General features: G+C 71.8%; 49 protein-coding genes, 3 tRNA genes and 1 pseudogene (1 of these 53 only partly in view). 37 read left to right on the plus strand and 16 right to left on the minus strand.

The annotated features are described in order from the left end of the window. From BLT82_RS13030 to BLT82_RS13070, 9 genes are all read left to right on the plus strand, one after another. On the plus strand, positions 1-416 hold the end of the coding sequence (locus BLT82_RS13030) for an acetyl-CoA carboxylase biotin carboxylase subunit (RefSeq protein WP_093654136.1). 1,603 nt of this gene lie to the left of the window's left edge; 416 of the gene's 2,019 nt are visible here — the last part of the coding sequence; its start codon lies beyond the left edge, outside the window; the stop codon is at positions 414-416. Beyond that, on the plus strand, positions 413-1,366 hold the full coding sequence (locus tag BLT82_RS13035; protein ID WP_093654139.1) for a hydroxymethylglutaryl-CoA lyase: 954 nt from the start codon (positions 413-415) through the stop codon (positions 1,364-1,366). The genes BLT82_RS13030 and BLT82_RS13035 overlap by 4 nt, the downstream gene beginning before the upstream one ends. 2 nt (positions 1,367-1,368) lie before the next feature. Next, positions 1,369-2,535: an acyl-CoA dehydrogenase family protein gene (locus tag BLT82_RS13040; RefSeq protein ID WP_093654141.1), complete on the plus strand. Its 1,167-nt coding sequence runs from the start codon at positions 1,369-1,371 to the stop codon at positions 2,533-2,535. A 168-nt stretch (positions 2,536-2,703) separates the two neighbouring features. Further along, a complete protein-coding gene (locus BLT82_RS13045; protein WP_093654143.1) occupies positions 2,704-3,744 on the plus strand; it encodes an ABC transporter substrate-binding protein in 1,041 nt (346 codons plus the stop codon). 2 nt (positions 3,745-3,746) lie between these two features. Then, positions 3,747-4,595, plus strand: coding sequence for a siderophore-interacting protein (locus BLT82_RS13050; RefSeq protein WP_093654145.1), 849 nt, complete (start codon positions 3,747-3,749; stop codon positions 4,593-4,595). 252 nt (positions 4,596-4,847) lie between these two features. Next, a complete protein-coding gene (locus BLT82_RS13055) occupies positions 4,848-6,323 on the plus strand; it encodes a pyridoxal phosphate-dependent decarboxylase family protein (protein ID WP_093654147.1) in 1,476 nt (491 codons plus the stop codon). Next, a complete protein-coding gene (locus BLT82_RS13060) occupies positions 6,307-7,587 on the plus strand; it encodes a lysine N(6)-hydroxylase/L-ornithine N(5)-oxygenase family protein (RefSeq protein ID WP_093654149.1) in 1,281 nt (426 codons plus the stop codon). The genes BLT82_RS13055 and BLT82_RS13060 overlap by 17 nt, the downstream gene beginning before the upstream one ends. After that, entirely contained in the window at positions 7,584-8,147 is a 564-nt protein-coding gene (locus BLT82_RS13065; protein ID WP_093654151.1) for a GNAT family N-acetyltransferase, read from the plus strand. The genes BLT82_RS13060 and BLT82_RS13065 overlap by 4 nt, the downstream gene beginning before the upstream one ends. After that, positions 8,144-9,943 (plus strand): IucA/IucC family protein, encoded by a 1,800-nt coding sequence (locus BLT82_RS13070; RefSeq protein ID WP_093654153.1) that lies wholly within the window; start codon positions 8,144-8,146, stop codon positions 9,941-9,943. The genes BLT82_RS13065 and BLT82_RS13070 overlap by 4 nt, the downstream gene beginning before the upstream one ends. A 199-nt stretch (positions 9,944-10,142) precedes the next feature. On the opposite strand, the gene BLT82_RS13075 is transcribed toward BLT82_RS13070, so the two are convergent. Beyond that, positions 10,143-11,753 (minus strand): beta-N-acetylhexosaminidase, encoded by a 1,611-nt coding sequence (locus BLT82_RS13075; protein WP_280142471.1) that lies wholly within the window; start codon positions 11,751-11,753, stop codon positions 10,143-10,145. 187 nt (positions 11,754-11,940) lie between these two features. Here BLT82_RS13075 and BLT82_RS13080 point away from each other — a divergent pair, with 187 nt between their 5' ends. The 3 genes from BLT82_RS13080 to glmS all read left to right on the plus strand — a co-directional run bounded on the left by BLT82_RS13080 (position 11,941) and on the right by glmS (position 15,108). Continuing rightward, entirely contained in the window at positions 11,941-12,804 is an 864-nt protein-coding gene (locus tag BLT82_RS13080; RefSeq protein ID WP_093654157.1) for a DUF4429 domain-containing protein, read from the plus strand. 125 nt (positions 12,805-12,929) lie between these two features. Further along, the gene (locus tag BLT82_RS13085) at positions 12,930-13,205 is read left to right on the plus strand and encodes a hypothetical protein (protein ID WP_093654159.1); all 276 of its coding nucleotides are present in this window, start codon (positions 12,930-12,932) and stop codon (positions 13,203-13,205) included. 85 nt (positions 13,206-13,290) lie between these two features. Next, the gene (glmS, locus tag BLT82_RS13090; RefSeq protein WP_093654161.1) at positions 13,291-15,108 is read left to right on the plus strand and encodes a glutamine--fructose-6-phosphate transaminase (isomerizing); all 1,818 of its coding nucleotides are present in this window, start codon (positions 13,291-13,293) and stop codon (positions 15,106-15,108) included. A 115-nt stretch (positions 15,109-15,223) separates the two neighbouring features. Here the strand turns inward: glmS and BLT82_RS13095 are convergent, their stop codons facing one another. Both BLT82_RS13095 and BLT82_RS13100 read right to left on the minus strand, forming a co-directional pair. Then, a complete protein-coding gene (locus tag BLT82_RS13095; protein WP_093654163.1) occupies positions 15,224-15,793 on the minus strand; it encodes a GPR1/FUN34/YaaH family transporter in 570 nt (189 codons plus the stop codon). Between the two features lie 177 nt (positions 15,794-15,970). Beyond that, positions 15,971-16,492: a universal stress protein gene (locus BLT82_RS13100; RefSeq protein WP_093654165.1), complete on the minus strand. Its 522-nt coding sequence runs from the start codon at positions 16,490-16,492 to the stop codon at positions 15,971-15,973. Between the two features lie 1,327 nt (positions 16,493-17,819). On the opposite strand from BLT82_RS13100, the gene BLT82_RS13110 reads away from it, so the two are divergent. The 4 genes and pseudogenes from BLT82_RS13110 to BLT82_RS38680 all read left to right on the plus strand — a co-directional run. Next, on the plus strand, positions 17,820-19,016 hold the full coding sequence (locus BLT82_RS13110) for a GlxA family transcriptional regulator (protein WP_093654170.1): 1,197 nt from the start codon (positions 17,820-17,822) through the stop codon (positions 19,014-19,016). 10 nt (positions 19,017-19,026) lie between these two features. Beyond that, positions 19,027-19,632, plus strand: a complete 606-nt coding sequence (gene orn / locus BLT82_RS13115) for an oligoribonuclease (RefSeq protein WP_093654172.1) — start codon at positions 19,027-19,029, stop codon at positions 19,630-19,632. Between the two features lie 551 nt (positions 19,633-20,183). Further along, positions 20,184-20,256: transfer RNA gene (locus tag BLT82_RS13120), tRNA-His, on the plus strand. A gap of 162 nt (positions 20,257-20,418) precedes the next feature. Then, a pseudogene (locus BLT82_RS38680) lies at positions 20,419-20,802 on the plus strand (SMI1/KNR4 family protein); the annotation flags it as partial. A 108-nt stretch (positions 20,803-20,910) separates the two neighbouring features. On the opposite strand, the gene BLT82_RS13130 reads toward BLT82_RS38680, so the two are convergent. Beyond that, positions 20,911-21,978, minus strand: a complete 1,068-nt coding sequence (locus BLT82_RS13130; RefSeq protein ID WP_093654280.1) for a LacI family DNA-binding transcriptional regulator — start codon at positions 21,976-21,978, stop codon at positions 20,911-20,913. A gap of 252 nt (positions 21,979-22,230) precedes the next feature. Here BLT82_RS13130 and BLT82_RS13135 point away from each other — a divergent pair, with 252 nt between their 5' ends. The 4 genes from BLT82_RS13135 to BLT82_RS13150 are packed head-to-tail and all read left to right on the plus strand — an operon-like array spanning position 22,231 to position 26,938. Then, positions 22,231-23,544 (plus strand): ABC transporter substrate-binding protein, encoded by a 1,314-nt coding sequence (locus BLT82_RS13135; RefSeq protein WP_093654174.1) that lies wholly within the window; start codon positions 22,231-22,233, stop codon positions 23,542-23,544. Positions 23,545-23,570: 26 nt separating this feature from the next. Continuing rightward, positions 23,571-24,578 carry a carbohydrate ABC transporter permease gene (locus BLT82_RS13140; RefSeq protein WP_093654282.1) on the plus strand — a complete coding sequence of 336 codons (1,008 nt, stop codon included), beginning with the start codon at positions 23,571-23,573 and terminating at the stop codon, positions 24,576-24,578. Positions 24,579-24,587: 9 nt separating this feature from the next. After that, on the plus strand, positions 24,588-25,484 hold the full coding sequence (locus BLT82_RS13145; RefSeq protein WP_093654176.1) for a carbohydrate ABC transporter permease: 897 nt from the start codon (positions 24,588-24,590) through the stop codon (positions 25,482-25,484). Between the two features lie 47 nt (positions 25,485-25,531). Beyond that, positions 25,532-26,938 carry a GH1 family beta-glucosidase gene (locus BLT82_RS13150; protein WP_093654178.1) on the plus strand — a complete coding sequence of 469 codons (1,407 nt, stop codon included), beginning with the start codon at positions 25,532-25,534 and terminating at the stop codon, positions 26,936-26,938. 133 nt (positions 26,939-27,071) lie between these two features. On the opposite strand, the gene BLT82_RS13155 is transcribed toward BLT82_RS13150, so the two are convergent. The 3 genes from BLT82_RS13155 to BLT82_RS13165 form a co-directional block, all read right to left on the minus strand. After that, the gene (locus BLT82_RS13155; RefSeq protein WP_093654180.1) at positions 27,072-28,562 is read right to left on the minus strand and encodes a glycoside hydrolase family 18 protein; all 1,491 of its coding nucleotides are present in this window, start codon (positions 28,560-28,562) and stop codon (positions 27,072-27,074) included. Positions 28,563-28,724: 162 nt separating this feature from the next. Next, entirely contained in the window at positions 28,725-30,134 is a 1,410-nt protein-coding gene (locus BLT82_RS13160) for a sensor histidine kinase (protein ID WP_093654182.1), read from the minus strand. Further along, positions 30,131-30,820 carry a response regulator transcription factor gene (locus BLT82_RS13165; protein WP_093654184.1) on the minus strand — a complete coding sequence of 230 codons (690 nt, stop codon included), beginning with the start codon at positions 30,818-30,820 and terminating at the stop codon, positions 30,131-30,133. The genes BLT82_RS13160 and BLT82_RS13165 overlap by 4 nt, the downstream gene beginning before the upstream one ends. A gap of 68 nt (positions 30,821-30,888) precedes the next feature. Between BLT82_RS13165 and BLT82_RS13170 the strand changes: the two genes are divergently transcribed. Continuing rightward, positions 30,889-31,443, plus strand: a complete 555-nt coding sequence (locus tag BLT82_RS13170; protein ID WP_093654186.1) for a hypothetical protein — start codon at positions 30,889-30,891, stop codon at positions 31,441-31,443. 99 nt (positions 31,444-31,542) lie between these two features. Here the strand turns inward: BLT82_RS13170 and BLT82_RS13175 are convergent, their stop codons facing one another. Together BLT82_RS13175 and BLT82_RS13180 are read right to left on the minus strand one after the other, a co-directional pair. Next, positions 31,543-32,409, minus strand: coding sequence for a spermidine synthase (locus BLT82_RS13175; RefSeq protein WP_093654188.1), 867 nt, complete (start codon positions 32,407-32,409; stop codon positions 31,543-31,545). A gap of 174 nt (positions 32,410-32,583) precedes the next feature. After that, positions 32,584-33,066 (minus strand): hypothetical protein, encoded by a 483-nt coding sequence (locus tag BLT82_RS13180; protein ID WP_093654190.1) that lies wholly within the window; start codon positions 33,064-33,066, stop codon positions 32,584-32,586. 272 nt (positions 33,067-33,338) lie between these two features. Between BLT82_RS13180 and BLT82_RS13185 the strand changes: the two genes are divergently transcribed. Further along, the gene (locus tag BLT82_RS13185; protein WP_093654192.1) at positions 33,339-34,733 is read left to right on the plus strand and encodes an NsdA family TPR-like regulatory protein; all 1,395 of its coding nucleotides are present in this window, start codon (positions 33,339-33,341) and stop codon (positions 34,731-34,733) included. Between the two features lie 33 nt (positions 34,734-34,766). Here BLT82_RS13185 and BLT82_RS13190 read toward each other — a convergent pair whose 3' ends face one another. Beyond that, positions 34,767-35,387 carry a histidine phosphatase family protein gene (locus BLT82_RS13190; protein ID WP_093654194.1) on the minus strand — a complete coding sequence of 207 codons (621 nt, stop codon included), beginning with the start codon at positions 35,385-35,387 and terminating at the stop codon, positions 34,767-34,769. 223 nt (positions 35,388-35,610) lie between these two features. Between BLT82_RS13190 and BLT82_RS13195 the strand changes: the two genes are divergently transcribed. The 6 genes from BLT82_RS13195 to BLT82_RS13220 all read left to right on the plus strand — a co-directional run bounded on the left by BLT82_RS13195 (position 35,611) and on the right by BLT82_RS13220 (position 41,377). After that, positions 35,611-36,792: a hypothetical protein gene (locus BLT82_RS13195; protein WP_244291945.1), complete on the plus strand. Its 1,182-nt coding sequence runs from the start codon at positions 35,611-35,613 to the stop codon at positions 36,790-36,792. 172 nt (positions 36,793-36,964) lie between these two features. Beyond that, entirely contained in the window at positions 36,965-38,554 is a 1,590-nt protein-coding gene (locus BLT82_RS13200; protein WP_093654196.1) for a hypothetical protein, read from the plus strand. Then, positions 38,551-39,897 (plus strand): AAA family ATPase, encoded by a 1,347-nt coding sequence (locus BLT82_RS13205; RefSeq protein ID WP_093654198.1) that lies wholly within the window; start codon positions 38,551-38,553, stop codon positions 39,895-39,897. The genes BLT82_RS13200 and BLT82_RS13205 overlap by 4 nt, the downstream gene beginning before the upstream one ends. Positions 39,898-40,033: 136 nt before the next feature. Then, on the plus strand, positions 40,034-40,393 hold the full coding sequence (locus tag BLT82_RS13210) for a hypothetical protein (RefSeq protein ID WP_093654286.1): 360 nt from the start codon (positions 40,034-40,036) through the stop codon (positions 40,391-40,393). A gap of 251 nt (positions 40,394-40,644) precedes the next feature. Continuing rightward, positions 40,645-41,313: a bifunctional DNA primase/polymerase gene (locus tag BLT82_RS13215; RefSeq protein ID WP_093654200.1), complete on the plus strand. Its 669-nt coding sequence runs from the start codon at positions 40,645-40,647 to the stop codon at positions 41,311-41,313. Next, positions 41,304-41,377: transfer RNA gene (locus tag BLT82_RS13220), tRNA-Lys, on the plus strand. The genes BLT82_RS13215 and BLT82_RS13220 overlap by 10 nt, the downstream gene beginning before the upstream one ends. 74 nt (positions 41,378-41,451) lie before the next feature. Here the strand turns inward: BLT82_RS13220 and BLT82_RS13225 are convergent. Beyond that, entirely contained in the window at positions 41,452-42,738 is a 1,287-nt protein-coding gene (locus tag BLT82_RS13225; protein ID WP_208867871.1) for a M6 family metalloprotease domain-containing protein, read from the minus strand. Between the two features lie 285 nt (positions 42,739-43,023). Between BLT82_RS13225 and BLT82_RS13230 the strand changes: the two genes are divergently transcribed. Next, positions 43,024-44,880 carry a putative bifunctional diguanylate cyclase/phosphodiesterase gene (locus BLT82_RS13230; protein ID WP_093654202.1) on the plus strand — a complete coding sequence of 619 codons (1,857 nt, stop codon included), beginning with the start codon at positions 43,024-43,026 and terminating at the stop codon, positions 44,878-44,880. A gap of 120 nt (positions 44,881-45,000) precedes the next feature. On the opposite strand, the gene BLT82_RS13235 is transcribed toward BLT82_RS13230, so the two are convergent. The 4 genes from BLT82_RS13235 to BLT82_RS13250 form a co-directional block, all read right to left on the minus strand. Then, complete coding sequence (locus BLT82_RS13235; RefSeq protein WP_093654204.1) at positions 45,001-46,668, minus strand: glycosyl hydrolase family 18 protein; 1,668 nt, start codon at positions 46,666-46,668, stop codon at positions 45,001-45,003. A 258-nt stretch (positions 46,669-46,926) separates the two neighbouring features. Further along, positions 46,927-48,057: an LLM class flavin-dependent oxidoreductase gene (locus BLT82_RS13240; RefSeq protein ID WP_093654206.1), complete on the minus strand. Its 1,131-nt coding sequence runs from the start codon at positions 48,055-48,057 to the stop codon at positions 46,927-46,929. A gap of 86 nt (positions 48,058-48,143) precedes the next feature. Next, positions 48,144-48,881 (minus strand): maleate cis-trans isomerase family protein, encoded by a 738-nt coding sequence (locus tag BLT82_RS13245; protein ID WP_208867880.1) that lies wholly within the window; start codon positions 48,879-48,881, stop codon positions 48,144-48,146. Next, the gene (locus BLT82_RS13250; protein ID WP_093654210.1) at positions 48,878-49,720 is read right to left on the minus strand and encodes a maleate cis-trans isomerase family protein; all 843 of its coding nucleotides are present in this window, start codon (positions 49,718-49,720) and stop codon (positions 48,878-48,880) included. Before BLT82_RS13250 ends, BLT82_RS13245 begins: the two co-directional genes overlap by 4 nt. Before the next feature lie 99 nt (positions 49,721-49,819). On the opposite strand from BLT82_RS13250, the gene BLT82_RS13255 reads away from it, so the two are divergent. Next, entirely contained in the window at positions 49,820-50,773 is a 954-nt protein-coding gene (locus tag BLT82_RS13255; RefSeq protein WP_093654212.1) for a D-2-hydroxyacid dehydrogenase, read from the plus strand. Further along, positions 50,763-52,181 (plus strand): amidase, encoded by a 1,419-nt coding sequence (locus tag BLT82_RS13260; protein WP_093654214.1) that lies wholly within the window; start codon positions 50,763-50,765, stop codon positions 52,179-52,181. The genes BLT82_RS13255 and BLT82_RS13260 overlap by 11 nt, the downstream gene beginning before the upstream one ends. 43 nt (positions 52,182-52,224) lie before the next feature. On the opposite strand, the gene BLT82_RS13265 is transcribed toward BLT82_RS13260, so the two are convergent. After that, positions 52,225-52,716 carry a DUF3830 family protein gene (locus tag BLT82_RS13265; protein ID WP_093654216.1) on the minus strand — a complete coding sequence of 164 codons (492 nt, stop codon included), beginning with the start codon at positions 52,714-52,716 and terminating at the stop codon, positions 52,225-52,227. A 42-nt stretch (positions 52,717-52,758) separates the two neighbouring features. Between BLT82_RS13265 and ehuB the strand changes: the two genes are divergently transcribed. The 6 genes from ehuB (at position 52,759) to BLT82_RS13295 (ending at position 56,847) form a co-directional block, all read left to right on the plus strand. Further along, the gene (gene ehuB, locus BLT82_RS13270) at positions 52,759-53,652 is read left to right on the plus strand and encodes an ectoine/hydroxyectoine ABC transporter substrate-binding protein EhuB (protein WP_093654218.1); all 894 of its coding nucleotides are present in this window, start codon (positions 52,759-52,761) and stop codon (positions 53,650-53,652) included. Continuing rightward, positions 53,649-54,308 carry an ectoine/hydroxyectoine ABC transporter permease subunit EhuC gene (ehuC, locus tag BLT82_RS13275; protein WP_093654220.1) on the plus strand — a complete coding sequence of 220 codons (660 nt, stop codon included), beginning with the start codon at positions 53,649-53,651 and terminating at the stop codon, positions 54,306-54,308. The genes ehuB and ehuC overlap by 4 nt, the downstream gene beginning before the upstream one ends. Continuing rightward, positions 54,305-54,955, plus strand: a complete 651-nt coding sequence (gene ehuD / locus BLT82_RS13280) for an ectoine/hydroxyectoine ABC transporter permease subunit EhuD (protein WP_093654222.1) — start codon at positions 54,305-54,307, stop codon at positions 54,953-54,955. The genes ehuC and ehuD overlap by 4 nt, the downstream gene beginning before the upstream one ends. Next, positions 54,945-55,712 (plus strand): ectoine/hydroxyectoine ABC transporter ATP-binding protein EhuA, encoded by a 768-nt coding sequence (gene ehuA / locus BLT82_RS13285; protein ID WP_093654224.1) that lies wholly within the window; start codon positions 54,945-54,947, stop codon positions 55,710-55,712. Before ehuD ends, ehuA begins: the two co-directional genes overlap by 11 nt. Positions 55,713-55,879: 167 nt before the next feature. Beyond that, positions 55,880-56,638: an IclR family transcriptional regulator gene (locus BLT82_RS13290; protein WP_093654226.1), complete on the plus strand. Its 759-nt coding sequence runs from the start codon at positions 55,880-55,882 to the stop codon at positions 56,636-56,638. A 135-nt stretch (positions 56,639-56,773) separates the two neighbouring features. Beyond that, positions 56,774-56,847 (plus strand) — tRNA-Lys (locus BLT82_RS13295). Positions 56,848-56,955: the final 108 nt, after the last annotated feature.

Here is a 56,955-nt window from a genome sequence, read left to right on the forward strand (position 1 = left end):
CACCGGCCGCGGGCGCGGCGACGATCACCGTGGAGATCGACGGCCTCACCCACTCCTTCCACCACGCCGCCGCTCCCGGCGGGACCTGGCTCGGCCGGGACGGCGACTCCTGGTACGTCCAGGACCACGACCCGGTCGCCGCGAGCCTGAGCGGGGCGGCCCGGCAGGGCGCCGACACGCTCGCCGCGCCGATGCCCGGCACCGTCACGGTCGTGAAGGTGGCGGTCGGGGACGAGGTCGACGCGGGCCAGAGCCTGCTCGTCGTGGAGGCGATGAAGATGGAGCACGTCATCTCCGCCCCGCACGCCGGGACCGTCACCGAACTGGACGTCACCCCGGGGACCACCGTCGTCATGGACCAGGTCCTGGCGGTCGTCGCCCCGCACGGCGACGAGGGCAAGGAGGACACGGCATGACCGAGGGACTGCCGATGGAGGTGCCCGCCGCCGGTCTGCCGCCCCGGGTGCGGATCCACGAGGTCGGGCCCCGCGACGGGCTGCAGAACGAGAAGGAGGTCGTCCCGACCGAGGTGAAGGCGGAGTTCGTCCACCGTCTCGCCGGGGCCGGGCTGACGACGGTCGAGGCGACCAGCTTCGTCCACCCCAAGTGGGTGCCCCAACTGGCGGACGCCGAGGACCTGTTCCCGCGGCTCTCCGACATCGGGGGCGTGGACCTGCCGGTCCTCGTGCCGAACGAGCGCGGGCTCGACCGCGCCGTCGCCCTCGGCGCCCGGCGGATCGCCGTCTTCGCGTCGGCGACGGAGACCTTCGCTGCGCGCAACCTCAACCGCACGGTCGACGAGTCGCTGGCCATGTTCGAGCCCGTGGTGGCCCGGGCGAAGGACGACAAGGTCCATGTCCGCGGCTATCTCTCGATGTGCTTCGGCGACCCGTGGGAGGGCGCGGTCCCCGTCCACCAGGTCGTCCGTGTGGCCCGGCGGCTGATGGAGCTGGGCTGCGACGAGCTGAGCCTGGGCGACACCATCGGCGTCGCCACCCCGGGCCATGTACAGGCGCTGCTTGCCCTGTTGAACGAGGAAGGCGTACCCACCAGCGCCATCGGGGTGCACTTCCACGACACCTACGGCCAGGCACTGGCCAACACCCTCGCGGCGCTCCAGCACGGCGTCACCACCGTCGACGCCTCCGCTGGCGGCCTCGGCGGCTGCCCGTACGCGAAGAGCGCCACCGGGAACCTCGCCACCGAAGACCTCGTGTGGATGCTCCACGGCCTCGGCATCGAGACCGGGGTCGACCTCGGCCGGCTCACCGCCACAAGCGTGTGGATGGCCGAGCGGCTGGGCCGTCCCAGCCCCTCACGCACCGTTCGCGCCCTCGCGGGCACGGCTTCCCACAAGGAGTCCTAGCCATGTCGCTCGACCACCGCCTCGCCCCCGAGCACGAGGAACTGCGCCGCACCGTCGAGGAGTTCGCCCACGACGTCGTCGCCCCCAAGATCGGCGACTTCTACGAGCGGCACGAGTTCCCGTACGAGATCGTCCGCGAGATGGGCCGGATGGGCCTGTTCGGCCTGCCCTTCCCCGAGGAGTACGGCGGGATGGGCGGGGACTACCTCGCCCTCGGCATCGCCCTGGAGGAGCTGGCCCGCGTCGACTCCTCCGTCGCCATCACCCTGGAGGCCGGGGTCTCGCTCGGCGCCATGCCCGTCTTCCGGTTCGGCACCGAGGAGCAGAAGCGCGAGTGGCTGCCCCGGCTCTGCTCCGGCGAGATCCTCGGCGCCTTCGGGCTGACCGAGCCGGACGCCGGTTCGGACGCCGGGGGTACGAAGACCACGGCCGTGCGCGACGATTCGACCGGCGAGTGGGTGATCAACGGCTCCAAGTGCTTCATCACCAACTCCGGCACCGACATCACGGGCCTGGTGACGGTCACCGCCGTCACCGGCCGCACGGACGCGGGCAAGCCGCTGATCTCCTCCATCATCGTCCCGTCGGGCACCCCCGGCTTCACCGTCGCCGCCCCGTACTCGAAGGTCGGGTGGAACGCCTCGGACACCCGAGAGCTGTCCTTCTCCGACGTCCGCGTGCCGTTCGCGAACCTGCTGGGCGAGGAGGGCCGGGGCTACGCCCAGTTCCTGCGCATCCTCGACGAGGGCCGCATCGCCATCGCCGCCCTCGCCACGGGACTGGCGCAGGGCTGTGTGGACGAGTCCGTGAAGTACGCCAAGGAGCGCCACGCCTTCGGCCGTCCGATCGGCGACAACCAGGCCATCCAGTTCAAGATCGCCGACATGGAGATGCGGGCGCACATGGCCCGGATCGGCTGGCGGGACGCGGCGTCGCGCCTCGTCCTCGGCGAGCCGTTCAAGAAGGAGGCGGCGCTGGCGAAGCTGTACTCCTCGACGGTCGCCGTCGACAACGCCCGTGACGCCACGCAGATCCACGGCGGGTACGGCTTCATGAACGAGTACCCGGTGGCCCGCATGTGGCGCGACTCCAAGATCCTGGAGATCGGCGAGGGCACGAGCGAGGTCCAGCGGATGCTGGTCGCCCGCGAGTTGGGGCTGCACTCGTAGGACGCACGGGCCGTCCGGCGGTGCTGCGCCGCCGGCGACCCGCTGCTCACGGCGCGGTGATCAGTGTCACGTGGGGGCGCCCTCTCGACAAGATCTGAGGTTAGGCTAACCTACCTTCGACTTTGCTCAGAGGCCGCCCCCCGGCACGCACCGAAAGCGAACCCTTTCATGCCCAATGCCCGCGCTTCCCACCTCACCCGTCGCGGTCTGCTCGCCGCGGGCGGCGCTCTCGGCCTCACCGCCGCCCTCTCAGCCTGCGGTTCCGAGGACAAGGGCGAGTCGGCCTCGGACGCGAAGAAGTCCGGCCCCTGGCAGTTCAAGGACGACCGCGGCCAGGTCGCCAAGACCAAGGCCACGCCGAAGAACATCGTCGCCTTCACCGGCATGGCGGCCGCGCTCCACGACTTCGGCATCGAGGTGAAGGGCGTCTTCGGCCCGACCTACGTCGAGGACAAGGCCAAGGGCACCAAGACCCCGGACGTCCAGGCGGGCGACCTCGACATCGACAAGGTCAAGGTCCTCGGCAACGTCTGGGGCGAGTTCAACGTCGAGCAGTACGCGGCGCTCGCGCCCGACGTGCTCATCACCGACATGTGGGAGAAGGACGCCCTCTGGTACGTGCCGGACCAGTCCAAGGACAAGATCCTGAAGCTGGCCCCGAGCGTCGCCCTGTGGGCCTCGGACCACTCGATGCCGAAGGTCCTGCAGCGCCACGTCGAGTTGGCCGAGTCCCTGGGCGCCGACGTCAGGACCAAGAAGGTCACGGACGCCAAGGCCGCCTTCGAGAAGGCCGCCGCCCGGCTGCGCGCCGCCGCGAAGGCCAAGCCCGAGATCAAGGTGCTGATCGGCTCGGCGAGCGCCGACCTGTTCTACATCTCGACCCCGGCCCGGCCGACCGACACGCTCTACTTCAAGGAGCTCGGCGTCAACTTCGTGACGCCCGACAAGCTGGACGCCGGCGGCTGGTTCGAGGGCCTCAGCTGGGAGAACGTCGACAAGTACAAGGCCGACGTCATCATGATGGACAACCGCGCCTCGGCCCTCCAGCCCGAGGCCCTGAAATCCAAGCCGACCTGGGCCCAGCTGCCCGCCGTCAAGGCCGGCCAGGTCATCCCGCGCGTGACCGAGCCGATCTACTCGTACGAGAAGTGCACGCCGATCCTCGAGGACCTGGCCAAGGCCATCGAGAACGCGAAGAAGGTCGCCTGACCATGCCGACAGCCGTAGCCGCCCCGTTTCGCTTCTTCCCTCTCCAGGTCGTGCGGACGCGGCGGCTCGGCCCGTCGCTGATCCGGGTCACCTTCGGGGGCGAGGCCCTCGAAGGGTTCGCCTCCGGCGGGCGCGACCAGTCACTCTCGCTCTTCCTGCCGCACCCGGGACAGGAGGAACCCGTCGTCCCGCTCCCCGGCGAGGAGGACATGTACGCGCGCCTCGGCGCCTGGCGGGCGCTGCCGGACGACGAGCGTGCCGTGCTGCGCTCGTACACGGTGCGCGAGCAGCGGCCCGACGCCGGTGAACACGGCGAGATCGACATCGACTTCGCCGTGCACGAGGACGGCGGGCCGGCCTGCCGCTGGGCGCAGAAAGCTTCCGCCGGTGACCGGGTGACGATCCTCGGGCCCGCGATCGCCGACAACACCGCGGTCCGCTTCCGGCTGCCGGAGGACGCCGACTCGGTGGTGATCTGGGCGGACGAGACGGCCCTGCCCGCCGCTTCGGCCATCCTGGAGTGGCTGCCCGCCGGGATCCGGGCGCAGGTCTGGATCGAGGTCCCGCACGCCGGTGACCGGACGGACCTGGTGACCGCCGCCGACGCCGACGTCACCTGGCTGGTGCGGGACGAGGGCGCGCCGCCCGCCGTCGAGGCCGTGCGCGCCGCCGAGTTCGCCGGCTCCGCCCCGTACGCCTGGATCGCGGGCGAGTCGGGATCCGTGAGGGCGCTGCGCCGCCATCTCGTGAACGAGCGCGGACTCGACCGCCGCCGGGTCACCTTCGTCGGCTACTGGCGCAGGGGCCTCAGCGAGGACGCGCTGCGCGAGACACCCGACGACGACGCGTAGACCCCGACCTCCGTCCCGCTCCACGCCGTTGACCGCGGCCCCGTCACGCCTGCGACGGGGCCGCGCTGCCGTGCACTCCACGGAACAGGGCGCCGGCTCCGGGTGTGAGCCAACTCGCTTTCCTTTCTGGGGAGTAGGGGCGGACGGAGCCAAGCATTCAGGTTAGGCTAACCTAAGTCCCAGTCGCCTCAGCGCCCGCCCCTGCCCCAGGGGGCGGTCCTGTCACGTCCCCGCACCGGGAGGACCCCCACCATGCGCGCGCACCTGCTCAACGACACAACGGCGGAGCTCTACCGCAGCTCCGTGACCGAAGGAGTCGAGCGGGTGGCGAACAAACTCGCCACGACCAAGCGGCCGTTCACGGGAGTGACCCCGGACGAGCTGGCCCCGACGATCGCCGCCGTCGACCTCGACCAGCCGCTCGGCGACTCCTCCGCCGCGCTGGACGAGCTGGAGCGGGTGTACCTGCGCGACGCGGTCTACTTCCACCACCCCCGCTACCTCGGCCACCTCAACTGCCCGGTCGTCATCCCCGCCGTGCTGGGCGAGGCCGTCCTCTCCGCCGTCAACTCCTCGCTGGACACCTGGGACCAGAGCGCCGGCGGCACTCTGATCGAGCGCAAGCTCATCGACTGGACCACCGGCCGCATCGGCCTCGGCCCGGCCGCCGACGGCGTCTTCACAAGCGGCGGCACCCAGTCCAACCTCCAGGCGATGCTCCTCGCCCGCGAGGAGGCCAAGACGGACGACCTGTCGAAGCTGCGCATCTTCTCCTCCGAGTGCAGCCACTTCAGCGTCCAGAAGTCCGCCACCCTCCTGGGCGTCGGCCAGGACGCCGTCGTGTCCGTGCCCGTCGACCGCGACCGGCGCATGCAGACCGTCGCCCTCGCGGCGGAACTGGAGAAGTGCCGGCGCGCCGGGCTGGTCCCGATGGCGGTCGTCGCCACCGCAGGCACCACCGACTTCGGCTCCATCGACCCGCTGCCCGAGATCGCCGCGCTCTGCGACGAGTACGGCGCCTGGATGCACGTCGACGCCGCCTACGGCTGCGGCCTCCTCGCCTCACCGACCCGGCGCGGCCTCCTGGAGGGCGTCCAGCACGCCGACTCGGTGACCGTCGACTACCACAAGTCCTTCTTCCAGCCGGTGAGTTCCTCCGCCCTGCTGGTGCGGGACGGCGCCACGCTGCGGCACGCCACCTACCACGCGGACTACCTCAACCCCGCGCCGACCGTGGAGGTGGGGGCACCTCCCGTGCCCGAAGGGCTACGGGGGAGGATCCCCAACCAGGTGGACAAGTCCCTCCAGACCACCCGCCGCTTCGACGCCCTCAAGCTGTGGATGACGCTGCGCGTCATGGGTGCGGACGGTGTCGGACAGCTCTTCGACGAGGTGTGCGACCTCGCCGCCGAGGGCTGGCGGCTGCTCGCCGGCGACCCCCGCTACGACGTCGTCGTCGAGCCCCAGCTGTCCACCCTCGTCTTCCGCTACGTCCCGGAGCAGGTCACCTCCCCCACGGAGATCGACCGCGCCAACCTGTACGCCCGCAAGGCCCTGTTCGCCTCCGGGGAGGCCGTCGTCGCCGGGACCAAGGTCGACGGCCGCCAGTACCTGAAATTCACCCTGCTGAACCCCGAGACGACCGTGGCCGACATCGCCGCCGTCCTCGACCTCATAGCCGGTCACGCCGAGCAGTACCTTGGAGAGAACCTTGTCCACGCCTCCTGAGCACCGTGGCATCCACGATTTCATCGGTATCGGACTCGGTCCGTTCAACCTCGGCCTGGCCTGCCTGACCGAGCCCGTCGACGAGCTGAACGGTCTCTTCCTGGAGTCCAAGCCGGACTTCGAGTGGCACTCGGGCATGTTCCTCGACGGCGCCCACCTGCAGACCCCGTTCATGTCGGACCTGGTCACGCTCGCCGATCCGACGTCGCCTTACTCCTTCCTCAACTACCTGAAGGAGAAGGGCCGGCTCTACTCGTTCTACATCCGCGAGAACTTCTACCCGCTGCGGACCGAGTACAACGACTACTGCCGCTGGGCCGCCGCCAAGCTGAGCAGCATCCGCTTCGGCACCACGGTCACCAGGGTCGAGTACGAGGCGGAGGACGAGGTGTACGCCGTCCGCACCGCCGCCGGCGAAACGTTCCGGGCACGCAGACTCGTCCTGGGCACCGGCACCCCGCCGTACGTCCCGGACTCCTGCCGGGAGCTCGGCGGCGACTTCGTCCACAACTCCCGCTACCTCCAGGCCAAGGAGGAGCTGCGGAAGAAGGAGTCGATCACCCTCGTCGGCAGCGGCCAGAGCGCCGCGGAGATCTACTACGACCTCCTCGCCGAGATCGACGTCCACGGGTACCGGCTCAACTGGGTCACCCGCTCCCCGCGGTTCTTCCCGCTGGAGTACACCAAACTGACCCTGGAGATGACCTCCCCCGAGTACGTGGACTACTTCCACGCGCTGCCGGAGGCCACCCGCTACCGGCTGGAGACCCAGCAGAAGAACCTCTTCAAGGGCATCGACGGAGACCTCATCAACGAGATCTTCGACCTGCTCTACCAGAAGAACCTCGGCGGTCCGGTGCCGACGCGTCTGCTCACCAACACGGCGCTGTGCACGGCCTCCTACGAGAACGGCGCTTACACGCTGGGTCTGCGCCAGGAGGAGCAGGAGAAGGACTTCGAGATCCGGACCGAGGGCCTGATCCTCGCCACGGGCTACAAGTACGTCACCCCCGCGTTCCTGGAGCCCGTGCACGACCGGCTGCGCTGGGACGGCCGGGGCCGCTTCGACGTCGCCCGCAACTACTCGATCGACACCACGGGGCGCGGCGTCTTCCTGCAGAACGCGGGGGTGCACACGCACTCCATCACCTCGCCCGACCTGGGCATGGGCGCGTACCGCAACGCGTACATCATCGCCGAGATGCTCGGCAGTGAGTACTACCCCGTGGAGAAGACCATCGCGTTCCAGGAGTTCGCCGTATGAGCACCACCGCCGCCGCCCTGGGGACGTTCTCCGTCCGTCCCCTCGACCCGATAGCAGACGCCGAGCTGCTGCACCGCTGGGTCACCGACCCCAAGGCCGCCTTCTGGATGATGCAGGACGCGAAGCTGGAGGACGTCGAGCGCGAGTACATGAGGATCGCCGCGCACGAGCACCACGACGCCTTCATCGGGCTGCACGACGGCGAACCCGCCTTCCTGATGGAGCGCTACGACCCGCGCCATGTGGAGTTGGTCGGTCTCTACGAGCCCGGGCCGGGCGACGTCGGCATGCACTTCCTGGTCGCCCCGACGGACACCCCGGTGCACGGCTTCACCCGGGCCGTGATCACCGCGGTGATGCGGGAGCTGTTCGCCGACCCGGCGACGCGACGGGTCGTCGTCGAGCCGGACGTCGGCAACAAGGCCGTGCACGCGCTCAACGAGGCCGTCGGCTTCGTCCCCGAGCGCGAGATCCGGAAGCCCGAGAAGACGGCGCTGCTGAGCTTCTGCACGCGCGAGCAGTTCGAAGCGGCCGTCGGCGATGCGGAGGTGCCGCGATGAGCACGGCGATCGACAGCGTCTCCCACCTCACCCCCGAGCTGTGGGCCGAGGCCAACAGACTGCTGATCCGCAAGGGCCTCGCCGAGTTCTCCCACGAGCGGCTGCTCGCACCGAGGGACCTCGGGGAGGGCCGCTACGCGGTGTTCAGCGACGACGGCAGGACCGAGTACCGGTTCACCGCCGGGCGGCTGGCCCTCGATCACTGGCAGGTCGAGGCGGACTCCGTGTCCCGGCACCGCGACGGTTCGGAACTCCCCCTGGACGCACTGGAGTTCTTCAATGAGCTGCGCGGCGCCCTGGGCCTGTCCGACGAGATCCTGCCGGTGTACCTGGAGGAGATCTCCTCCACCCTGTCCGGCACGGCGTACAAGCTCACCAAACCCGAGGTGTCCGCGGACGAGCTCAGCCGGGCCGGTTTCCAGGACATCGAGACCGGGATGACCGAGGGCCATCCCTGTTTCGTCGCCAACAACGGACGGCTCGGCTTCGGCATCCACGAGTACCACCGGTACGCGCCGGAGGCCGCGGCCCCGGTCCGGCTGCTGTGGGTTGCCGCTCACCGCTCGCGCGCCGCGTTCACCTCCTGCACCGACCTCGGCTACGAGAACCTGATGCGTGCCGAGCTGGGTCCGGAGACGCTCGACCGTTTCGACGCCCGGCTGCGCGGTCTCGGACTGGACCCGGCGGACTACCTGCTGATGCCCGTCCACCCCTGGCAGTGGTGGAACAAGCTCTCCGTCACCTTCGCCGCCGAAGTGGCCCGGCAGCGGCTGGTGCCGCTCGGCGAGGGCGACGACGAGTACCTGGCGCAGCAGTCGATCCGCACCTTCTTCAACACCAGCGACCCCTCCAAGCACTATGTGAAGACGGCGATGTCCGTCATCAACATGGGATTCATGCGGGGCCTGTCGGCCGCGTACATGGAGGCCACGCCCGCCATCAACGACTGGCTCGCCGGGCTGATCGCGAGCGACGACGTACTGACGGCGGCGCGCTTCTCGATCATCCGCGAGCGGGCCGCGGTCGGGTACCGGCACCTGGAGTACGAGGCCGCCACGGACCGCTTCTCCCCCTACCGCAAGATGCTGGCCGCGCTCTGGCGCGAGAGCCCGGTGGACACCCTGGAGGACGGCGAGCGGCTGGCGACGATGGCCTCGCTGCTGCACACCGACCGCTCCGGGAAGTCCTTCGCCGGCGCGCTGATCGGCGAGTCGGGACTGCCGCCCGAGGTGTGGCTGCGCCGCTACCTGGACGCGTACCTGCTTCCGGTGCTGCACTGCTTCTACGCGTACGACCTCGTCTACATGCCGCACGGGGAGAACGTCATCCTGGTGCTCGGCGAGGACGGCGCGGTGCAGCGCGCGATCTTCAAGGACATCGCCGAGGAGATCTGCGTGATGGACCCGGACGCGGTCCTTCCGCCCGCGGTCGAGCGGGTGCGCGCCGAGGTCCCGGAGAACATGAAGCTGCTGTCGGTGTTCACCGACGTCTTCGACTGCTTCTTCCGGTTCCTCGCCGCCGCGCTGGTCACGGAGGGCGTGCTGGACGAGGACGCGTTCTGGCGGACGGTCGCCGAGTGCGTCGGCGGATACCAGGCGTCGATGCCGCACCTGAAGGAGAGGTTCGCCCAGTACGACATGTTCGCCCCGGAGTTCGCGCTGTCCTGCCTCAACCGGCTCCAGCTGCGCAACAACAAGCAGATGGTGGACCTGGCCGACCCGTCGGGCGCCCTCCAGCTGGTGGGCGATCTGGAGAACCCGATCGCACGGTTCCGCCGGGAAGTGCGGCGCAAGTAGCTCCGTCCGCCCGCGGGGCGGGGGCGGGTGGGACTTCCACGCACGCCCCGGCCCTCACGGGCCACAGACCGGGCGGGCGCCCGGCGGAGTACGGTCCTCCGCCGGGCGCCCGCTCCCTCGCGCCGCCCGCGTGCCCGCCGCTTCGGGCCGCGGGCGGCGTGCTCGCTCCCCGTGCCGCGCGGGCCCGCTCACGGCCGTGTCAGCCTGCGGGCCAGGGCACCTGCGGCGAGCGGTAGTAGTCGATGCCGAGCGCCGACATCCGCGGCCCCTGCGCCGCGAGCCGCACCTTGTAGGCGTCCCAGTCGTGCGTGGACGCCGGGGACCAGCCGAGCTCGGCGACCCCGGGCAGCCTCGGGAACGCCATGAACTCCAGCTGGTCGCTGGTGGCGAGGGTCTCGGTCCACAGCGGCGCCTCGACCCCGGCGATAGCGGACGCGGGCGCACCCGGCAGATAGGCGCCCGGGTCCCAGTCGTAGGAGCGCTGGACCTCGACGTATCCCGCCCAGGCCAGACCGAGGGGGGTGTCCTTGTGGTACTTCATGTCGAGGTAGATCCGGTCGGCGGGCGACAGGACGATCCTGGTGCCGTTCCGCGCGGCCTTCGCGACCTGCTCCTTCTCCGCGGCGCTCGTGCCGTCCAGACCCCAGTACTGCGCGACCGCGCCCTCGGCGGGCGTGGCTCCGGTCAGCTGGTGCCAGCCGACGACCGTCTTGCCGTGCTCGGCGACGGCCGCCTGCGCCCGGTCCATGAACGCCACATAGTCCTCGTGGCTGGTGGAGTGGGCCTCGTCGCCGCCGATGTGGAGGTACCTCCCGGGTGTCATCGCGGCCAGTTCGCGCACGACGTCGTCCACGAAGTCGTAGGTGACGGCCTTGGGCACGCACAGCGAGCTGAATCCGACCGCCGTGCCGGTGTAGAGCGGCGGGGCGACACCGTCGCAGTTCAGCTCGGCGTAGGAGGCGAGGGCCGCGTTGGTGTGGCCCGGCATGTCGATCTCCGGGACCACCTCCATGTAGCGGGAGCCGGCGTACGCGACCAGCTCCTTGTACTGGGCCTTGGTGTAGTGGCCGCCGGGGCCGCCGCCGACCTGGGTGGACCCGCCGTAGGTGGCGAGCCGCGGCCAGGAGTCGATGGCGATGCGCCAGCCCTGGTCGTCGGAGAGGTGCAGATGCAGTTTGTTGATCTTGTAGAGCGCCAACTGGTCGATGTAGCGCTTGACCTGGTCGACGGTGAAGAAGTGCCGGGAGACGTCGAGCATCGCGCCGCGGTGCCCGAAGCGGGGCGCGTCGGTGATGGTCCCGCCGGGGACCTGCCACGGTCCGGCCTGGCGGGTGTCCTTCTCGACGGCGGCGGGCAGCAGCTGGCGGAGCGTCTGGACGCCGTGGAAGAGCCCGGCGGGCTTCCGAGCGGTGATGGTGACGCCGCCGCGGCCGGAGTCCAGCCGGTAGCCCTCCTCCCCGAGTCCCCTGTCGCGCGAACCGAGCACGAGCCGGATGCCGCCGCGGCCGCCGTCGTCGGTGACCGGCAGCGCGTACCCGGTGGACGGGCGCAGCACCGACGCGAGCGCGGCGGCGATGCGGCGGGCCTCGCGGGAGCCGCCGTCGACGTGGATCCGGGTGGCCGGCGTGAGTGTGTAGGGCGAGCCCGCCGGGCGTACGGAGGCGGGTGCCGGCACGACCTCGCCGAGCGGTCTCGGTCCGGGAGCGGGGGCCTGTCCGGGAGCGGGGGCCGCGCCGACACCGGCGACGCCGGCGGCCGCGACGAGCAGGAGTGATCCGAGGAGCCGGGGGAGCGTTCTGCGCTGTCTCACAGGCTGGGTCCCTTCGAGGGGCGTGGCGACTGTGGTGCTGAGCAACCGAACGGTCACCATGCGTACCGTGCACCCCAGGAGCGGTCAAGGTGTAGACCACTTCTCGGTACAGGTTCAGACCACCCGGATCCCTTCGCACCGTTCGCGCCGCCTCTGGACTCCGCACCTCCGGTGCGACAATCCTCCAATGGCGGAAATCATCCAGAAGGACGGCACGTGGGCCTTCGACGGGCAGACCGTGCGCATCGTCCCCGGCACCGGAAAGACGCACCCCCTGCGGCAGGCCCTCGGTGAACTGGCCGTCCCGCTGGAGGCGTTGGCCGGTGTCGCCTTCGAGCCCGGGCGCCGCGGCGGGCGGCTGCGGCTGAAGCTGCGGGACGGCAGCGATCCCCTGCTGCTGGCCGCCGACGGACGCCTGCCGGAGAGCGGAGACCCCTACCGGCTGCCGGTCGAGAGCGACCGCGGCGGCGTGGCCGAGTACTTCGTGGACGAACTGCGCAACGCCCTGCTGCTGGACCAGGTCCCGGACGGACCCGTGGACCGCTTCCTGCTGCCCGGCCCGGCGGTACCCGTCTCGGGCGGCGGCGGTGACGGCACGGCCTCCTTCGACGGGGACACGATCCGTCTGACGTGGAACTGGAAGGCCGAGGAGTCCAAGGCGTCGTCCGGGGCGAGCACCTTCCCCCTCTCCGAGGTGAGCGGGGTGCGCTGGCTGCCGGCGATCGGCCTCGAGAGCGGCCATCTGCGTTTCCTGCTCGACGGCCGGTCCGCCCAGAGGCCCGCCAAGCACGACCCGTACGCACTGGACCTGTGGGGCCTGTCACGCAAGGAGTACACCGCCGTCCTCGTCGCCGCCGCCGTGATCGCCCGGCTCCCGCACCCGAGCGCCGCCGTGCGCACGCCCGGGGAACTGCCGGCCGCGGCCCCGGCGGCGGACGATCACGACGTGCTGCTGCGGCGGCTGCGGGAACTCGGGGAACTGCACCGGGCGGGGATACTGACCGACGAGGAGTTCTCCACGGCCAAGCAGGCCGTCCTCAAGCGCATGTGAGCGGTTCGGCGAGCAACCCCGCAAGACGGGCGTAAACAGCGACTGTAACCATGATCACGCAGGAATCTGCCCGAAAACGGGCAGGAATCTTGCGTTCAGGCCCTGTGGCGCCCCAATATCTACGGGTGCTCGAACGTCGCACGTCGCATGACGACCTCATCGACCATCTGGTGCGCAGCACCGCGCTCCAGCGCGGTGAGGCGGCCCGGGTGGTGCTGGACGTGCTGGCGTTTTTCGACGAGACGACCGAGGAGTTCGTGCGCCGTCGCCACCGGGAGCTGCAGGCCGGCGGAGGCGTGAACACCGAGATCTTCGAGCGGATCGCGGCCGAGCTGCCGTACCGCGCGGTGGCTCCTCCGGAGCTCTCGCTCCGGCAGCTGCGCCGCATCGTCTACGGCTGAGCCGCCGCGAAGGCCGCGTACACCGCGCACACAGCGCGGCGTGGCCGGGCACACACACGAACGTCGTTGGAGGGGCAGAGACTCTATGTGCGGAATCGTCGGTTACATCGGGAAGCGCGACGTCGCGCCGCTGCTGCTGGAGGGCCTGGCGCGGCTGGAGTACCGGGGTTACGACTCCGCGGGCATGGTGATCACCAGCCCCAAGAGCACCGGCCTGAAGATGGTCAAGGCCAAGGGCCGCGTCCGCGACCTGGAGGCCCGGGTCCCCAAGCGCTTCACCGGCACCACCGGCATCGCCCACACCCGCTGGGCCACCCACGGCGCCCCGAGCGACATCAACTCGCACCCGCACCTGGACCCCGAGAACAAGGTCGCCGTCGTCCACAACGGCATCGTCGACAACGCCGACGAGCTGCGCGCCAAGCTGGAGGCCGACGGTGTCGTCTTCGCCTCCGAGACCGACACCGAGGTGATCACCCACCTGATCGCCCGCTCCCAGGCCGAGACCCTGGAGGAGAAGGTCCGCGAGGCGGTCAAGGTCATCGAGGGCACCTACGGCATCGCCGTCATGCACGCCGACTTCAACGACCGCATCGTGGTCGCGCGCAACGGCTCCCCCGTCATCCTCGGCATCGGCGAGAAGGAGATGCTCGTCGCCTCCGACGTCGCCGCGCTGATCGCCCACACCCGCCAGGTCGTCACCCTCAACGACGGCGAGATGGCCACCCTGAAGGCCGACGACTTCCGGACCTACACCACCAGCGGCGCGACGACCACCGCCACCCCCGAGACCGTCGAGTGGGAGGCCGCCTCGTACGACATGGGCGGCCACGACACGTACATGCACAAGGAGATCTCGGAGCAGCCGGACGCCGTGGACCGCGTGCTGCGCGGCCGCATCGACGACCGGTTCTCCACCGTGCACCTGGGCGGCCTGAACCTGGACGCCCGCGAGGCCCGCGGCATCCGCCGCGTCAAGATCCTCGGCTGCGGCACCTCGTACCACGCGGGTCTGATCGGCGCCGGGCTCATCGAGTCCCTGGCCCGTATCCCCGCGGACTCCGAGCCGGCGTCCGAGTTCCGCTACCGCAACCCGGTGGTGGACCCCGACACCCTCTACATCGCCGTCTCCCAGTCCGGTGAGACCTACGACGTGCTCGCGGCCGTCCAGGAGCTCAAGCGCAAGGGCGCCCGCGTCCTCGGCGTCGTGAACGTGGTCGGCTCCGCGATCGCCCGCGAGACGGACGGCGGCGTGTACGTGCACGCCGGCCCGGAGGTCTGCGTCGTCTCCACCAAGTGCTTCACCAACACGGTGGTCGCCTTCGCGCTGCTCGCACTGCACCTGGGCCGCATCCGCGACCTGTCCGTCGCCGACGGCAAGCGGATCATCGAGGGCCTGCGCAGGCTGCCCGCCCAGATCTCCGAGATCCTCGAGTCCGAGGACGAGATCAAGAAGCTGGCGGACGAGTACGCCGACGCCAAGTCGATGATGTTCATCGGCCGGGTCCGCGGCTACCCGGTGGCCCTGGAGGCCTCCCTGAAGCTCAAGGAGATCTCCTACATCCACGCCGAGGCATACCCGGCCTCCGAGCTGAAGCACGGCCCGCTGGCGCTGATCGAGCCGGCGCTGCCGACGGTCGCCATCGTCCCCGACGACGAGCTGCTGGAGAAGAACCGCGCCGCGCTGGAGGAGATCAAGGCCCGCAGCGGCCGGATCCTCGCGGTCGCCCACCAGGAGCAGGAGAAGGCCGACCACACGATCCTCGTCCCCAAGAACGAGGACGAGCTGGACCCGATCCTCATGGGCATCCCGCTCCAGCTCCTCGCCTACCACACGGCCCTGGCCCTCGGCCGGGACATCGACAAGCCGCGCAACCTGGCCAAGTCGGTCACCGTCGAGTAGTCCCCGCCCGGCCCCGCGCCGGCAGACGGCGACCCCCTTGCGCACGCCACCAGTGCCGCAAGGGGGTCGCCTCTTTCGTCGTCGGCGTCGAACGGTCACGCCGGCGGCCCGCCGCTCAGCCGGTGGCCGTCACACCCCGGCCTGCGGCACGCCCCGAGAAGGTGGGCCAGTGCGCCAGCGCCGCGGTGGCGCCGTACCAGGCCACGAGACCCGCGACCGCGGCGGCCCAGCCGCCGGCCTTCGCCAGCCCGTCGTTACCCGCGAACGAGGCGATCGCGAGGAGCAGCATCGACACGCACAGCAGCCCGTACACGCCCTGGCCGAGGATCCCGCTGCCGGACGCGCCCGCGGTGAGCGTGAGCGCCAGGAGCGCGAACAGGAGCATGAACAGCCCGGCGGCCTCCGCCGAGACCTCCGCGCCGGTGCCGGTCCCCCAGGTGAACCAGAAGGCACCGAGGCCCGCGAAGGCCGTACCCGTACCGCCGTTGCCCGCACGGAACTCGAGCAACCCGACGACGAACAGTGCGACCCCGCCCACCCAGGTCGCGAGGGCTGCGGCGTCGGACGCCGCGACATTGTCGATCACACCGGTGTTGCCGACCCCGAACGCCAGCAGCGTCAGGCCCAGTGCGAGGTGGCCGAGAGTGGTTGACGTGGCGCTTCCCGCGGAGACGTCCTTGTCCACGGCGGGCTCCCTTCGTGCGCGCTTGGTGCTGATTCCCAGCCACCCTTATCTACCCTTCACAAGCGCACAATCCACCCCGTACGGATGAGTAGCCATGACGGTCGTCAAAAAGTTACAAAACCCGCCCCGACCTGCGAGAACGATGATGCGAAAGGGGTTCGAGCGGCCTCTTGGGGGCTACGGGATGACGATGACGGGCCGCTGTGCGCGGCGGGCCAGCCGTCCGGCGACCGAGCCGAAAATGCGCCCCACGATGCCGTTCGTGGAGCCGACCACGATGGCGTCCGCCGAATACTCCCGGCCGACCTCCTCGAGCTCGTGGCAGATGTCCCCGCCGCGCTCGACGAGGATCCACGGAACCTCGGAGAGGTAGTCGGCACAGGCGAGTTCGAGCCCCAGCACCTCGGTGCGATGGTCCGGGACGTCGACGAAGACCGGCGGTTCGCAGCCCGCCCACACCGTGGTGGGAAGGCGGTTGGCGACGTGCACGATGATCAGGCCGGAACCGGAGCGCCTGGCCATGCCGATCGCGTACGCCAAGGCCCGCTCGCTGGAGGTCGATCCGTCGAAGCCGACCACGACACCGTGCCGGAAGGCGGGATCACACGAATGGCGCGACTGTTCCGCCGCCTGCAGATCCGACACGGGGTCGGCGACCTGCTTGCGGTCCGCGGGTTCGGGAATTTCGTGACCGGCCATCGGTTGTCTCGGCGTTCAGATCCTCATGGGAGGGCGACGGTTGGCGGCGGAGCTCTGTCCGGGAATCATCTTCCCAACCCCATACCCCCAAGGGTACGGCGCCACTCCTCGCCTGCCCAGAGCCCGGGAGTCCTGCTCCCGGCGGGCCAAGGAGCATGCGTCCCAGGGAGCATGCACGAGCACGCTCCGTATGGCAATGGCGCCTGCACCGTACAGGCTTCCGCCCGGCACACCCGCCGCACCACCCCCGACCCGCGGTCGGAGCGGAGGCGCGGAGTCCGCAGACGGGCGGCGGTCCCCGAAGAGCCGCCACAAGAAGAAGACGCGGCAGTGACCGGAAGGCACCCTTCCTCGTTGGCCTCTCGTCGCCCACCGACGAGACGGACCCGCCACGTCCGGCGCACACCGGCGCATCCCCGCCGCACCTCCCCCGCACCTCCCCCGCACGCCCGCCACCAGGAGTTTCCGTGCCCGCATCCCCGGCCGCCCGCACCTCCGCACCCGCCCCCGGCCGGGCTCCCGCACGGGGACGCCGGAGGGCGCCGCGGACGGCGGCCGCACGCCCGGCGGCCGACCCCGCTCCGGCCGACCCCGCGGCACCCGGAAGGAGCCGCCGGAGGGCCGAGCGCACGGGCTTCGCCCCCCGATCCGCCGGCGACGGCCGCGAGAAGCCGGCGAGCGCCGCCTCGCACGCCCCGGCGGGCGACGCCGCGGACGAAGTGGTTCGATGGGCAACTTTCGGCTGCGCCGTCGTCCCGGTCGTCCTTGTGGCATACGGCACATCCGTCGGCGGCGCCGCCGCGGTCGCGGCCGGCCTGGCCGCCGTGATCGGCGCCTGCCGGGCGCTGATGCGCCGGTCCGAGCGGGCAACGCCGCGGCCCGCGGGGCCGCGAGGACGCCGGGGCGGCGCGCGTCGGGCACGGGGCGGGCCTCGGGGCTGACGGATTCGCACGCACGGACCCGTAGCTTTTCAGCCAACTTCGTCTGCTCGGGCGTTCCTTGGAGAAATGGCCCGTCAACCCCCGTGCCACCAGGGAGGAAAGGACCGCACGCACCGCTCGCACCCTACGGGGATGGGCCATGCATGCGTCGCGCACTTCCCTGCGCGCCCTCCGGATGAAACGCTTCGTGATCGAATGCTTCGCGCCAAGTTGCCTTGTCGACAATGTGCCGGTTCCGGAACTTGTCACGCCGGCACCACGGGACGCAGTAGATTCGATCATGAGTATCGAAGGCTGGGGACTCGTGCAAAACCGAGGGGAAACGTGCAGGAGCGACAGGCCCGACAAGAACGGGGAGACGCGAACACCGAGGGGGGCTTAGCGTCATGAGTCAGGACTCCGCCGCGCCGGAGGCCGTAAGGAAGCTGTCCGGGCGCCGCCGCCGGGAAGTCGTCGCGGTGCTGCTGTTCAGCGGCGGTCCCATCTTCGAGAGTTCCATTCCGCTCTCGGTGTTCGGAATCGACCGCCAGGATGCCGGAGTTCCCCGCTACCGGCTGCTCGTGTGTGCCGGTGAGGAGGGCCCCCTGCGGACCACAGGGGGACTCGAACTCACCGCGCCGTACGGGCTGGAGGCGATCGGCAGAGCGGGCACGGTCGTCGTGCCGGCCTGGCGGTCCATCACCTCACCACCGCCACCCGAGGCGCTCGACGCCCTGCGCCGCGCCCACGAGGAGGGCGCCCGCATCGTGGGGCTGTGTACAGGGGCGTTCGTGCTGGCCGCAGCGGGGCTGCTGGACGGCCGCCCGGCGACCACGCACTGGATGTACGCGCCGACGCTCGCCAAGCGCTATCCGTCGGTCCATGTGGACCCGCGGGAGCTGTTCGTCGACGACGGCGACGTCCTCACCTCCGCCGGCACCGCGGCCGGCATCGACCTCTGTCTGCACATCGTGCGGACGGACCACGGCGCGGAGGCCGCCGGGGCACTGGCCCGCCGGCTCGTCGTCCCGCCGCGGCGCACCGGCGGGCAGGAGCGCTATCTCGACAGGTCTTTACCCGAGGAGATCGGCTCCGACCCGCTCGCCGAGGTCGTGGCCTGGGCGCTGGAACACCTCCACGAGCAGTTCGACGTGGAGACCCTGGCGGCCCGTGCGTACATGAGCAGGCGGACCTTCGACCGCAGGTTCCGCTCGCTCACCGGGAGCGCTCCCCTGCAGTGGCTGATCACCCAGCGGGTGCTGCAGGCGCAGCGGCTGCTCGAGACCTCCGACTACTCAGTCGACGAGGTCGCGGGCCGGTGCGGCTTCCGCTCGCCGGTGGCGCTGCGCGGGCACTTCCGCCGCCAACTGGGTTCCTCCCCGGCCGCCTACCGGGCCGCCTACCGGGCCCGGCGTCCGCAGGGCGATCCGGTGGGGTCGGCGGCGGATCAGCACGTCGTACCCGCCCAGGCATCCGCTGGGCACACGAGACGGCCCCCGGCCGGCACGGGTGCGTCCCCAGGATCTCCGGAACCGGGCAAGCCGGGCTCGGACTCCTACGCCCCAGGGCGTCCGGCGCTCCCCGGCCAGCGGAGTGCGCCATAAGGTAGGACGCATGAACGATCGCATGGTGTGGATCGACTGCGAGATGACCGGGCTCTCGCTGGCCGACGACGCACTCATCGAGGTGGCCGCGCTGGTCACCGACTCGGAACTGAACGTGCTCGGTGAAGGGGTGGACATCGTGATCCGCCCGCCGGACGCGGCGCTGGAGACCATGCCCGAGGTGGTGCGGCAGATGCACACCGCCTCGGGCCTCCTCGACGAACTCGCGGCCGGCACGACCCTGGCCGACGCCGAGGAGCAGGTCCTCGCGTACGTGCGTGAGCACGTCAAGGAGCCGGGGAAGGCGCCGCTGTGCGGAAACTCGGTCGGCACCGACCGCGGTTTCCTGCTCCGAGACATGCCGAAGGTGGAGGAGTACCTCCACTACCGGATCGTCGATGTCTCCTCGGTCAAGGAGCTGGCGCGCCGCTGGTACCCGAGGGCGTACTTCAACAGTCCCGAGAAGAACGGCAACCACCGGGCGTTGGCCGACATCCGCGAGTCGATCGCCGAGCTGCGCTACTACCGCGAGGCGATCTTCGTCCCCCAGCCGGGCCCGGACTCCGACACGGCGAAGACGATCGCGGCGCGCCACGTGGTGCCGGCGGCCCAGTAACCCCGCACCCGCCGGGCGGAGCAGCGACGACTGCCCGCCCGGCGCGCGTGTGTCCGGGGGCGGTGGGCTCGGCGTCCCTGCCACCCTCCACTCCTGCCCGGCTTCCCGCTCCGGAGGCCCGGGGCTGTGTGACGGGACTCGGGGGCTGTGCGACGTGACCGTCGCACCCAGGCGCCCATGCCCGGATCCGGCGGACGGATCCCGATGCCCGCGCCCCGCTTTCCGGGCCGTTGCCGTCGTGCACGGACCCGTACCGCGCCCGCACACGCGACCTCCGTGCCCACGTCTCCGCGGGACGCCGGCGCCGGCATCCGCGTGGAGCGGCCGTACGGTGACACGGGCGCCTGGCCCCGGCGTCCCCGCACGGGTCTCGCGCCGCACCGGGGCCCGGACCGGTGCCGCGCGGCCGCACGGGCCCGTACGCCCCAGGTCGCGCTGCCCGTCCCGCCGCGCACGCGGGGCACGCGCCGGGCCGACGTAAACGCGGGCGCGAGCACCCTCCCGGACCCTGTACACTTTTTCTCGGCCGGTCGGGGAAACGACCGGTCGTGGTGGGTGTAGCTCAGCTGGTAGAGCACCTGGTTGTGGTCCAGGATGTCGCGGGTTCGAGTCCCGTCACTCACCCTGAACGACGAAGGGCCGATCCGTACACACGGATCGGCCCTTGGTCATGCGCGGGTCCTTTCGCGCGACGCCCCGGCCGACGGGCGGAGGATCGTCCGCGGTGCGGAGCCGCGGACTCCTCACCACCCTCGCCCGGGGCTCGGGCCCCTGACGGGATCGCCTATGCGGCGCGAGTGGACCCTGGGCCCGGTGCCGAACGCGGAACCGGGCGGGCCGGCATCCGACGGGCTGCCGGCCGAAGCCGTACGCGCGCTGGGCCAACCGCTGCCCGACGAACTCGCCGCGCTGCTCCGCGAGTGCGACGGTGTCCGCGACGAGTACGGCACCGACGGCGTCTGGAGCGCCGAGCGGATCATCTCGGACAACGTCCTGTTCCGCACCGCACCGGATTTCGCCGACCTCTACCAGCCCTTCGATCCGCTGATGCTCTTCGGCGACAACGGCGGTGGCGACCGGTTCGCCTTCGTCCGCACCCCTCCGCGCACAGACGTCTTCGTCTGGGACCACGAAACCGACGAGCGGCTCTGGGTCGCCGGGGAGCTGCACGGCTGGCTGAAGCGGGTCCTGGCGGACGAGGGCGACTGGTGGCGCGGCCGAGTCGGAATCCGAGTCGGAGTCGGCACAGGCTTCGGCGTGCCGTCGCCGGGCCCGCCGTCAGGACGAGTCCCGGACCACCAGCTCCGTCGGCAGGATGATCCTCGGCCGCTCCGGTCCGCTGCGGTCGGCGATCTCCTGAAGGAGGAGGCCGGCCATCCTGCGGCCCATCTCCTCGATCGGCTGACGGACGCTCGTGAGGGCCGGGTCCATATGGCGGGCGACCGCGGAGTCGTCGAAGCCGACCAGGGCGACGTCGTCCGGGATACGGCGGCCGGCCTCGCGCAGGACCTGGCGGGCGCCGGCGGCCATGACGTCGGAGGCGGCGAAGACCGCGTCCAGCGAGGGACAGCGGTCCAGCAGGGCGCGCATGGCACGGCTGCCGCCCTCCTCGGTGAAGTCGGCCGGCGCCACCAGCCGCTCGTCGACGACCGCGCCCGACTCCGCGAGTGCGTCGCGGTAGCCGTCGAGGCGGCACTGGGCACCGTAGACGTCGAGCCGCCCCGTGATGGTCGCGATGGTCCGGCGGCCCCGGGCCAGCAGATGGGCGACGGCGGCGCGGGCGCCCCCGGTGTTGTCGGAGTCGACGGCGGCGAGCGGATCGGCCGCCGAGCGGCGGCCGCTGATGACGGCAGGGATCCCCAACTGCTCCAGCAGGTCGGGCAGCGGGTCGTCGGCGTGCACCGACACCAGCAGCACGCCGTCCACCCGGCCGGCTGCGAGGTAGTCGGCGAGTCTGCGGCGTTCGCGGTCCGACCCCGCGAAGGTGAGCAGCAGTTGCATATCGGTGTCGGCGAGGGCGGCGCCGACCCCGCGCACGATGTCGGAGAAGTACGGCTCCGCGAAGAACCGTGCTTCGGGCTCGGGGACGACGAGCGCGATGGCGTCGGTGCGGTTGGCGGCGAGCGACCGGGCGGCGCGGTTGGGTACGTAGCCGAGTTCGGCGACGGCCGCCTCGACGGCGGCCCGGGTCGCCTCGCTCACCCGCGGCGAGCCGTTGATCACCCGGGAGACGGTGCCACGGCCGACGCCGGCCCGTGCGGCGACCTCCTCGAGGGTCGGTCTGCCCCCGCTGCGGCCCGAAGTCCTGGTCCCTCCGCGGGAGGCCGTGCGTGCCCCACCACCCACGGGGAAACCGGCATTCCGGCGATCGACCATGATCCGCCTCCCGTTCTCCCTGCCCCAGAACATTACGCGCCGGGAGCCTTGACACCCCTGCGGGGAGCCGCGACCCTTCAAGCCATCACGTATGGGAGCGCTCCCACCGTACCTGACTCATTCAGAACCCGCACGTTCCCCGCCCGAGCCGCAGCTCCAACCGATGGGCGCACCGTGAGAGTTGGCCGGGGGGTCGGCACGTCAGGGCACTAGGAGGACGCAATGCGCAGGACCGTAATCCTGGCGGTCGTAGCGGCGCTCGGCGCCGGGCTGCTGGCCGGCTGTGCCGAGGACAGCGAGGAACCGGGCGGCAGCTCCGCGAACGGCGGGGGCGGCGGCAAGGGCAAGACCACGATCACCGTGGGGGTCTTCGGGGCCTTCGGGCTCAAGGAGGCCGGGCTCTACGACGAATACATGAAGCTCAACAAGAACATCGAGATCAAGCAGACCTCGATCGAGCGCAACGAGAACTACTACCCGCAGTTGCTCACCCACCTGGGCAGCGGCAGCGGTCTGGCCGACATCCAGGCCGTCGAGGTCAACAACATCGCCGAAATCACGGCCACCCAGGCGGACAAGCTCGTCGACCTCGGCAAGGCCGAGGGTGTCAGCAAGGACGCCTTCCTGCCGTGGAAGTGGGCACAGGCCACGTCCAAGGACGGCAAGACCGTCGGCCTCGGCACGGACATCGGCCCGCAGGGCATCTGCTACCGCAAGGACCTCTTCGCCAAGGCCGGTCTTCCGACCGACCGCGAGGCCGTCGGCAAGCTCTGGGCCGGCGACTGGAACAAGTACCTTGCGGCCGGCAAGCAGTTCAAGGCCAAGGCGCCCAAGGGCACCGCGTTCGTGGACTCCGCCTCCGGCGTCATGGCCGCGATCACCGGTAGCAGCGCCAAGCGGTTCTACGACGAGAACGGCGAGGTCGTGTACAAGACCAACCCGGCCGTGAAGGAGGCCTGGGACATCGCCGCCGCCTTCGCGACGGAGGGGCTGACGGGCAAACTGCAGCAGTTCACGCCCGCCTGGGACCAGGGCTACGCCAACGGCACCTTCGCCACGGTCTCCTGCCCGGCGTGGATGCTCGGCTACATCCAGGACAAGGGCGGCGCGGCCGGCAAGGACAAGTGGGACGTCGCACCCGCGCCGAAGCCCAGCAACTGGGGCGGTTCGTTCCTGATCGTGCCCGAGGCCGGCAGGAACAAGACCGAGGCGGCGAAGCTCGCGGCCTGGCTGACCGCGCCCGAGCAGCAGGCGAAGCTCTTCGAGAAGCGCGGCAGCTTCCCGAGCGCCAAGGCGGCGTACTCGCTGCCCTCCGTGTCGGGTGCGAAGCACGACTACTTCGGCGGCGCGCCGATCGGCGAGATCTTCTCCCGGGCCGCGGAGGGCATCCCGGTCACGATCGTCGGCCCGAAGGACCTGGTGATCGCCCAGAACCTGGCCGACGTCGGCATGCTCCAGGTGGACCAGAAGGGCCGGTCGTCCAAGGAAGGCTGGGACGCCGCCGTGAAGGCCATCGACAACGCACTGGACCAGTGACCGGACAGGTGACGCCAGTGACCGGCATGGCCAGTGACGCCGCTGCCACCGCGCCCTCCAAGGAGGAGGGCGCGGCCCCGGCGCAGCGGCCCCCCGCCCGGGACCTCGCCGCCGAGCGGCGCCGGGCGCGGCGGAGCCGCTGGTACCGGCGGGACGTGCGGTGGAGCCCGTACGCCTTCGTCGCCCCCTTCTTCCTGTTCTTCGCGGCCTTCGGGCTGTTCCCGCTGCTCTACACCGGCTGGGCCTCGCTGCACCGGGTGGAGCTGACGGCGCCGACGGACATGGAGTGGGTGGGCCTGCGGAACTTCTCGCGGCTGATCGAGGACGAGTTCTTCTGGAACGCGCTGAAGAACACCTTCACCATCGGGATCATCTCGACGGTGCCGCAGCTGCTGATCGCCCTGGGCATCGCGCATCTCCTCAACTACAAGCTGCGCGGCTCGATGTTCTTCCGGGTCGCGGCCCTCACCCCGTACGCCACGTCCGTCGCGGCGGCCACGCTCGTCTTCGTCCTGATGTTCGGCCGGGACTACGGGATGATCAACTGGGCGCTGGGCCTCGCCGGGATCGATCCGGTCGACTGGCAGAACGGCGAGTGGACGTCCCAGATCGCGGTCTCGACGATCGTCATCTGGCGCTGGACCGGCTACAACGCGCTGATCTACCTGGCGGCGATGCAGGCGATCCCGAACGATCTGTACGAGTCCGCCGCCCTCGACGGCGCGTCCCGCTGGCAGCAGTTCGTGCATGTGACCATCCCGTCGCTGCGGCCGACGATCCTGTTCACGTGTGTCGTGTCGACGATCGGCGCGACGCAGCTCTTCGGTGAGCCCCTGCTGTTCAACGGCGGCGCCGGGGCGACGGGCGGCGCCGACCACCAGTTCCAGACGCTCGGGCTCTATCTGTACGAGCAGGGCTGGGTGAACCTCCATCTCGGCCGGGCCTCGGCGATCGCCTGGACGATGTTCCTGATCCTGTTGCTGATCGGCGCGGTGAACTGGCTGCTCGTCCGCCGGCTCCGCAAGAGCGCCTGAGGGGCTGACGTGCTGAAGACCACCGAAGAACCGGCCATCACCGGGCCTGCGACCACCGCCAAGCGCCCGCGGATCCGCGCCGGCAGGCACCTGCACGGCGGGCGCATCACCCATGCCGTGCTGATCGTGTTCACCCTGGGCTCGCTCTTCCCGCTGGTGTGGACGGCGATCGCGGCGTCCCGCAACAACACGCGGCTGGCCCAGACGCCCCCGCCCTTCTGGTTCGGCGGCAACCTGTTCAAGAACCTCGAAATCGCCTGGACCGACGCCAACATGGGCACGGCGCTGCTCAACACCACGGTCGTGGCGGGGTCCATCGCGGCGGGCACGGTGCTCTTCTCGACCCTCGCCGGCTTCGCCTTCGCCAAGCTCCGCTTCCGGTTCAAGAACCTCCTGATGCTGCTGGTGATCGGCACGATGATGGTGCCACCGCAGCTCAGCGTCGTCCCGCTGTACATGCTGATCGCGGAGCTGTCCTGGACCGACCGGCTGCAGTCCGTCATCCTCCCCACGCTCGTCAGCGCCTTCGGGGTGTTCTTCATGCGGCAGTACCTCAGCGAGGCGCTGCCGACGGAGCTGATCGAGGCGGCCCGGGTGGACGGGGCGAGCAGCTGGCGGGTCGTGTGGCACGTGGTCTTCCCGGCCGCCCGGCCGGCGATGGCGGTGCTCGGGATGCTCACCTTCGTGATGGCGTGGAACGACTTCTTCTGGCCGATCATCGCGCTGACCCAGAACGGCAGTCCCACGGTCCAGGTGGCGCTCACCGGACTGGGCCGCGGCTACATACCCGACCAGTCGGTGATCATGGCCGGTGCACTGCTGGGCACGCTGCCGCTGCTCATCGCCTTCGTGATCTTCGGCCGGCAGATCGTCGGCGGCATCATGCAGGGCGCGGTCAAGGGCTGACGCCGCCTCCACCTCCTTCCTCCTTCGCACACATCGGGAGCTCCTCCATGTCCGTCAGCTTTCCGCCCGGCTTCCTGTGGGGCACCGCCACCGCCGCCTACCAGATCGAGGGCGCGGTGCGGGAGGGCGGCCGTACGCCGTCGATCTGGGACACCTTCAGCCACACGCCCGGCAAGGTGGAGAACGGGGACACCGGCGATGTCGCCGTGGACCACTTCCACCGCCGCGCGGACGACGTCCGGCTCATGTCCGAACTCGGAGTCAACGCCTACCGGTTCTCCGTCTCCTGGCCGCGGGTCCAGCCGACCGGCCGGGGCCCGGCCGTCCAGCGCGGACTCGACTTCTACCGGGCGCTCGTCGACGACCTGCTGGACCACGGGATCACGCCCGTGCTGACCCTGTACCACTGGGACCTGCCGCAGGAGCTGGAGACGGCCGGCGGCTGGCCCGAGCGCGACACGGCGCGCCGGTTCGCCGACTACGCCCGTATCGTCGCCGAGGCTTTGGGCGACCGGGTGGAGCGGTGGACCACTCTCAACGAGCCCTGGTGCAGCGCGTTCCTGGGGTACGCCTCGGGGGTGCACGCCCCGGGCCGCACGGATCCCGTGGCCTCGCTCCGCGCCGCCCACCACCTGAACCTGGGCCACGGGCTGGCCGCCCAGGCGCTGCGCACCGCTCTGCCCGCCCGCGGCCAGGTGTCCGTGAGCATCAACCCCAGCGCGGTCAGGGCCAGGACGGACTCGGAGGCCGATCTCGACGCCCGGCGCAGGATCGACGCGCTGGCCAACCGCGTCTTCACCGACCCGATGCTGAACGGCACGTACCCCGCGGACCTCCTCGCGGACACGGAACGCCTCACGGACTGGTCGTTCGTCCACGGTGACGACCTGGCCGTCATCCGGCACCCCCTCGACTCGCTGGGCATCAACTACTACTCACCGTCCGTTGTATCCGCCGCCACTGACAGTGACGGCACTCCGGAGCGGAGCGACGGCCACGGCGGAGGCGCGCACTCCCCCTGGCCGGGCGCCGACGCGGTCGCCTTCCACCAACCGCCCGGCGACGTCACGGACATGGGCTGGCCGGTGGACCCGACCGGCCTCCACGACCTGTTGATGCGCTACTCCCGCGAGGCCCCCGGGCTGCCGCTCGTGATCACCGAGAACGGCGCGGCCTACCCCGACAAGCCGGGCGACGACGGCACCGTCCACGACCCCGAGCGGATCCGCTACCTCCACGGCCATCTCTCCGCCGTGCACCGCGCGATGGCGGACGGCGCCGACGTCCGGGGCTACTTCCTCTGGTCCCTGCTGGACAACTTCGAGTGGGCGTACGGCTACGGGAAGCGCTTCGGCGCCGTGTACGTCGACTACGACACCCAGACCCGCACCCCGAAGTCCAGCGCCCACTGGTACGGCGAGCTGGCCCGGACGGGAGTGCTCCCCGACTGCTGACCGCCCAACAGGACGCGCGCCCCGGCCGGGTGGGGGGTCACCGGCCGGGGCGCGCCGTGGGGGGTTTCGTGGCCGCGGATCACCGGTGGGGCGGGAGGGGACCCCACCGGTGCCGCGGCCACGGGGCGGGCGGCTACTCGTAGGCGGCGAACGCCTTCGTGAACGCCAGCGGCTCCTGGAGGATCGAACTGCAGGTGGCGTCGGCGGAGTTCTGGGCCCCGCCCGGGCACTGCCTGTCCCGGGACGAGGACCACATGGCCAGCCACCCGATGCCCTTCGACTTCGCGAAGTCGACCAGCTGGGCCGCGTCGTCGACCTTGAAGATCTCGGTCGTGACGTCGTTGACGCCGATCATCGGCGTGACCGCGACGGTCTTCCACGCGGCCGCGTCGGAGAGACCGAGGACGCCCTTGATCTGGGCCTGGGTGGCCGTGGCCGCCTGGATCGCGTAGGTGCCCATGTCGCCGCTGTACGCGGGCCCGTAGTCCATGGCCATGATGTTGACCGCGTCGGTCCGCACACCGTTCTTCCTGGCGTCGGCGAGCAGGTCGATCCCCGGCTGGGTGAGCCCTTCGGGCATGACGGGGAGGGTGAACGAGACGTCCAGCCCGGGGTGCTTCTTCTGGAGCTGCGCGATGGCCTGCGAGCGGCGGGTGTTGGCGGCCGTGTCCGGGAGCGCCGCGCCCTCGACGTCGAAGTCGACCTTGGTGAGTCCGTACTGGTCGACGACCTTGCCGTACGCGGCGGCGAGTTCGCCGGAGGTGGCGCAGTTGAGGGCGAGCTCATGGCCGGCCGCGCCGCCGAAGGACACCCTGACGTCGCCGCCCTTGGCGCGAAGCGCGGATATCTGGGCCGCGACCCTGTCGTTCGCGAGGTCGGTGACGCCGCCCCACAGCGGGGCGCAGCCGCCGCCGGAGGTGACGAAGGCCAGCGTGAAGTCCTTCACCCCGGTTCGGGCGGCCGTGTCGAGCATGTCGTAGGCCGGGTGGAGGGAGGTGTCGATGTACGGGGCGAACTTCCCGGCGCCGCCGGCGGCCGGGGGCGTGGCGGTGACCGTGGCCGTCGGCGTGCCGGTGGGCGACGGAGTGGCCGTCGCGGTGGGGGCCGGGGGCTTCGTCGTGCCGGTCGCCGTGGGGGACGGCGTCGGCTGCCCGGTCGGGCGCCCGCTCGGCCGGGGCGTGGCGCCGCCGCCGGGGGAACAGGCCACCTCGTCGATGAGGCAGCCGGACGGGTCGCCCGCCTCGCCGCTCGCGGAGGTGACGAAGCCGACGGTGACGGAAGCGCCCGGCGCGAGCTGCTTGTTCCAGCTCGCCGGCCGGACGGTGACGTGCCGTCCGCTGACGGTGTGGTCCCCGTTCCAGAGGGAGCCGATGCGCGTGCCCGCGGGCAGGTCGAACTCGAGCGTCCAGCCGGACCGGGCCTCGCCGCTGTCGTTGGTGATGACGTACTGCCCGGTGTAACCGCCGTCCCAGGAGCTGGTCCTGGTGTACGCGGCGCCCACCGCGGCCGCCTGCGCCGTCCCGGTGAACGCGAACGCCGCGCCGACCACGACCGCGGCGGCCACGACCGCGCCGATCGCCTTCGCTCTGCCGCTCGCCCTGCGCCGGTGCGTGCTGCTGCCCATCGCGTGTGCCTGCCTCTGTGTGACGGAAGGGGGGTGCGGCAGCACGCTAGCGACCACGGATCGGGCAAAGCGCCTGATCCGGACGTCGGCCCGGGTTCTTAGGGTGCGCTTAAGGACGGCATCGGAGGCGGTTAAAGGTTCCCTCCCAGCGCGCTTGCGGCGTCAGACCTCCGCGCCCCTGCGGTTTCCGGAGCCGCCCTTCCTGCGCCGGTTGGTGCGGTGCCCCAGCCGGCCCTGCGGGCGCTGCGCGGCACGGCCGAGCCCGATCCAGATGCGGACCTCCGTACCGCCCAGCACGGAGTGCCCGATGCGCACATCGCCACCGGTCGACTCGGCGACCCGCCGCACGATGTCCAGTCCGAGGCCGGTCGAGCCGTCCCTGGCACCGCTGTTGCCGCGGGTCAGGGCCGCCTCCGGGTCGGCGATGCCGGGGCCGGCGTCCGAGACGAGCACGATCACGGCGTCGTCGCCGTTGTGCACGTCCAGCGAGAAGGCGGTGCCCTCCGGCGTGTGGCGGAAGACGTTGCCGAGCAGCGCGTCGAGGGCCGCGGCGAGTTCGGGCCTGGCCACGGGGATGCGCACCGGGCGGTCCACGCCGGCGAGGCGCACCTTGCGCCCCTCGTCCTCGGCGAGCGCCGACCAGAACTCCATGCGCTCCCGCACGACTTCGGAGACGTCGCAGCCCGCGCCCGGTCCGGTCGCCTGGGTCTGAGGCTTGGCCTCCCGCGCGGTACGGATGATGGTGTCGACCTCGCGCTCCAGCTGCTCGACGGCGGCCCTGGTCTGGTCGGCCGCCGGGCCGGTGCCCAGCGAGGCCGCGTTGAGCCGGAGCACGGTCAGCGGGGTGCGCAGCCGGTGCGACAGGTCGGCGGCCAGCTCGCGCTCGTTGGCGAGCAGCTGGACGACCTGGTCGGCCATGGAGTTGAAGGCGACGGCGGCGGAGCGCAGTTCGGTGGGCCCCTCCTCCGGGACCCTGGCCCCCAACTGCCCTTCGCCGAGGTCGTGCGCGGCGCCCGCGAGCCGCTGGGCGGGCCGCACCATCCGTACACCGAGCCGGTCGGCGACGGCGACCGAGCCGACGACGAGCGCGACGCCGACGCCCGCGAGCACCAGCCAGGCGGTCGTCACGCCGTTCCCGACCTCGTCCTCCGGGACGTACACCTCGACGATGGCGATCTTCCCCGAGCTCAGCGCGGTGGGCTGGAGCAGCGCGGAACCGTCCGTGACGTCCGTGATGGAGGCGCGGCCGATCCGCTGGGTGGTGGCGAGGTCCCTGACGGTGGCCCGCCGGGTGCCGATCTCCAGATCCTGACCGCCGGTCTCGTCGGAGGCGGGCACGTGAACGGCCATCCGCCCCGCCGCCCCGGCCTGTGTGGAGGCGACGGCCCGCTCCAGCTGGCGCCGGTCGGTGGTGATGGACAGCGTCGGACCGATCGCGGCGGCCTGCCGCTCGGCGTTGGAGAACGCCCGGTCCCTGGCCATCTCCTGGATGACGAGCCCGAGCGGTACGGCGAAGGCCAGCACGACCATTGTGGTGACCGCCAGGGAGACTCTGACCAGGGCCCATCTCATCTCGGCGGCTCCAGTTTCACGCCGACACCGCGGAGGGTGTGCAGATAGCGGGGGCGTGCGGCGGTCTCCCCCAACTTCCGCCGCAGCCAGGACAGATGCACATCGATCGTCTGGTCGTCGCCGTAGGACTGCTGCCACACCTCGGCGAGCAGTTCCTTGCGGGGCACGACGACCCCCGGACGCCCGGCGAGGAAGGCCAGCAGATCGAATTCGCGCCGGGTCAGGTCGAGCCGGCTGCCGTCCAGTTCCGCCTGCCGGCGAAGCGGGTCGATGGACAGGCCGCCGACCTGGATGACCCTGCTGGGCGGGGCCTCGCCCGCGGCGGCGCGCGACCGGCGCAGCACGGCCGACATCCGCGCCGACAGGTGCTCCACCGAGAACGGCTTGGTGAGGTAGTCGTCCGCGCCGTCGTTGAGGAGGCGCACGATCTCCGTCTCGTCGTCCCGCGCGGTCGCGATGATGACCGGCACGTCGGTGATGCCGCGCAGCATCTTGAGCGCCTCGGCCCCGTCGAGATCAGGCAGTCCGAGGTCGAGAATGACCACGTCGAACCGGAAATGGGCGACTTCGCGCAGCGCCTCCAGGGCCGTCCCGACGCTCCTGACGGTGTGGGAGGCCTCGGTCAAGTGCCTGATGAGGGCGGAGCGCACGAACTGGTCGTCCTCGACCACGAGCACACTTGCCATGGGCGGCACCGTACGCCATCCGGAGTAACGGAGTCCCCCTGGGACAGGGACCGTGGGCGTGGTGCAGTATGGCCCGGATGCGGAGAGGACTCGTACACGCCATGGCGTGGTCGCTCGCCACGGGCGCGGCGGTCACGCTCTCGTGGTGGGGTGTGCACACGGTGATGGCGGGCACGGCGTACGACAGGCCGCGCGCCCTGCCCATCACGGCCGACGCCCGCACCCCGCAGGTCTCCGCACCCGGGACGTCGTCGACGCGCGACCCCGGCACACCGGAGCCGACGCCCTCGTCCGAGGACGAGCCGGAGTCCGGCGGCGGTTCTCCGTCGGCGACGCCGCCGGCCGAGCAGCCGGCGGCGACCCCGGGCAAGAGCAAGAGCCCCTGGTCACCGCCGCCTTCGGGCAATGTGAAGAGCTATACGGTCGAGGGCGGGCGGGTCGCGTTCGACATCGGGCCCAGTTCGGCCGAGTTGGTGTCGGCGACCCCTTCGGGCAGCTGGACGATGCAGATCTGGAAGCAGCCGACCTACATCCGGGTGACGTTCTCGCGGAACGGCCGGGAGATCGACGTCTTCTGCACCTGGCACGACACGGCACCGCGCGTCGCGATCGAGGAACGCTGAGCCCTGGACCCTCGTCCCCGGGCTCCGGGGCCGGGGTTGGGCGCATCTGCGCCGGGGTTCGGCGTACCGCGCCGAGGCCGGGCACGTCTGCGCCGGGGCTCAGCGGAAGACGGCGGGCGGCGGCACCGGCGAGGGCTTGGCGGCCGCGTCGGTCACCGCGACCGCGCCACCGGTGAAGTCCCTGAGCGCCTTGCCCTGTTCGACCCGTCCGGCGTGCGGGTCGCTCGCGACCCGGCGGGTGAGTTCGGCGACGGGCAGCGTCCGGTCCGAGCCCACCAGTACGGCGTTCCCGAAGCGCCGGCCGCGGAGCACCGTCGGGTCGGTGGCCAGGGCGAGTTCGGGGAAGACCGTCGCGGCCGTGGCGATCTGCCCGCGCAGATGGGCGAGCGGCGGACCGTCCGCGAGGTTGGCGGCGTAGGTCCCGCCGGGCTTCAGCACCCGGCGCACCTCCGCCAGGAATTCGACGGTGGTGAGGTGCGCGGGGGTGCGGGCACCGCTGAAGACATCGGCGATGACGAGGTCGGCCCAGCCGTCGGGGAGTCTGGCGAGTCCCGCCCTGGCGTCGGCGGAGCGGACCCGTATCCGGGCGCCCGGGTCGAGCGGGAGCCGGTCGCGGACGAGCCGGACGAGGCGTTCGTCCACCTCGACGATCTGCTGGGTGGAGCGCGGACGGGTCGCGGCGAGGTACCGCGCGAGGGTGAAAGCACCACCGCCGAGGTGGACGGCGTGGATCGGCCGGCCGGCGGGTGCGGCGAGATCGATGACGTGCCCGAGTCGGCGCTGGTACTCGAAGGTCAGCAGGGCGGGATCGTCCAGGTCGACGTGCGACTGCGGCGCTCCGTCGATCAGCAGCGTCCAGCCGCGGGGCCGGTCGCGGTCGGGTATCAGCTCGGCGAGGCCCCCGTCCACGGCCTCGACGACCCCTTCCGCCGCCCCGGACCGCCCACGCTGTCTGTTCCTCGCCACACGGCCATTATCGGCTCGCGCCGGTGCGGACGCGTACGTCGGTCGCGGAAGGGGCCCAGGGCGACGGTCACCGTCTCCGGCCCGGGCCGGAGAGAGCGCCCTGTGCGGACAGCCGACGCGGGTCGGAGAGCCCCGGGAGCCACCCCCCTGCGGGTCGATGCGCCTGGTTGCGGCCTAGATGCTGTCCGCGGCCTCGATCATGCGGGCCGCCTCCCCCAGGGCCTCGCGGAGCATCACCGGGTCCGTGAGCGGAGCCTGGTCGGTCTCGCCGGGCGGCAGCAGCCAGTCCGAGCCCGCCATCGAGGGCTCCGAGGCGGGGCCCACCGGGGAACCCGCCGAGGCGCCGGGGATCCGGATGCCGCGGCCCGACGTCTCCGTACACGCGCTGCCGGGCATGTCCCAGCCCGCGGCCGTACCGGGCGGCACCAGGAAGCCGAGGGTGTCGCAGCTGCCGTCGTGGAGCACGGGCCCGACGACGGGAGCACCGCCGCGGCGCAGGATGTCCACCGCCTCGAGACCCTGCCGGGCGGGCACGGTCACCAGGTCGCAGGGCTCATCGGCTCCGCCGCAACCCGGTGCGGCCGGGCCCGGTGCCACGCTGAACTCCTGGGTGGGCAGGTGCTGGGCACTCGTCCGTGAGCCGCCGCTGGTCTCCACGCCAACCTCCAACAAGGGAACCCTCCTCGCCGAGCAGGGGCACGTACCGCGTCCCCGCATGGTTCAACGCCCGTCGGCGTCAAGGGCTACGGCGGCACGCCGCCGCAAAGGGTGGCAGTTCATGGCAGATCGTGGGTGAGATATCCCGTTTGTAGCCAAACGCTGCGTGCCGGACCCGTCACAGCAGGTACGTTCTTCCTCCGCCGGAGCCAGGCATCTCACATCCGATCGGACGGGACGGCTCCGGGAGTGGCACAGGAGAGGGCTCGGCCATGGCGTCGTCACGGGCAGTTCCCAACCTCGAGTTCCGGCGGTTGCGCGGACAGCGCTCACCCGGCGAGTTCGCGGCGCTCGTCCGGCGCGCCGCGCGGGAGATCGGCGAACAGGTCGCCTGTGACGCCCGCTACATCGGGCGGGTCGAGGCGGGCGAGATCCGCTGCCCCAACTACGCCTACGAACGGGTCTTCCTCCACATGTTCCCGGGCCTGACGCTCGCGGATCTGGGGTTCTCGGCCCGCGAGACGGTACGGGGCCGCGCGGCCCGCGGGCGAACGCCACGGCCCCCGGGTCCGTACTACGGCAGCAACGGCACCAACAGCACCAACAGCACCTACAGCAACGAGGAGAGCGACGTGCTACGTCGCGCGTTCATGACCAGCGGCACCGTCACCGTGGCGGCCGCGTCCCTGGGGTTCGGCCCCCTGCCCGGCACCGAGGCCCTGCGTTCCGACCTGCCCCGGCAGCGGGTCGGCGCCTCCGAGGCGAGTGCCGTCGAGGCCGCGGTCCGGCAGATCCGGCTGCTCGACGACCGGCACGGCGCGGACGGGCTCTACAAGAGGGCCGCGCAGCCGCTGCGCGCCGCCTACGCGCTGCTCGACGCCGGTGCCACCACGCGCGGCTCGACGGCGGACCGACTGGCCGCGGGCGCGGGCGAACTCGCCATCTCCGTCGGCTGGCTGGCCCATGACTCGGGCCGGCTGGAGGACGCGCGCTCCCACTACGCGGAGGCGCTGGCGACCGCGCGCGTCGCCGGCGACACGGCGCTGGAGGCGCACGCCTTCTGCAACACCTCCTTCCTGGCCCGGGACGCCGGCCGGCACCGTGAGGCGGTCCGGGCCGCCCAGGCGGGACAGCGCGCGGCGGGACAGCTCGGTTCGGACCGGCTGCTGGCGCTGCTCACGCTGCGCGAGGCGGGCGCCTGGGCCGGTCTCGGCGACCGCGCCGGCTGCGAGCGCGCGCTGTCCCGCGCGCACACGCTCTTCGGCCGCGGCCCTTCGGACACGGACCCGGAGTGGATGTCGTTCTTCGGCGAGCCGGAACTCCAGGCCCTGGAGGCCCAGTGCTGGTCGGCGCTCGGCGACTGGCCCCGCGCCGCTCGTCACGCACACCGCGCGGCGGCGCTGCAGGACCCGCACTTCGCCCGCAACCTCGCCCTGTACCGGGCCCAACTCGCCGCGGACCTCGCCCGCGCCGACGCGCCCGCAGAGGCCGCCGCGGTGGGCGAGCAGGTGCTCGACGCCCTCGAGGGCGATGTCGAGTCCACCCGGATCCGGGCGATGCTCGACGACACGGCCCGGGTGCTCGGGTCGCGCCGGAGCACGGCGGGGGTGGCGTCGTTCCTGGACCGCCACGCGGCGACCGCGCCCGCGGCCGCCGCCCGGGTCTGAGAGCGGGCCGCCGGCCCGGGGTCCGAGAGCGGTTCAGGTGCCGAGGTGGCCGGTGTCGTTCCAGCGGTCGACCGCCGGGGCGCCGTATGCCCAGCCGAGCACCGAGAGACTGGCCGGGCTCAGCTTGATACGGGCCGCGAAGGAGACGTCCTCGCCGATCCAGCGGGCGCACAGGACGCGCAGGATGTGACCGTGCGCGAAGACCAGCACGTCACGGTCGGCCGAGCGCACGGACTCGATCACCCGGTCGGCGCGGTCGGACAGCTCCGCCAGGGTCTCGCCCCGTGAGGGCGCGCCCACCACCCCGACGGGAACGCCGTCCCGCCAGATGAACCAGTCGGGGTCCGTCTCCTGGATCTCGGCCTGCGTCCTGCCCTCGTACGCGCCGTAGTCCCACTCCATCAGCGCGTCCCAGTCCTGCGCTCGGTCGCCGAATCCGGCGAGGTCGCAGGTCTCGCGGGCGCGCGAGAGCGGGCTCGTGCGGACTTCGACGTCCGGAAGGCCGTCCCAGGGGGGCCGGTGCAGCCGCTCCCCGAGGAGCTTGGCCGTGCGGCGGCCCTCGTCGAGGAGCGGGATGTCCGTCCGGCCGGTGTGCCGGCCGAGCAGGGACCATTCGGTCTGGCCGTGCCGGGCCAGGATTATGCGCGGTGCCATGGGTCCATCATCACCGGCGGTCCCGGCGGGCGCCCGGCGGTGGGGCGGGGGTGCGCGGGCTCGACCCTCCCGTACACCGTACGTTGAACGTCGGCCTACGGCCCTGACGCGGGACGACGCACGGACCCACGGGGGCCGGCCAGGGCGCGGGAGGTCCTGCGACGGGGCGCCGGGTCCGGGAACCGCTCCCCCGTTGTCGGTGGCGGATGCGAGACTTCCGCGGGTGAGCACATCCCTCGACAGCGGACCTCTCCCACAGGCGCCGGCGACAGCACTCCGGCAGCGGCTGGCCGAGCTGCGCGGGCCGTCCGCCGCGCCACATCCGCTCGACGCCCGGGCGCTGGCGGCGCTCGCCGCGAACCCCGGGTGCAAGCGGCGCGCGCTGCTGGACGGCGCGGGAGTGGACAAGGCGGCGCTCGCGCGGGCACTGGGCTCGCCCGCCACGTTCGGCCAGTCCCAGTTCGCCTTCATGCGGGGCAACGCGTTCGAGGCGAGAGTCAAGGCCGACGGCGGCACGGAGCTGCTGAGGCTGCTCGGGGTGGCCGATCCGCACGGCGCGGTCGTTCCCGATCTGACGGCGGCCGGGCCGGAGGGACGCGCGGCGCGCACCGCACTGGCCCTGCGCGAGGCCACGGGAGCCGGGGCCTGGACGCTGCTGGACCACCCGATGCTCGCGCTGGAGGTCGCGGGCTCACCGGCGTACCTCGAGCCGGACGCGGTCGTCGTGCACCCCGACGGCCGGTGGACGGTCGTGGAGATCAAGTCCTTCCCGATGGTCGACGGCTCCGCCGACGCGTCGAAGGTCGGCGCCGCGGCCCGCCAGGCCGCGGTGTACGTACTGGCGCTGGAGCGGGTGGCGGCGCTGACGAAGGACGCGTCGGTGGACCACTCCGTGCTGCTGGTCTGCCCGAAGGACTTCTCCAACCTGCCGACGGCTTCGGCCGTCGACGTCCGCAAGCAGCTCTCCGTCACGCGCAGGCAGCTGGCGCGGCTGACCCGGGTCGAGGAGATCGCCTCGGCGCTGCCGGACGGGGTCTGCTTCGACGTGGAGTCCTGCTCGTCCGGCGAACTGGCGTCGGCGGTCGAGTCGGTCCCCTCCACCTACGCCCCCGAATGCCTGTCCGCCTGTGAACTCGCCTTCCACTGCCGCGAGCGGGCCCGTACGGCCGGCGCGGTCGAGTCCCTGGGCCGGGCGGTGCGGGGCGAGCTGGGCGGACTGACCGGGGTCGCCGAGGTCCTCTCGGCGGCGCGCGGCGAATGGGGCGACCCGGCGGACCCCACGGTCGCCGCGCTGCGCCGTGCGGCGCGCCTCCGCGCGGAGGCGCTGGGCGCGGGTGCGCTCGGCACGCAGGCGCCGGGTACGGCCGCCCGAGAGGACGCGGTCGCGGGCCGGGGGACGGCATGACGGCCCGCATCGGGGTGAGCGGTCGGCGGAACCGCGGCTGGGAGCCGCCCCGGACCACGAGGAGGCGGGGCACCGCCGGCGCTGGCCGGGGTGCAAGGCCCGGGTGCGCAGCGGCCGGCTCCCACGCGAGGGGCGCGGGCCGGGTGACGGACGCCGTCCTGAGGGGGCCGGGATGTCGCTGATCAGTACGCTCGCCCGGCTCGAGGCGGTCGAGAGCGGACGGGCCCAGCCGCTCGCGACCGTGCGGCACCGGCACCTCTCGCCCCGCCCGCTGGTGTTCGTCCCCCTGACCACGGCAGGTGAGGCAGGTGCCCCGCTCGGGGCGCTCGTGGGCACGGACCGGGAGTCGCCGCGTCTGCTCGCCGTGGCCCAGCCGAGGGACCGGGAGCTACGGTTCGCCTTCCTCGCCGAGCTGGCGGAGACGCTCCTTCCGTACCTCGACGGGTACGCCGACGACGTGGAGCCCGCCGAGCGGAACGAGACGGACCCGGAGACCGGCAAGCGGGTCAAGGTCGAGGTGGAGCTCTGCGCGGACGCGCCGCAGCTCATCGTGCCGAGCAGGCCCGGCGTCGACTTCGTGCGCCTCCTCGGTCGGTCGATGCGGTTCCGGCGGACCGCCGAGCAGGACCCCGACAGCCCCTACCCGGCGCCCCCGCGGGTGCCGTTGCTCGGGCGCTGGCTGACGCACTACGGCGAGCGGGCGCGGGTGCCCGGCTCGTCCCTGCTGCTCGCGATGACGGATCTGCTCGGCCGGCACTGGGCGACCGGGCAGTCCCACCTGGAGGACAAGCACCTCGGTGCGCTGCTCGCCTGGATCGCCCCGCCGGAGGGCGCGTCGGGCGCCGAGGCGGCGCTCCGGGCGGAGGTGGAGCGCGACCGCGGGGGCCAGTTGGTGTGCCCGCCGGCAGGTCCCGCCACGGACCCGGCGTTCGACAACAAGCTCCTCGCGCCCGCGATGGAGCTGTACGACCGGGCCCGCCAGGCACTCGCCGCCGCCGAGGACGGTGCGGCGGCCGACGAGCAGCTGGCCCGGCTCACCTCGGCCGAGCGGGAGATCCGCGCACTGCTCCGGGGAGTGCTGCGCCCCACGTGGGACGCGGTGTGGGACGGCATCGACCTGGTCCGGGAGCTGCCGGAGGGCCCGCACGTCGCCGACCGCTGGACCCGCGACCGGTGGTCCTTCACCGGCCACCGTGACCGGGTGCGGGCGGGCGAGCCCCCGCAACCGCGCAGGGACGACGCGGTGAGTGCCGCGCAGAAGCTGGCCGCGCGTGAGACGGCCCAGGCACAGCTGGAGGCGCAGGAGGCGCTGGACGATCCGCTGGTGCTGGCGGGGCGGCGGCTCGCCGGCGAGGCGTTCGTCGGCGTGGTCACCGATGTGGTCATGGCCTGGTCCGAATCGAAACGCCCCTCGCCCCGGCCGCTGCTGACGGTGCGTACGGACGACGGTCCCCATCTGGGCGTCGGTGTGAAGGCGTACCGCTCGCTGGACGGCAAGCCGCAGTGCGCCGAGTTCGTGCGGTACGAGGAGGACGGTGCGATCGTCCTGCGGCTGCTGGACCGGATGGGCCGGTCCAGGGACCCGGCTGAGGGGTCGGTGCCGGAGGCGGGCGAGTCCGTCGCCTGGACGCTGTTCGAGCACGAGCAGCGCGGCGGGCCGAAGCTGCCCGAGCCGGAGGACACGCCGTGGACGCACGGCGGTCCGCCGCGTACCGACGCCGCCGAGAGTGCCGACGCCGTGACACCGGAGGACCTGCTGTGACGGGGACCGTGATCCCGCTGTTCGACCCCGCCTCGGAGGCTGCCCGCGCCACCGCCGCCATCCTGGAGGACACCCTCCACGGAGATGCGCGCGGTGTCGTCGTGGACTCCCCTCCGGGCGCCGGGAAGTCGACGCTCGTGGTGCGGGCGGCGCTGGAACTCGCCTCGGCCGGCCGCCCCTTGATGGTCGTGGCCCAGACCAACGCCCAGGTGGACGATCTCGTGCTGCGGCTCGCGGAGAAGGAGCCGGAGCTCCCGGTCGGCAGGCTGCACAGCAACGACGCTGATCCGTACGACAAGGCGCTCGACGGGCTGCCGAACGTACGGAAGTCGGCGAAGGCGGGCGAGCTCGACGGGCTGGACGTGGTGATCTCGACCGCCGCGAAGTGGGCGCACGTCAAGGGCGTGGACCCCTGGCGGCACGCGATCGTGGACGAGGCGTACCAGATGCGTTCGGATGCGCTGCTCGCGGTGGCCGGACTCTTCGAGAGGGCCCTGTTCGTCGGAGACCCGGGGCAGCTCGACCCGTTCTCCGTCGTCGGGGCCGAGCAGTGGGCCGGGCTGTCGTACGACCCGTCGGCGAGCGCGGTGTCCACTCTGCTCGCCCACAACCCGGAGCTGCCGCAGCACCGGCTGCCCGTGTCCTGGCGGCTGCCGGCGTCGGCCGCGCCGCTGGTGTCCGGCGCGTTCTACCCGTACACGCCCTTCCGCAGCGGCACGGGAGCGGGCGACCGACGGCTGGCGTTCGGGGTCCCGTCGGACGGCTCCGGTCCCGACCGGGTACTGGACGAGGCGGCCGAGTCCGGCTGGGGCCTGCTGGAACTGCCCGCCCGGCACACTCCGCGCACGGATCCGGAGGCGGTGCGGGCCGTGGCCCTGGTGGTCCGGCGGTTGCTGGACCGCGGAGGCGCGTCGGTATCGGAGCGCTCGCCGGACCCGGTGCCGCTCACCGCGGACCGCCTCGCCGTCGGCACGGCACACCGCGACCAGGCCGCGGCCGTCCGGGCGGCCCTCGCGGAGCTGGGTGTCGCAGGTGTGACCGTGGACACGGCCAACCGGCTCCAGGGCCGGGAGTTCGATGTCACGGTCGTGCTCCACCCCCTGTCGGGCCGCCCGGACGCGACGGCCTTCCATCTGGAGACGGGGCGGCTCTGCGTGCTGGCCTCGCGCCACCGTCAGGCCTGCGTCGTGGTGTGCCGGGCGGGCGTCTCCGAGCTCCTTGACGAGCACCCGTCCACGGAGCCGGTGCAGCTCGGCGTCACGGTGAAGTTCCCGGACGGCTGGGAGGCGAACCACGCGGTGCTCTCCCATCTGGAGGAGCACCGGGTCGTCTGGGCTCCCTAGTGGTACTGCCCGATGAGGTTGGGGACGCGCCTGGCCCCGTTCGCCGGTGGCGCACGGGCACGGGCCGTCCTGGCCCGGCCCTCTTGTGCGGGGCGGGACAATAGGGGTGGTCTGCAAGCACGAGAAGGAGACGCGCATGACGGAGTCGTCCGGGCGGGGCGAGCGGCGGGTACGGCCTTCGCCGCTGCTTTTCGAGCCCGCGGAGGTCGCCTCCGATCCGGAGCACTTCTTCGATCTGGAGTCGATCGAGGACCCCCGGGAGCTGCTCTCACGTGCGACCGAGCTCACGCAGGCGTTCCAGGCGGCGACGGACCGAGCCCTGGAGTACCAGGCGATGGCCGCCGCGCAGCTCGCCGACCCGCGCCGCTTCGACCGGCTGACGGCGGCGGAGATCGCGCGCAGGGCGGAGTGGAGCGAGGACTACGCGAAGCGCATGATCGACTTCGGCCGCGATCTGCTGCGCGGGCCCGACCCCCGCTCGGCGCCCCGGCCCTAGCGGCGCGGGCGCGCATGCGGCCGGCGCCCTGGTCTCGGGCGGCTCCCGCGGTTCGCGCCCGCGCTTGCGCGCGGGGAGCGCGCGCGGCGGCGCGGATCCGGCCCGGAAGCACGGCGGAGGCCGTTCAGCGGATGCCGGTCGCATATGACCGGGGGGATGCCGGGGGGCAAGATACTCCTCACCCCGCTCACTGTCCCCGGTTTCGACAACTGGGGGGAACCGGCCGATGACTCCGCGTACACGTAATCGTCATGAGTACTCGGCCGCGAGACGACATCAGCGCCGCACCGTGCAGTCCCGCCCTCCACGACGAGCGCCGGCGGGACATCTTCGCCTTCCTCCGGGAGGAGGGACGGCACCACACCGCCCAGATCACCGCGCCCGGCGCGGCCTGGCTCGCCTCCGCCGGCACGCACCCGCGGTCCGCGCTGGCACTGTGGGAGTCGCGGCCGTCCGCGCCGTTCGTGGTGTCCTGCGGCGGAGGCGTCTTCGACGTGGTGAACGTGCCCGCGATGTTCGGGCGCCGGATGCTCGACCGGCTGTGGTCGGAGGGGCCGGGATCGGGCCCGGTCGCGCACCACCGGGGCCGGATGCTGCTGTTCGTCGCCCCGGGCACGGCCCAGCGGCTGCCGAGCCTGCTCAAGTGGGAGGAGTGGGGCGGATCCGTGCCGCCCCTGCTCTGCCACGGCACGGGCGACGCGATCACGGCTCCGCCGCTGTCCCCGGTACCGGCGGGCGGTGCCGGCCCGCGCTGGGTGGTCGCCCCCGACACCCGGCACCCGTGGCTTCCGGGGCCGGAGGTGCTGCTCTGGGCCTGTGTGCGCGCGGCCCGTACCACCTCCGCCGCGACGGTGCGTATATCGATTTTTCCTCCCGCCGACCAGGGTGCTAAGGTCTACGACGTCAGCAGGCGCCGCTAGCTCAGTTGGTTAGAGCAGCTGACTCTTAATCAGCGGGTCCGGGGTTCGAGTCCCTGGCGGCGCACAGACGGAAGAAGCCCCTCGCGGAAGCGGGGGGCTTCTTCGTCGTGCGTGCCCGGCGGCTCCCTGCGCCTCCGCTCACCGCACCGTGTTGATCTTGACCGTCCACGCTCCCGTCCGCGTACGGTCCGCCACCTCGACGCGCACCCGCTCCCCCGGCACGGTGAAGGACTCCCCCACGCCGAGTGGCGCGTCCGCCAGCTGCGGATAGACCGAGCGGTCCCAGCACGCCCCGCTCTTCGGATGGGTGTCGATCACCTCCACCGGCCCTGCGCCGGACGCCTCCTCGTTCCGCACCCGGTAGAGCAGGACGCCCTCCTTGCAGGTGTCCCGGTCGTTGCCCGTCGCCCCGCGCGCCTCGATGGCCAGTGCGCTGTTCCGCCCGGTCCTGACGACCGCGAGCCTGGTCCCCGCGGGGCGCCCGGGCGCGGCCGCGGCAGCCAGCGGTTCCAGGGTGAGCACCCGGTCTGCGGGTCCGGTGACACACCGGACCTGGCCCTGGTCCAGCCACCCCAGCTTCCACTTGTGCCAGCCGAGGAATTCCGGGGCGAGCCCGAACTGGCTGCCCATCACGTCCCAGTCACCCACATGGGTGTCCCAGTCGCCCTTGCCGTCCGTGGGCCGGTGGTAGAGGTCGGGCAGGTCGAAGACGTGCCCGGTCTCGTGCGCCAGGACATGCCGGTCGGGTGGATGGCGTTCGAACACCGTGACGGCCCGTCTCAGCTCGGTGCCGTCCGCCTTCGTCGCCGGCTCGAAATTGACCACCTTTGTCGCGTCGGAGTCCACCCCGGGGGCGTCCGGGTCGGCGACCAGGTAGACGACGTCGTAGCGGGAGAAGTCCACGAGGGGGTCCGCGACGGAGACGGCGTCCCGCAGATACGCGGCGCGGTGCGCGGCGTCCCAGTCCCGCTTTATGCGGTACTCGGTCGACGCCTTCGGCATCCGGATCCACTTGCGCACGGGGTGCGGCCGCAGCAGGAACTTCCCGTACGAGGCGTTGCGGAAGAAGTCGGCGGTCGCGGGGAAGTGGTCGGCGACCAGGTCGTCCGGTGCGGTCAGCGGGGTGGAGTCCGGAAAGGAGAGGAAGACCATGACGGCGTCGACGGCGCGGTCGGGCCGTGGGTAGGCGGAGTTCCAGGTGTCCAGTCCGAGCGAGTGGTGCGCCGCGGTCCGGGGCAGGGCGCAGGGGTGCGGGGAGACGTCGGCCGAGGCGGGACCGGCCGCGAGGGTGGTCGCGGCGAGGGCCACCAGGGAGGTGAACACCGCGGCGCCGGCACGCAGGGTCGGCCGTTCCACTCCCTCGGGTGGATCCTCGAGCGACTGCTGACCCTCCACGTGGACCTCCGGCTGCGGAATGCGGGACATCCAACCCAGCTTGTGCGCTTTTATGATGATTCGCACAGTTCCGCTGCACCGGTCGGGTGAGCAGGAGACGACACCCCGGCGATTCACGGAAAGTCACAACCGATCACATGAGCCCCGGCCTGGGCCTCACCCGCGCAGAAACGATCGGTCTGGACCTTCTCGTGCTCCTGATCACCCTCCGGAAGCTGGAACGCCCACGCGGCCAGCCTCTATGATCGGCACACTTTCCCGAGTTTCCGGCCCCGGCCTGGCCTGAACGACACGACTGCACTGCGGGAGCGAGCGGTGAGCGGACACACGGAGGGACGGGGCCCCGCGACCGTCGCGGCACCCGGGAGCGCCCATCCACCCATCACGGAGGGTGAGGGGCCGGCATCCCCTGCCGGCCTCGCGGCGTCCGCCCGCGGCCGGTCGGCAGAGGCCCAACTCACCGACTACCGCGCCGCATTCCACGCCTCCCAGCTCGCCATGGCCCTCGTCGACCACGAGGGCCTCGTCGTATCCGCGAACGACGCGCTCGCCGCGCTCCTCGGCGCCGAACCGGACGCCCTCCGCTCGCGGCCGGCCGCCGATCTCGTCGACCTCGCCTCGGACGGCCGCTCCCTGCTCGCCTACGGTGAGGTGCTGAACGGGCGGAGCTCATGCTTCCGGTGCACCCGGCGCCTCAAACACGCGGACGGGCACCCGGTCTGGGCCGAGGTGACGGTCGCTCCCGTCCCCGGCGGCGGGTGGGTCCTGCTCTCGGTCACGGACGTCAGCGACCGACGCGAACTCCAGGCACGGCTGCGCCATCTCCAGATGCACGACCCGGTGACCCGGCTGCCCAACCGCACCCTGTTCTTCGAGCGGCTCAGCACCGCCCTCGACTCCTCTTCGTACGATCACGGCGGCACGGGCCGGATCGGACTGTGCTACCTCGACCTCGACGGCTTCAAGGCGGTCAACGACACCCTCGGCCACCGGATGGGCGACCGGCTGCTCACTGCGGTGGCGTCCCGGCTGACCGAGTGCGCGGACCGGGACGGCCAGGCGCGCGGCGGCGCCCATCTCGTGGCCCGCCTCGGCGGCGACGAGTTCGCGATCCTGGTCGAGGACTCCACCGGCACGGAGCAACTCGCCGATCTCGCCCGGTCCGTACTGGCCGCGCTCCAGCAGCCGTTCGACCTCTCGGGGCAGCGGCTGTCCGTCTCCGCCTCGATCGGGGTGGTCGAACGAGCGGCGGACGGCACCACCGCGACCGGACTGATGCAGGACGCGGACACGACGCTGTACTGGGCCAAGGCGGACGGCAAGGCACGCTGGACGTTCTTCGACCCGGAGCGCAACGCCCACCGGATGACCCGTCAGGCGCTCTCCTCCACACTGCGACCCGCCGTGGAGCGCGGGGAGTTCACGCTGGAGTACCAGCCGCTGGTGTGCATGGCGGACGGGGTCGTCCGGGGCGTGGAGGCCCTGGTGCGCTGGGTGCACCCCCAGTTCGGCACGCTGGCGCCGAATCGGTTCATCGGAATCGCCGAAGAGGACGGCTCGATCGTCCAGCTGGGCCGCTGGATCCTGCGCACCGCCTGCCGGCAGGCCCGCCAGTGGGAGCTCGAACACCCCTCGGAACCACCGCTCTTCGTCAGCGTGAACGTCGCCGTGCGTCAGCTGTGGGACTCGGACCTGGTCGCCGATGTGGCCGGGATCCTCGACGAGACGGGCCTCGCGCCGCACCTGCTGCAACTGGAGCTCACCGAGTCCGCGGTGATGGGCTCGGCCGGGCGTCCGCTGCAGGTGCTCCAGGCGCTGAGCGAGATGGGTGTGCGGATCGCCATCGACGACTTCGGTACGGGCTACTCCAACCTGGCTTATCTCAGCCGGCTTCCGGTGTCCGTGCTGAAGCTCGACGGATCGTTCGTGCGCGGCTTCCGCTACGACGACGGCACACACCCGAACCCCGCCGACGAGACGATCGTCGAGGCGATGGTCGAGCTGGCCCACCGGCTCGGTCTCACGGTCACCGCCGAATGCGTCGAGACCGCGGGCCAGGCGGAACGACTGCGCCGCATCGGCTGCGACACGGGCCAGGGCTGGCTCTACTCGCGCGCGGTGGCGCCGGACCGGATCGCCGGGATGATCGGGGTCAGTCCACTCGCGGTCTGATCCACGGGGCAGGGCCCCCGTCGGCGCCGACCGTCATGGGAACCGCCCCCGGCCGGGCCGTGACGGCCAGGGCGGGGGCGGTGCTCGAGGGGTGCTCAACGGGGCGGTGCCCCGGGCGGATCAACAGGCGCCGAGGTCCTGCCAGACGCCCCATTCGCCGGTCGTGCCGGGCTCCTCGCCCTGGGTCCACCACTTGGCCCGCCAGGTGCGGCCGTTGTGGGAGACCTGGTTGTCGGCGGTGTAGGCGGCCGTCCGGTTCCAGGCCGCGGCGGTGCACCCGACGGGCGGATCCGTCGGGGTCGGGGTCGGCGTGGGGCCCGTCGGGGTCGGGGTCGGGTCCACCGGGGAGGCGCCGACGGCCGTGACGACCTCGTTGAAGAGGGTCGTGCCCGCGTCCAGGCCGAGCAGGGAGTACATCATCGCGCCGGCGAGACCGCGGCTGTGCCCGTAGTCGGCGCGGGCCTGGATCGCCCGCTTGTCCAGACCGGTGAAGAACTCGCCGTCCTTGTGGAAGTACGCCGCCTTCGCCTCGTCGTCCCAGAAGGTCGTCGCCGGGTTGTCGACGATGCCGCCGAGCTCCTTGTAGTGCGCGATGCCCGCCTGCTGGCTGACGGGACGGGCCGCCGAGGCGCCGGTCGCCGGCTGGGCGAGGCCGCTCTGCGCCCCGGCCGGGACGCCCTTCCAGCCGCGGTAGTAGAACTCGTACCCGAGTGCGAGCTTGTCCGCGGGGAAGCCGCCGGCGATCCCGTAGGCCGCGTCGCCGTCCAGCCAGGCGTCGACGGCGTTGTCGATCGAGTACTTCTCGGTGCCCGGGGCGATCGGGTCGGTCGGGTCGCCGGCACCCGAGTACAGCGGGGACTGGTGGTAGGTCGGGCCGTCGCCGTCCCAGGCGCCGTGCATGTCGTAGGTCATGATGTTCGCGTAGTCGAGGTACGCGCCGATCTTGTCCGTCTCGATGTGCCGGATCTTGTCCTGGCCGGCCGGCAGAGCCGCCGTGAGCAGGTACTCCTTCCCGCCGTTCGCGGCGCCGTGGGCGTCGAGCTGCTTGCGGAACTCGGCGAGGAGCAGGGTGAAGTTGGCCTTGTCCTCGGGGCCGTAGTGGTTGCCGAGGTGGCCGTCGGGAGAGCCCGGGTACTCCCAGTCGATGTCGATGCCGTCGAAGATCCCTGCCGCGGTGCCGGGGCCGCCGTAGCCGCCCTCGACGGGCAGGTCGCCCTGGATGTACTGCTTGATGCAGGAGGCCACGAACTTCTTGCGGCTCGCGTCGGTCTTGGCCGCGTCGTGGAAGTACTTGGAGTAGGTCCAGCCGCCCAGCGAGATGTTGATCTTCAGCTTGGGGTACTTGGCCTTCAGCTCCTTGAACTGGTTGAAGACGCCGACGATCGGCTGGTTCCAGGTGTCGGCGACCCCGTCCACGCTGTCGGCCGCAGCGAAGGTGCGCTGGTAGTCGGCGTACGAGTCGCCCGCGCCGTCACCGGCGTTCGGGTTGTTGTCGTCGCCCGCCGCCTTGTTGGCCTGGAAGCAGGTGAGGTCGGTCGGGTGGATGTTGCCGAACGAGTAGTTGATGATGTCCAGCTTGCCCGCGATGCCCCGGGTGTCGAGGTGCTTGGGATAGAAGGCGTTGCCGTACACGCTCCACTGGTCGTAGTACGCGATCTTCACTCCGCCCGAGGACGGGGCCGCGGCGGCCGCGGGCTGCGCGGAGCCGGGACCGGCGGCCACGGTGAGCGCCCCGAGGGCGAGTGCCGCTGTGGCGAGCGCGGCGATCAAGGGTCTGCGGGCGTGCACGTACGACCTCCGAAGGGGGTGCGCGGTACGGGAGTTGGAGAAGTGATAGCCGTCGCGCGAACGCCGCGTCAATGGTCTGAACCAAAATGAGGACTAGACCAATCCAGACCCATCTGCCCGCGAAAGCCCTTGTCAAAGGGGGTCCTTGGGCAAGAACAACCGCTCGCCACCCTCGGTGACGAGCGGTTTAAGGTTGCCTTCAGGAAGGCCACGCAGGGCCGTTCGGGAATGGACCACTCCACTCCCGGCGCCCGGGTTCTACGCGGGCAGCCCGTACGCGTCCGCGATCAGCTCGTAGGAGCGCAGCCTGGCCTCCCCGCCGTGGGCGTTGGCCGTGATCATCAGCTCGTCCGCCCCCGTGCGCTTCTGGAGCTCGTCGAGACCGGAGCGCACCTCGTCGGGTGTGCCGTGCACGATGTTGGCCAGCCAGCCGTCCACGAACTCCCGCTCCATCGGGCCGAAGTCGTACGCCTCGGCCTCCTCGGGCGTCGGAACAAGCCCCGGCCGGCCCGTGCGCAGCCGCAGCATCGACAGGGCGCCGGTCATCACCTGGCGGCGTGCCTCGCGGGCGTCGTCCGAGGCGAGCGCGGCGACGCCGATCAGGGCGTAGGGCGCGTCCAGGACCTGTGACGGGCGGAAGGAGTCCCGGTAGAGATCGAGCGCCGGGACGGTGTTCTGCGCCGAGAAGTGGTGGGCGAAGGCGAACGGCAGCCCGAGCACGCCGGCGAGCCGGGCGCTGAAGCCGGAGGAGCCCAGCAGCCAGACGGGCGGCCGGGCGGCCGACTGGACCCCGCCGGGAGCGGTGGCCTGCACCGGGCCGGGCACCGCGTGGATCCGGGCGTAGGGGTGCCCGTCCGGGAAGTCGTCGTCCAGGAAGCGCGTCAGCTCGGCGAGCTGCTGCGGGAAGTCGTCGGCGCCCTCTCCCCTGGCCTCCGGCATGGGGGACCCCAGCCTGTCGGTGCGGCGCAGCGCGGCGGCGGTGGCGCCGTCGGTCCCGGGCGCGCGGCCGAGACCGAGGTCGACCCGGCCCGGGGCGAGGGCCTCCAGGGTGCCGAACTGTTCGGCGATCACCAGCGGGGCGTGGTTGGGGAGCATCACGCCGCCGGAGCCGAGACGGATGCGCTCGGTGTGGGCGGCGAGGTGGGCGAGGATCACCGCCGGGGACGAGGAGGCAACGCCGGGCATCGAGTGGTGCTCGGCCACCCAGTGCCGGTGGTAGCCGCGCCGCTCGGCGAGCCGGGCGAGCTCCACGCTGGTGCGCAGCGCCTGTCCGGCGGTGCTGCCGCTGCCGACGGTCACCAGGTCCAGTACCGACAGCGGCACGGGCGAGGTGCCCTGCGCCGCTCCCCGGATCTCGTCGGCTGCGCGCGCTGCGTCCGGTGTGTCCACGGAGGTGCCTCCTGCGTTGTCGTGCGTATCCGTCGCACTAACAGGAGGCCATCTCCGGTTATTCCCCCGGCAGGCCCGGGCAGGCCCTACTCGCCTTCGGGCCAGTGGTCCGGGCGGGCGAACAGCGTCCCCAGCCCGTCCGCCCACGCCCTCCGCTCGGCCAGCCGCAGGCCCTCCCACACGGTCACCTGGTTCGCGGTGAGGACGGGCTTGCCGAGGGTCTCCTCCAGCTCCTGGAGGTGCCCCGCGGTGTGCAGCGCGGTGTCCGGCATGAGCACCGCCTCCGCCCTCGGGTCGTCCCCCGCCGCGGCCAGCTCGAGCACCTGCTCGCGCTCCCAGGTGCCGACCTCGGCGGCCGTGACGATGCCGCTCGCCCGGGCCGCGACGACCTCGACGCCCGCCGACTCCAGGAACTTCTCGAAGAGGCCGGTCACGTCGTCCGGGTAGGTGGCCGCGACCGCCACCCGGCTCACGCCCAGCGCCTGCGCGGCGTGGACGAAGGCGAACGACGTGCTCGACGCCGGCAGCCCGGCGGCCTGCGCCAGCTCGCGGATCTGCTGCTGAGCGCCGTCCCGGCCCCGGACGAAGCTGCCGCTCGTACAGGCCCACACCAGGGACTCAGCTCCGGCCAGCCGCAGTTCCTCCACCCCTGCCGCCAGCCGGTCCGCGGCCCCCATCTCGATCAGCGCGTCCTCCCGGTGCGCGTCCTCGCCGATGTCGGTGTGGAAGACGGGCAGCCTGATGTCGCTGTCGAGCAGGACCGCGATCCTGGGGTAGTCGTCCTCGGCGGAGTGCCCCGGGTAGAGGAGTCCGACGGTCGTCATGTCCATCCTTCCTGTTCCTCCGGCTGGGCGACGGGGGGTGCGGCCGGCGGCACGGGCGGGGCCGCCGGGGGCGGCGGCTCCTCGTGCGGACCCGCGGTCCGCACCAGGAGGGCCTGGTAGGGACCGACCGCGTACACGCCGATCCTGCGCAGCGCCGCCCACATCGTGACCTGGTTCGCGGAGAGCACCGGCATGCGCAGTTCCGCCTCCAGCTGGGGTATCGCGTCGTACGTCGGCAGGTTGGTGCAGCTGATGAAGAGGGCGTCCGCCGCGCCCACCACGGCCTGGCGGGCCATGTCCACCACCGACCGGTACGGCACCCTCCAGATGTGCCGGGTCAGCCCGAGGAAGGCGCGGCCCGTGACCGATACCCCGGCCTCGGCCAGGTACTCCTCCAGCGACCGGGTGACGGACTCCGTGTACGGCGTGACGACGGCGATCCGGCGGGCGCCCAGCTCCTCCAGGGCTTCCAGCAGCGCGCCCGAGGTGGTCACCGAGGCGACCTCCCCCGCCGTGGTCATCGCCTCGCACATCGCCCGCTCGCCCGCGACGCCGCCGACGAAGCTGCCGCTGGTGCAGGCGTAGGCGACGACCTCGGGTTCGGAGGCGGCCAGCGCCCGGACCGCCTCACGGAGGGTCTCGTGCTCGCTGACGAGCCTGGCCAGGTCGAGCGACACCTCGACGGGCACGAACGGGGTCCTGGTCAGACGTAGCGAGACGCCGTCGGGCACCCAGCGCCACAGCTCCCGGTCGAGTGCGAAGTCGAACGGGGCGACCACCCCGATCCCGCGCTGCGGGTCTGGTCCGCCCAGAAGCGAAACTTCGAGGGACACATCCATCACAGGCCCCCTCATTTACGTCTTGTTGACGACGGTAGGTTCGGGTGCGAGCGTGGGTCAATCCGTACATGTCAGACGTTCAGAAACGGTTTCCGCGCGATGTCCGTACCGGTTCTTCTCGTACTGGAAGCAGACCCTCCGCCGCGGCTCGGCAGCCTCACCGGACGCGCCGACGTCCGGTACGCCGACGCCGGCTCCCTCGCCGCCGAACTGCCAGGGGCGGACGCCCTGCTGGTGTGGGACTTCACCTCCGACGCGGTGCGGCTGGCCTGGCCCGGGGGCGGCTCCCGGCCCCGCTGGGTGCACACCCCGAGCGCCGGCGTCGACCGGCTGCTCTGCCCCGAGTTCTCGGCCTCAGACACGGTCCTGACCAACGCCCGCGGGATCTTCGAGCAGCCCATCGCCGAGTACGTGGCCGCCCTGGTGCTCACGATGGCCAAGGACCTGCCGGGGACCCTGGAGCTCCAGCGGCAGCGGCGGTGGCGTCACCGCGAGTCCCTGCCGGTGGCCGGCGGCCGTGCGGTCGTGGTCGGCGCGGGGCCGATCGGGCTCGCGATCGCGCGCACGCTGCGGGCGCTCGGCCTGGAGGTGGCCGTCACCGGACGCACGGCCCGCCCCGGGGTGCACGGCTCCGAGGAGCTGGACGGGCTTCTCGCGCAGGCCGACTGGGTCGTGTGCGCGGCCCCGCTGACGGAGGCCACGCGGGGCATGTTCGGCGCCCGGCGGTTCGCCCTGATGCGCCCGTCGGCCCACTTCGTCAACGTCGGACGGGGTGCGCTGGTCGTCGAGGACGAGCTGGTCTCGGCACTCACCGGGCGGCGGATCGCGGGCGCCGCCCTGGACGTCTTCGAGGAGGAGCCGCTGGGACCCGACAGCCGGCTTTGGGACGTCCCCGGGCTGATCGTCTCGCCGCACATGAGCGGGGACACGGTCGGCTGGCGGGATCGACTGGGCGAACAGTTCGTCGAACTGTTCGACCTGTGGTCGGCGGGAAAGCCGCTGCCGAACGTGGTCGACAAGAAACGTGGGTACGTCCCCTCCCATGACTCCTGAGCCGAACGACCTGAGTGCCCTGACCGCACGTCACCTCATCGCCGGCTACGAGCGCGGCGACTTCTCCCCACTGGAGGCGGTACGCGCGGTCCTCGACCGGGCCGAGGCGGCGCAGCGCCTCACGAACGCGTTCGTCCGGATCGACGGCGAGCAGGCGCTGGCGCAGGCCGAGGCGGCCACCGAGCGCCGCCGCAGGAAGGAGCCGCTGGGACCGCTCGACGGCGTACCGGTCACGGTCAAGGACATCCTGCTGCAGGCGGGCGGGCCGACGCTGCGCGGCTCCAGGACGGTCCGTCCGGACGGCCCTGCCTGGGACGAGGACGCCCCTGCCGTGGCACGGCTGCGGGAGCAGGGAGCGGTGTTCGTCGGCAAGACGACGACGCCGGAGTTCGGCTGGAAGGGCGTCACGGACTCCCCGCTGACCGGGGTGACCCGCAATCCGTACGACGTCTCCCGCACGGCGGGCGGATCGAGCGGCGGGAGCGCGGCGGCCGTGGCACTGGGCGCGGCCCCGCTGTCGATCGGCACGGACGGCGGTGGCTCGGTCCGCATCCCGGCGTCGTTCTGCGGGATCTTCGGGCTGAAGCCGACGTACGGCCGGATCCCGCTCTACCCGTCGAGCCCGTTCGGCACGCTCGCCCACGCCGGCCCGATGACCCGCGACGCGGCGGACGCGGCCCTGCTGCTGGACGCGCTCGGCGGACCGGACTGGCGGGACTGGTCACAGCTGGCGCCCGCGCCGGCGACGGGCGAGGGCCTCGCCGAGGGGGTGAAAGGGCTGCGGATCGCCTACTCGCCGTCCTTCGGCGGCCAGGTGGCGGTCCGCCCGGCCGTCGCCTCCGCGGTGCGCGGCGCGGTGGAGCGGCTGGCCGAGCTGGGCGCCTACATCGAGGAGGCGGATCCGGACATCACCGACCCGGTGGACGCCTTCCACACCCTGTGGTTCGCCGGGGCGGCGCGCGTGGTGCAGCACTTCGGCAGGGAGCAGCGGGAACTGCTGGACCCGGGGCTGCGGGAGATCTGCGCGGAGGGCGAACGGGCCTCGGCGCTCGACTACCTCGCCGCCGTGGACGTCCGGATGGAGCTCGGGCGCCGGCTGGGCCGCTTCCACACCGCGTACGACCTGCTGATCACGCCGACGCTGCCGGTCACCGCCTTCGAGGCGGGCGTGGAGGTGCCGAAGGGCTCCGGGCACCGGCGCTGGACGGGGTGGACCCCGTTCACGTACCCGTTCAACCTCACCCAGCAGCCGGCGGCGACGGTGCCGTGCGGGGTGGACGAGGACGGGCTGCCGGTGGGGGTCCAACTGGTCGGCCCGCGTCATGCGGACGCTCTGGTCCTGCGCGCGGCGCACTCCCTCTACGCGTCGGGCGCGGCGGCGGTGCCGTCACCGCCCGCCGCCGGGTAGGAGACCGGCGCCCCGGCCCTCGGCGGGCCGGGGCGCGGCCCGGTCAGGCGCGGCGGAACGACAGCGTCTCGCCGAGCGCTCCCGCGCGCCACAGGTCCTGGCAGGCGTCGGCCATCCGGTCGAGACCGTCCACCACCTGGCCCCACACGATGCCCGGCACCCAGCCCGTGTCGCCGTTGAGCAGAAGGTTGTTGCGTTCGTAGAAGAGCGCGAGGTCGACGGTCACCGGCCGGGACAGGTCCCGGTCGTAGCCGTACGCCGCCGTCCCCAGTTCCGTGCCGCTGAAGGTGAAGTAGCAGAGGTCGCCCGGGATCGGAGTCACCGTCGGGTTCTCCAGCGGTGGCTCCCGGTCGGCGAAGGCGGGGAACAGGGCGTAGATCTCGTTGCGCGCGTACTTCGCGTGGTAGACGTCGCTGCCCAGCGGCAGCGCGTCCCACACGGCCCGGCAGGTCAGCGGCGCCCGGTCGTCCAGGAGCCGGGCGGTGCAGTGCACTCCGCGCTTGGTCAGCGAAACTTCGATGAAACGATCGGCCATTGCTTACGCATACCCCGCCTGTGGCCGGGTAGCCGCGCCGCCATGGCTCCACACACGGCACCACACACCAGACACGCGATACGAAGGCGCAGCCTGCTCCTGGGGACCGCAGGCGCCCTCGGTGCGGCCGGCGTTGCCGGTGCGACCGGTTGCGCACGGGTCCCCTCGGGCGACGGTCTGGCCAGGCTGAGATCCCAGGGCACGGTGCGGCTCGGCATCGCGGGCGAGGTGCCGTACGGCTACATAGACGAGCAGGGCGAGTTCACCGGGGAGGCCCCGGAGCTCGCCAAGGCGGTCTTCAAACGGCTCGGGATAGCGAACGTGCAACCGGTGGCCACCGACTTCGCCTCCCTCATACCCGGCCTCAATTCGCAGCAGTTCGATGTCGTTTCAGCCGGAATGTACATAAACAAGGAACGCTGCGCGCAGGTCATCTTCTCCGATCCCGAATACCAGATGCTCGACTCCTTCATCGTGCCCAAGGGCAATCCGAAGAACCTGCGCAGTTACGAGGATGTCGTACGGACCAAGGCGAAATTCGCAACGGGCACCGGATACGCCGAGATCGACTACGCCGTGGCGGCCGGGTACCCCGAGAAGGACATCGTCATCCTCCAGGACCAGGTGGCCGGACTGAACGCCGTCGAGTCCGGGCGCGTCGACGTGTTCGCCGGGACCGCCCTCACCACCCGCGAAGTCGTCCGCAAGAGCAGGAAGGCCGAGGCGACCGAGCCGTTCGCGGCGATCGTCGACGGCAAGAAGAAGATCGACGGCGGGGGGTTCGCCTTCCGGCCGACCGACACCGAGCTGCGGGACGCCTTCAACCGCGAGATCCACAAGATGAAGAAGAGCGGCGAACTCTTCCGCATCCTGAGCCGGTTCGGCTTCACCAAGGCCGAGATGACCGAGCTCACGGCGAAGGAGTTGTGCCGATGACCTCCGGACTCTGGCAGAACTGGGTGCTCCCGGGCATCTGGATCACCGTCCAGCTCACCCTCTACAGCGCCGCGCTGGCCACCGCCGTCGCCTTCGGCGTCGGTATGGCCAGAACCCATCGCTCGAAGGCCGTCCGCTTCGTCGCGGCCTTCTACACGGAGGTGTTCCGCGGGACTTCGGCGCTGGTGCTGATGTTCTGGCTGTTCTTCGTCCTCCCGCCGCTGGTGGGGTGGCAGCTGGTGCCCATGTGGGCGGCGGTGCTCGCCCTCGGCCTGTCCTACGGGGCGTACGGCGCCGAGATCGTGCGCGGCGCGCTGAACTCCGTGGCGCCGGCCCAGCGGGAGGCGGGCATCGCGCTCAGCTTCACGCCCTGGCAGCGGATGCGGCTGATCCTGCTGCCGCAGGCCGTGCCCGAGACGATCCCGTCCTTCTGCAACCTGGCGGTGGAGTTGCTCAAGGGCACGGCCCTGGTGTCGCTGCTGGGTGTGGGCGACGTGTCGTTCGCGGCCTACCTGGTACGGCTGGCGACCCAGGAGAGCGCGCAGATCTACACCGTCACGCTGGTGATCTACTTCGTGCTCGCGTTCCTCATCACCCGCTCGATGAAGGCCCTGGAACGGAAGACCAAGGCGAACCTGGGGGTGGTGGTCAAGTGACCTGGGACTGGTCCGCGGTCGCGGACTTCATGCCGCGTTTCTGGGAGGGCGTGCTCGTCACGCTGCAGATCCTGGTGCTGGGCTCACTGATGTCCTTCACGCTCGGCCTGGTCTGGGCGCTCGGTCTGCGCTCCGGCTCGCGCTTCGTGCGCTGGCCGGTGGGGCTCGTCACCGAGTTCATCCGGAACACCCCGCTGCTGGTGCAGCTGTTCTTCCTGTTCTTCGTGCTTCCGGAGTGGGGGGTCCAGTTCTCCGCGCTCACCACGGGCACGATCGCCATCGGCCTCCACTACTCGACGTACACCGCGCAGGTCTACCGGGCCGGCATCGAGGCCGTACCGGCCGGGCAGTGGGAGGCGGCGACGGCGCTGAGTCTGCCCGCCCACCGGACCTGGACCGCCGTGATCCTGCCGCAGGCGGTCCGGCGGATCGCGCCCGCCCTCGGCAACTACGTCATCGCGATGCTGAAGGACACTCCGCTCCTCGCCGGGATCAGCGTGCTGGAGATGCTCCAGCAGTCCCGGCTGGAGAGCGCCGCGACCTTCCAGTACACGGAGCCGCTGACGGTCGTCGGCATCGCCTTCATCCTCATCGCCTACCCGGCATCCCTGCTCGTACGGACCCTGGAGCGCCGCCTTGCCCGCTGACACCGACCTCGCCAAGCAGAACGACGAACTCATCCGTTTCACGAACGTCACGAAGAGCTTCGGGGACAACACCGTCCTGGACGACCTGTGCTTCTCGGTACGACCGGGCAGGCACGTCACGCTGATCGGGCCCTCCGGGTCCGGGAAGACCACCATCCTGCGGCTGCTGATGACGCTGGCGAGCCCCGATTCGGGCACGATCGACGTCAACGGGGGACGGCTGTTCCCGGCCGACGAGAAGGAACGCAGAGAGGTCCGCAAGAAGATCGGCATGGTCTTCCAGCAGTTCAACCTCTTCCCCAACATGACCGTGCTGCGGAACATCACCGAGGCCCCGGTGCGGGTGCTCGGGCTCTCCAAGGACGAGGCCGAGGAGCGCGCCCGCGAACTGCTGGACCTGGTCGGTCTCGCCGACCGTGCCGACGCGCGGCCCTCCCAGCTGTCGGGCGGTCAGCAGCAGCGGGTGGCCATCGCCCGGGCCCTCGCGATGCGGCCGCAGGTCCTGCTGCTGGACGAGGTGACCTCGGCGCTCGACCCGGAGCTGGTCGCAGGAGTGCTCGACGTCCTCAGGGACATCGCCCGCACCACCGACATCACGATGCTCTGCGTGACCCACGAGATGAACTTCGCCAGGGACATCTCCGACGAGGTCCTGATGTTCGACGCCGGGAAGGTGATCGAGTCCGGGCCCCCGGAGAAAATCTTCTCCGAACCCGAGCACGAACGTACTCGTGAGTTCCTCAGTGCGGTGCTCTGACCTCTTACTCCAGGCACCACTTTTGACTCTGGCATATGCCAATGTCGTGCGCCCCAGGATATGAGCCTGGGGCGCACGACATTTCTCGCCAACAGCCGCCCACTAAACGGTTCTTGGCGGCTATCGTGGTAGGGAAGCTTGCGGTCACAACCTGGTAGGGGGAAACCGTGGCGCTGAAGCCCGAGCCGACCGCGCCGTTCCACTCGGTGCAGTACGCACTGCGTGTCCTGGAGACCATCTCCAGGCACAGCGGCGGTGTGACCGATGTCCAGATCGCGCGCGAGACCGGACTGCCGACCGCCCATCTCACGTCCCTGCTGCTGATGCTCCGCCGCGAGGGCTATGTGGAGCAGGTGGCCGACGGGGCGTACGTGATCGGCGACTCCCTGGTCCTGCTGGGTTCCGGCGTCACCCGGCGGGAGGCCCTGGAGCGCAAGCTCCAGGAGACTCTCACCGAACTGCGCGACTCGGTCGGCGCGGCGGTGTACATCAGCCGGTACATCGACGGCGAGGTCAAGATCACCCAGTTCGCCGACGGCCCCCGCACCCCCAAGGTCAACGAGTGGGTCGACTTCCGCTCGGCGGCGCACGCCAGCGCCGTCGGCAAGTGCCTGCTGACCCAGCTCGACCAGAACGGCCGCCGCGACCATCTCTCACGCCACAAGATCGCCCGGCTCACCTCCCGGACGATCACCAACGAGAAGATCCTCTTCTCGAAGCTGGACGCCCAGCCACCCACGGTCCCGGTGCTGAACCTCCAGGAGTACGCGGTGGGCACGGTCTGCGCGGCGGTGCCGCTGACGGCCGGCTCGTCCGTGGGCTGCCTGGCGCTCTCGCTCCCGATCGAGCACGCCCACCGGCTGCGCGCCGCGGCCGACACCCTGAACCGCCGGGCGGCCCCGGTGGTGCTGTCGCTGGCCCTGTGACCGGCCGGATGTGAGCGCACGGCCGCCCGGGCCCACGGGCGCGCGCGGCCGGCGCCCGGTGGTCGGGAGCACCCCTGCGGACCGGGTAGTATTACTTCTGTCGTCAGCCGCCGAGAGCGGCGAGAACGGCAGCCCGCGCCGCTAGCTCAGTTGGTTAGAGCAGCTGACTCTTAATCAGCGGGTCCGGGGTTCGAGTCCCTGGCGGCGCACAACCTCCCGAGGGGCCCTGGCAATTGCCAGGGCCCCTCGGGCTTTCCCCGGGCTCCCGCGGCCCTCCCCGCCCTCGGCCCCGGCAGCCGCCGCACACCCGCTCGGCT

Origin of the sequence: Streptomyces wuyuanensis, assembly GCF_900103455.1 — a bacterium.
Classification (GTDB): Bacteria; Actinomycetota; Actinomycetes; order Streptomycetales; family Streptomycetaceae; genus Streptomyces; species Streptomyces wuyuanensis.

What these genes read in the sequence shown, in the direction of transcription:
- BLT82_RS13035 (WP_093654139.1), top strand. Translation starts at nt 413, where the DNA reads ATGACCGAGGGACTGCCGATGGAGGTGCCCGCCGCCGGTCTGCCGCCC.
- BLT82_RS13040 (WP_093654141.1), top strand. Translation starts at nt 1,369, where the DNA reads ATGTCGCTCGACCACCGCCTCGCCCCCGAGCACGAGGAACTGCGCCGC.
- BLT82_RS13045 (WP_093654143.1), top strand. Translation starts at nt 2,704, where the DNA reads ATGCCCAATGCCCGCGCTTCCCACCTCACCCGTCGCGGTCTGCTCGCC.
- BLT82_RS13050 (WP_093654145.1), top strand. Translation starts at nt 3,747, where the DNA reads ATGCCGACAGCCGTAGCCGCCCCGTTTCGCTTCTTCCCTCTCCAGGTC.
- BLT82_RS13055 (WP_093654147.1), top strand. Translation starts at nt 4,848, where the DNA reads ATGCGCGCGCACCTGCTCAACGACACAACGGCGGAGCTCTACCGCAGC.
- BLT82_RS13065 (WP_093654151.1), top strand. Translation starts at nt 7,584, where the DNA reads ATGAGCACCACCGCCGCCGCCCTGGGGACGTTCTCCGTCCGTCCCCTC.
- BLT82_RS13070 (WP_093654153.1), top strand. Translation starts at nt 8,144, where the DNA reads ATGAGCACGGCGATCGACAGCGTCTCCCACCTCACCCCCGAGCTGTGG.
- BLT82_RS13080 (WP_093654157.1), top strand. Translation starts at nt 11,941, where the DNA reads ATGGCGGAAATCATCCAGAAGGACGGCACGTGGGCCTTCGACGGGCAG.
- glmS (WP_093654161.1), top strand. Translation starts at nt 13,291, where the DNA reads ATGTGCGGAATCGTCGGTTACATCGGGAAGCGCGACGTCGCGCCGCTG.
- BLT82_RS13100 (WP_093654165.1), bottom strand. Translation starts at nt 16,492, where the DNA reads ATGGCCGGTCACGAAATTCCCGAACCCGCGGACCGCAAGCAGGTCGCC.
- BLT82_RS13110 (WP_093654170.1), top strand. Translation starts at nt 17,820, where the DNA reads ATGAGTCAGGACTCCGCCGCGCCGGAGGCCGTAAGGAAGCTGTCCGGG.
- orn (WP_093654172.1), top strand. Translation starts at nt 19,027, where the DNA reads ATGAACGATCGCATGGTGTGGATCGACTGCGAGATGACCGGGCTCTCG.
- BLT82_RS13135 (WP_093654174.1), top strand. Translation starts at nt 22,231, where the DNA reads ATGCGCAGGACCGTAATCCTGGCGGTCGTAGCGGCGCTCGGCGCCGGG.
- BLT82_RS13140 (WP_093654282.1), top strand. Translation starts at nt 23,571, where the DNA reads ATGGCCAGTGACGCCGCTGCCACCGCGCCCTCCAAGGAGGAGGGCGCG.
- BLT82_RS13150 (WP_093654178.1), top strand. Translation starts at nt 25,532, where the DNA reads ATGTCCGTCAGCTTTCCGCCCGGCTTCCTGTGGGGCACCGCCACCGCC.
- BLT82_RS13155 (WP_093654180.1), bottom strand. Translation starts at nt 28,562, where the DNA reads ATGGGCAGCAGCACGCACCGGCGCAGGGCGAGCGGCAGAGCGAAGGCG.
- BLT82_RS13160 (WP_093654182.1), bottom strand. Translation starts at nt 30,134, where the DNA reads ATGAGATGGGCCCTGGTCAGAGTCTCCCTGGCGGTCACCACAATGGTC.
- BLT82_RS13165 (WP_093654184.1), bottom strand. Translation starts at nt 30,820, where the DNA reads ATGGCAAGTGTGCTCGTGGTCGAGGACGACCAGTTCGTGCGCTCCGCC.
- BLT82_RS13170 (WP_093654186.1), top strand. Translation starts at nt 30,889, where the DNA reads ATGGCCCGGATGCGGAGAGGACTCGTACACGCCATGGCGTGGTCGCTC.
- BLT82_RS13185 (WP_093654192.1), top strand. Translation starts at nt 33,339, where the DNA reads ATGGCGTCGTCACGGGCAGTTCCCAACCTCGAGTTCCGGCGGTTGCGC.
- BLT82_RS13190 (WP_093654194.1), bottom strand. Translation starts at nt 35,387, where the DNA reads ATGGCACCGCGCATAATCCTGGCCCGGCACGGCCAGACCGAATGGTCC.
- BLT82_RS13200 (WP_093654196.1), top strand. Translation starts at nt 36,965, where the DNA reads ATGTCGCTGATCAGTACGCTCGCCCGGCTCGAGGCGGTCGAGAGCGGA.
- BLT82_RS13210 (WP_093654286.1), top strand. Translation starts at nt 40,034, where the DNA reads ATGACGGAGTCGTCCGGGCGGGGCGAGCGGCGGGTACGGCCTTCGCCG.
- BLT82_RS13215 (WP_093654200.1), top strand. Translation starts at nt 40,645, where the DNA reads ATGAGTACTCGGCCGCGAGACGACATCAGCGCCGCACCGTGCAGTCCC.
- BLT82_RS13225 (WP_208867871.1), bottom strand. Translation starts at nt 42,738, where the DNA reads ATGTCCCGCATTCCGCAGCCGGAGGTCCACGTGGAGGGTCAGCAGTCG.
- BLT82_RS13245 (WP_208867880.1), bottom strand. Translation starts at nt 48,881, where the DNA reads ATGACGACCGTCGGACTCCTCTACCCGGGGCACTCCGCCGAGGACGAC.
- BLT82_RS13250 (WP_093654210.1), bottom strand. Translation starts at nt 49,720, where the DNA reads ATGGATGTGTCCCTCGAAGTTTCGCTTCTGGGCGGACCAGACCCGCAG.
- BLT82_RS13255 (WP_093654212.1), top strand. Translation starts at nt 49,820, where the DNA reads ATGTCCGTACCGGTTCTTCTCGTACTGGAAGCAGACCCTCCGCCGCGG.
- BLT82_RS13260 (WP_093654214.1), top strand. Translation starts at nt 50,763, where the DNA reads ATGACTCCTGAGCCGAACGACCTGAGTGCCCTGACCGCACGTCACCTC.
- BLT82_RS13265 (WP_093654216.1), bottom strand. Translation starts at nt 52,716, where the DNA reads ATGGCCGATCGTTTCATCGAAGTTTCGCTGACCAAGCGCGGAGTGCAC.
- ehuB (WP_093654218.1), top strand. Translation starts at nt 52,759, where the DNA reads ATGGCTCCACACACGGCACCACACACCAGACACGCGATACGAAGGCGC.
- ehuC (WP_093654220.1), top strand. Translation starts at nt 53,649, where the DNA reads ATGACCTCCGGACTCTGGCAGAACTGGGTGCTCCCGGGCATCTGGATC.